General features: G+C 68.8%; 40 protein-coding genes (2 of these 40 cut by a window edge). 21 read left to right on the forward strand and 19 right to left on the reverse strand.

Annotation, left to right across the window (positions count from 1 at the left end):
- Positions 1–173, forward strand: partial view of a CBS domain-containing protein gene (locus tag GWK25_RS31985; RefSeq protein WP_215455027.1) — the end only. Its footprint begins 880 nt before the window's first position; the window shows 173 of its 1,053 coding nt (coding positions 881–1,053); the start codon falls outside the window, past its left edge; its stop codon occupies positions 171–173.
- A gap of 81 nt (positions 174–254) precedes the next feature.
- Here GWK25_RS31985 and pglZ read toward each other — a convergent pair whose 3' ends face one another.
- Together pglZ and GWK25_RS31995 are read right to left on the reverse strand one after the other, a co-directional pair.
- A complete protein-coding gene (pglZ, locus tag GWK25_RS31990) occupies positions 255–3,200 on the reverse strand; it encodes a BREX-2 system phosphatase PglZ (RefSeq protein ID WP_215455029.1) in 2,946 nt (981 codons plus the stop codon).
- Positions 3,197–7,084: a phage resistance protein gene (locus GWK25_RS31995; protein ID WP_215455030.1), complete on the reverse strand. Its 3,888-nt coding sequence runs from the start codon at positions 7,082–7,084 to the stop codon at positions 3,197–3,199. The genes pglZ and GWK25_RS31995 overlap by 4 nt, the downstream gene beginning before the upstream one ends.
- Positions 7,085–7,193: 109 nt before the next feature.
- On the opposite strand from GWK25_RS31995, the gene GWK25_RS32000 reads away from it, so the two are divergent.
- The 8 genes from GWK25_RS32000 (at position 7,194) to GWK25_RS32035 (ending at position 16,231) form a co-directional block, all read left to right on the forward strand.
- Positions 7,194–7,490, forward strand: coding sequence for a hypothetical protein (locus tag GWK25_RS32000; protein ID WP_215455032.1), 297 nt, complete (start codon positions 7,194–7,196; stop codon positions 7,488–7,490).
- A gap of 65 nt (positions 7,491–7,555) precedes the next feature.
- Positions 7,556–7,885 (forward strand): hypothetical protein, encoded by a 330-nt coding sequence (locus GWK25_RS32005; protein ID WP_251829121.1) that lies wholly within the window; start codon positions 7,556–7,558, stop codon positions 7,883–7,885.
- Between the two features lie 236 nt (positions 7,886–8,121).
- Positions 8,122–8,979, forward strand: a complete 858-nt coding sequence (locus GWK25_RS32010) for a hypothetical protein (protein ID WP_374200652.1) — start codon at positions 8,122–8,124, stop codon at positions 8,977–8,979.
- Between the two features lie 50 nt (positions 8,980–9,029).
- On the forward strand, positions 9,030–9,674 hold the full coding sequence (locus GWK25_RS32015; protein ID WP_308404362.1) for a hypothetical protein: 645 nt from the start codon (positions 9,030–9,032) through the stop codon (positions 9,672–9,674).
- Positions 9,674–14,398 carry a putative T7SS-secreted protein gene (locus GWK25_RS32020; RefSeq protein WP_215455039.1) on the forward strand — a complete coding sequence of 1,575 codons (4,725 nt, stop codon included), beginning with the start codon at positions 9,674–9,676 and terminating at the stop codon, positions 14,396–14,398. The genes GWK25_RS32015 and GWK25_RS32020 overlap by 1 nt, the downstream gene beginning before the upstream one ends.
- Before the next feature lie 336 nt (positions 14,399–14,734).
- Positions 14,735–15,172, forward strand: coding sequence for a hypothetical protein (locus tag GWK25_RS32025; RefSeq protein WP_215455040.1), 438 nt, complete (start codon positions 14,735–14,737; stop codon positions 15,170–15,172).
- Positions 15,173–15,237: 65 nt separating this feature from the next.
- Positions 15,238–15,759: a hypothetical protein gene (locus GWK25_RS32030; protein WP_215455043.1), complete on the forward strand. Its 522-nt coding sequence runs from the start codon at positions 15,238–15,240 to the stop codon at positions 15,757–15,759.
- Positions 15,752–16,231, forward strand: a complete 480-nt coding sequence (locus tag GWK25_RS32035) for a hypothetical protein (RefSeq protein WP_215455045.1) — start codon at positions 15,752–15,754, stop codon at positions 16,229–16,231. Before GWK25_RS32030 ends, GWK25_RS32035 begins: the two co-directional genes overlap by 8 nt.
- Positions 16,232–16,316: 85 nt before the next feature.
- On the opposite strand, the gene GWK25_RS32040 is transcribed toward GWK25_RS32035, so the two are convergent.
- The gene (locus tag GWK25_RS32040) at positions 16,317–16,700 is read right to left on the reverse strand and encodes a hypothetical protein (protein WP_060884483.1); all 384 of its coding nucleotides are present in this window, start codon (positions 16,698–16,700) and stop codon (positions 16,317–16,319) included.
- Positions 16,701–16,772: 72 nt separating this feature from the next.
- On the opposite strand from GWK25_RS32040, the gene GWK25_RS32045 reads away from it, so the two are divergent.
- Complete coding sequence (locus GWK25_RS32045) at positions 16,773–17,543, forward strand: transposase (protein ID WP_215455047.1); 771 nt, start codon at positions 16,773–16,775, stop codon at positions 17,541–17,543.
- 65 nt (positions 17,544–17,608) lie between these two features.
- Here the strand turns inward: GWK25_RS32045 and GWK25_RS32050 are convergent, their stop codons facing one another.
- Positions 17,609–17,887 carry a tetratricopeptide repeat protein gene (locus GWK25_RS32050; RefSeq protein WP_251829123.1) on the reverse strand — a complete coding sequence of 93 codons (279 nt, stop codon included), beginning with the start codon at positions 17,885–17,887 and terminating at the stop codon, positions 17,609–17,611.
- A 222-nt stretch (positions 17,888–18,109) separates the two neighbouring features.
- Here GWK25_RS32050 and GWK25_RS32055 point away from each other — a divergent pair, with 222 nt between their 5' ends.
- On the forward strand, positions 18,110–19,009 hold the full coding sequence (locus tag GWK25_RS32055) for a hypothetical protein (RefSeq protein ID WP_215455050.1): 900 nt from the start codon (positions 18,110–18,112) through the stop codon (positions 19,007–19,009).
- A 43-nt stretch (positions 19,010–19,052) separates the two neighbouring features.
- Here GWK25_RS32055 and GWK25_RS32060 read toward each other — a convergent pair whose 3' ends face one another.
- The 3 genes from GWK25_RS32060 to GWK25_RS32070 form a co-directional block, all read right to left on the reverse strand.
- Complete coding sequence (locus tag GWK25_RS32060) at positions 19,053–19,772, reverse strand: hypothetical protein (RefSeq protein ID WP_215455052.1); 720 nt, start codon at positions 19,770–19,772, stop codon at positions 19,053–19,055.
- The gene (locus tag GWK25_RS32065) at positions 19,759–20,187 is read right to left on the reverse strand and encodes a hypothetical protein (RefSeq protein WP_215455054.1); all 429 of its coding nucleotides are present in this window, start codon (positions 20,185–20,187) and stop codon (positions 19,759–19,761) included. Before GWK25_RS32065 ends, GWK25_RS32060 begins: the two co-directional genes overlap by 14 nt.
- A gap of 335 nt (positions 20,188–20,522) precedes the next feature.
- The gene (locus GWK25_RS32070; RefSeq protein ID WP_215455056.1) at positions 20,523–21,239 is read right to left on the reverse strand and encodes a hypothetical protein; all 717 of its coding nucleotides are present in this window, start codon (positions 21,237–21,239) and stop codon (positions 20,523–20,525) included.
- Between the two features lie 161 nt (positions 21,240–21,400).
- Between GWK25_RS32070 and GWK25_RS32075 the strand changes: the two genes are divergently transcribed.
- Positions 21,401–21,763: a hypothetical protein gene (locus GWK25_RS32075; protein ID WP_215455057.1), complete on the forward strand. Its 363-nt coding sequence runs from the start codon at positions 21,401–21,403 to the stop codon at positions 21,761–21,763.
- Positions 21,764–21,775: 12 nt separating this feature from the next.
- Here GWK25_RS32075 and GWK25_RS32080 read toward each other — a convergent pair whose 3' ends face one another.
- From GWK25_RS32080 to GWK25_RS32095, 4 genes are all read right to left on the reverse strand, one after another.
- Positions 21,776–23,995, reverse strand: coding sequence for an NACHT domain-containing protein (locus tag GWK25_RS32080; RefSeq protein ID WP_308404363.1), 2,220 nt, complete (start codon positions 23,993–23,995; stop codon positions 21,776–21,778).
- 282 nt (positions 23,996–24,277) lie between these two features.
- Positions 24,278–24,934, reverse strand: coding sequence for a class I SAM-dependent methyltransferase (locus tag GWK25_RS32085; protein WP_215455058.1), 657 nt, complete (start codon positions 24,932–24,934; stop codon positions 24,278–24,280).
- Between the two features lie 72 nt (positions 24,935–25,006).
- Positions 25,007–25,507, reverse strand: coding sequence for a hypothetical protein (locus GWK25_RS32090; protein ID WP_215455059.1), 501 nt, complete (start codon positions 25,505–25,507; stop codon positions 25,007–25,009).
- 191 nt (positions 25,508–25,698) lie between these two features.
- Entirely contained in the window at positions 25,699–25,905 is a 207-nt protein-coding gene (locus GWK25_RS32095; RefSeq protein WP_215455060.1) for a hypothetical protein, read from the reverse strand.
- Between the two features lie 171 nt (positions 25,906–26,076).
- On the opposite strand from GWK25_RS32095, the gene GWK25_RS32100 reads away from it, so the two are divergent.
- Together GWK25_RS32100 and GWK25_RS32105 are read left to right on the forward strand one after the other, a co-directional pair.
- Complete coding sequence (locus GWK25_RS32100) at positions 26,077–26,832, forward strand: DUF6879 family protein (protein WP_215455062.1); 756 nt, start codon at positions 26,077–26,079, stop codon at positions 26,830–26,832.
- A gap of 19 nt (positions 26,833–26,851) precedes the next feature.
- On the forward strand, positions 26,852–27,697 hold the full coding sequence (locus GWK25_RS32105; RefSeq protein ID WP_215455063.1) for a helix-turn-helix transcriptional regulator: 846 nt from the start codon (positions 26,852–26,854) through the stop codon (positions 27,695–27,697).
- A gap of 200 nt (positions 27,698–27,897) precedes the next feature.
- On the opposite strand, the gene GWK25_RS32110 is transcribed toward GWK25_RS32105, so the two are convergent.
- Entirely contained in the window at positions 27,898–28,101 is a 204-nt protein-coding gene (locus tag GWK25_RS32110) for a DUF397 domain-containing protein (protein WP_215455064.1), read from the reverse strand.
- Positions 28,098–28,928, reverse strand: a complete 831-nt coding sequence (locus GWK25_RS32115; RefSeq protein ID WP_215455065.1) for a helix-turn-helix transcriptional regulator — start codon at positions 28,926–28,928, stop codon at positions 28,098–28,100. The genes GWK25_RS32110 and GWK25_RS32115 overlap by 4 nt, the downstream gene beginning before the upstream one ends.
- A 205-nt stretch (positions 28,929–29,133) precedes the next feature.
- On the opposite strand from GWK25_RS32115, the gene GWK25_RS32120 reads away from it, so the two are divergent.
- A complete protein-coding gene (locus GWK25_RS32120; protein ID WP_215457747.1) occupies positions 29,134–29,694 on the forward strand; it encodes an ATP-binding protein in 561 nt (186 codons plus the stop codon).
- Here GWK25_RS32120 and pglX read toward each other — a convergent pair.
- Positions 29,621–33,217: a BREX-2 system adenine-specific DNA-methyltransferase PglX gene (pglX, locus tag GWK25_RS32125; protein WP_215455066.1), complete on the reverse strand. Its 3,597-nt coding sequence runs from the start codon at positions 33,215–33,217 to the stop codon at positions 29,621–29,623. The two genes, GWK25_RS32120 and pglX, sit on opposite strands and share 74 nt — an antisense overlap.
- Positions 33,214–37,986 carry a BREX system serine/threonine kinase PglW gene (pglW, locus tag GWK25_RS32130; RefSeq protein ID WP_215455068.1) on the reverse strand — a complete coding sequence of 1,591 codons (4,773 nt, stop codon included), beginning with the start codon at positions 37,984–37,986 and terminating at the stop codon, positions 33,214–33,216. Before pglW ends, pglX begins: the two co-directional genes overlap by 4 nt.
- A 516-nt stretch (positions 37,987–38,502) precedes the next feature.
- Here pglW and GWK25_RS43915 point away from each other — a divergent pair.
- On the forward strand, positions 38,503–38,631 hold the full coding sequence (locus tag GWK25_RS43915) for a DUF6408 family protein (RefSeq protein ID WP_251829125.1): 129 nt from the start codon (positions 38,503–38,505) through the stop codon (positions 38,629–38,631).
- 53 nt (positions 38,632–38,684) lie between these two features.
- Here GWK25_RS43915 and GWK25_RS32135 read toward each other — a convergent pair whose 3' ends face one another.
- From GWK25_RS32135 to GWK25_RS32145, 3 genes are all read right to left on the reverse strand, one after another.
- Positions 38,685–40,691 (reverse strand): DUF2075 domain-containing protein, encoded by a 2,007-nt coding sequence (locus GWK25_RS32135; protein ID WP_374200653.1) that lies wholly within the window; start codon positions 40,689–40,691, stop codon positions 38,685–38,687.
- A gap of 288 nt (positions 40,692–40,979) precedes the next feature.
- Positions 40,980–42,890 carry a DUF2075 domain-containing protein gene (locus tag GWK25_RS32140; protein ID WP_215455070.1) on the reverse strand — a complete coding sequence of 637 codons (1,911 nt, stop codon included), beginning with the start codon at positions 42,888–42,890 and terminating at the stop codon, positions 40,980–40,982.
- Positions 42,891–43,113: 223 nt separating this feature from the next.
- On the reverse strand, positions 43,114–49,881 hold the full coding sequence (locus GWK25_RS32145) for a DUF3320 domain-containing protein (protein ID WP_215455072.1): 6,768 nt from the start codon (positions 49,879–49,881) through the stop codon (positions 43,114–43,116).
- 1,063 nt (positions 49,882–50,944) lie between these two features.
- On the opposite strand from GWK25_RS32145, the gene GWK25_RS32150 reads away from it, so the two are divergent.
- The 5 genes from GWK25_RS32150 (at position 50,945) to GWK25_RS32170 (ending at position 55,023) form a co-directional block, all read left to right on the forward strand.
- A complete protein-coding gene (locus GWK25_RS32150) occupies positions 50,945–52,279 on the forward strand; it encodes a helix-turn-helix domain-containing protein (protein WP_215455074.1) in 1,335 nt (444 codons plus the stop codon).
- A complete protein-coding gene (locus GWK25_RS32155) occupies positions 52,276–52,848 on the forward strand; it encodes a helix-turn-helix domain-containing protein (RefSeq protein WP_251829127.1) in 573 nt (190 codons plus the stop codon). Before GWK25_RS32150 ends, GWK25_RS32155 begins: the two co-directional genes overlap by 4 nt.
- A gap of 163 nt (positions 52,849–53,011) precedes the next feature.
- A complete protein-coding gene (locus GWK25_RS32160) occupies positions 53,012–53,725 on the forward strand; it encodes a ParA family protein (RefSeq protein WP_215455077.1) in 714 nt (237 codons plus the stop codon).
- Positions 53,726–54,288: 563 nt separating this feature from the next.
- Positions 54,289–54,585: a hypothetical protein gene (locus tag GWK25_RS32165; protein WP_215455079.1), complete on the forward strand. Its 297-nt coding sequence runs from the start codon at positions 54,289–54,291 to the stop codon at positions 54,583–54,585.
- Between the two features lie 126 nt (positions 54,586–54,711).
- On the forward strand, positions 54,712–55,023 hold the full coding sequence (locus GWK25_RS32170; protein WP_215455080.1) for a hypothetical protein: 312 nt from the start codon (positions 54,712–54,714) through the stop codon (positions 55,021–55,023).
- 63 nt (positions 55,024–55,086) lie between these two features.
- Here GWK25_RS32170 and GWK25_RS32175 read toward each other — a convergent pair whose 3' ends face one another.
- Positions 55,087–57,671, reverse strand: the 3' portion of a protein-coding gene (locus tag GWK25_RS32175; RefSeq protein ID WP_215455082.1) for a hypothetical protein. It continues 1,933 nt past the right edge of the window; the window shows 2,585 of its 4,518 coding nt (coding positions 1,934–4,518); its start codon lies beyond the right edge, outside the window; its stop codon occupies positions 55,087–55,089.

Consider the following 57,671-nt stretch of genomic DNA (forward strand, 5'->3'; position numbering starts at 1 on the left):
ACTGGGAGGCCCTGAAGTGGCCCAACATGCCCCGGGAGCAGTTCATCGGCCTGCTGAAGCGGGTGAAGGACATCCGCAACCGCATCGCCCACTTCGACGAGAAGCCGCTTCCGCCGGAAATGATCGACGAGCTGACGACCTTCGCGAAGGTGCTCCGGGCGTTCGCGTCGTGAGATAGCCGCATTCACCTTCGACGCGGGTGGACCGCTCGGGGTGCCTCAGGGCCGAGGACCGAGGCACCCCGAGACACCTCCTCAGCCCGCTCCGAGAGCGAACTGCTCACGCAGCAGTGCCTCGTGGAGCCGCAGGGTACGGCCGTCCGGCAGGGTCTCCAGAACCTGTACGCCGTCGTAGTTGAGGAGTTGCCGCAGGACGGCGGCGAAACCGTCGCCTCGGGTGACGGGCAGGCCGGCGCGCTGGGCGAGCGCGGTCACGGGCAGGGTGCCGCCCGCGTCGATCAGGGCGGCGAGCGCCTTGTGGACCTGCTCCTGCTGCGGTTTGCGGGCCAGACCGCCGAGCTGGCCCTGGTACGTCTCGGAGTCGAGCAGCGCCGTCACGAGCGCCTCCGTCCGAGAGACGAGAGTCGGGGTGAGAAGGGAGTCGTCTCCCCCGGCGGTCAGCTCCACGTCGAAAAGCGCCTCGTGCGTTCGCGCGAGTTCCGCCTGCTTCTTCTGGGACTTCCCCGTCGGCTTCTTCGGCACAGAGGGAGTCGCGCCGACGAGCAGTTGCGTGGTGGCCTCACTCGGCAGTGATGCCCTCCCCACCTCCTCCGGAGCCCACCAGAGGGGCAGCTGGTCCCCCAACTCGCGCCACCCCTTGGGCGGTTCCGCCCCGAACGGCAGGAAGGCGAGCACCGGGATGGTGAACTCGGCGAGCGAGGCCCCTCCGTGGTAGCCGGCCTTGAGGGCGGTGTAGCGGGAGTCGGCGTCCCACAGCGCCACGATGGACCCGCCTGGCTCCGGCCACACCACTCGCGGTCCGGTAAGGGCGATCTCCCGGTCGGCGAGGGGACCGACGGAGGGCAGGCGGTGTCGGGCGGACGCGGGCTCGACTGCGGCGTCGACCTTCTTTCCGTGCCGGTCGACGACGTGGCCGTGGTCGCTGGTGAGGATGACGGCCATACCCTGGGCCGCCGCCACCCGCAGCAGATCCCGCAGGCCGGGCACGTCGTCGACCCGCCAGGCACCGTCGCCGAGCTTCTGTTCCTTGGCGAGGCGGTCGTCGATGGCGTTGAGGACGACGGCGACATGGGTCCGCCCGTCGGTGAGCGCTTCCGTGAGGGCCGGGCCGAAGGTGTCACCCGCGGTCTCGGTGCGCAGGTCGTCCTTATGGAAGACGGCGGCCGGCGCCCCGCCCCACAGCTTCAGCGCGGGGAAGAGCCTCTTCTCGTCAGCCTGGGTGCCCTTCATCAGCGTGCCCGCGAAGAGTGAGGTGCGGGACACGGCCGTCAGGGTGGGAAGTGCGGCGGCCATCGCCCGACGCCGTGGAGCGCCCTCGGGCAGCGGATCGAACTCCGCCCAGGAGGAACGCAGTTCCTCGCCGAGTTCGTTCGCTATGGCCACGCTCATGCCGTCGAGCACGAGCAGCAGTACCCGCCGTTCCTCCCCGCGCCGGACGACTGGTCCGACCACGCGGTCGAGGAAGGTCTCGACGGTGAGCATGCAGCCGGGATGAGTGCCGGCCTGCGTCCAGGCGGCCAGAGAGCGCGCGAAGAACGCGTCGATCTGCCGCCGCCTGTCCCGGACGCGTGAGCCGAGGGAGTCGTAGGCGGCCTTGAGGACGGAGTCGGGGTCGCCGCCGGCCTCGATGTGCTCCAGAGCCAGGTCGACCCAGCCGGTCTCGGTGACGTGCCGCTGTATGGCGTCGGCCACCGTGGGGCTCTCGGCAGGCGTGTCGGTCAGCAGCCAGCGGGCGAGGCGTTGTCCCATGCGGGCGCGTTCGATGCGGGCGGACTCCTCCGGCTCGGCGGCGAGCCGATGGTCCGCGAGGCGCCGGACGGCCTCCGCCACCATGCCCCTGTCTCCCTCTGCGAACGCCCGTCCGACAGCCGTGAAGCGGGCTTCGAGTCCGCCCCGCAGAACGGGGCTCGCCGCGACGGCCTGCTCCGCACCGAACTGGCGTGCCAGCGCGGCCGCCCGGTCGAGCACGGTGCCGCAGGTCCGGCGTGCCTCGCGGGCCTGGTCCCCGTCACCGCCACCGCCACCGCCACCGCCACCGCCACCGGTACGGTGTCCGGCTGCCAGCAGCGTGGTCAGGTACTCCTCGGCAGCGCGGCCGAAGACGCTCACCAGGGCGTCGAGTTGTTCACCGACCGCCGGGGGCTGGTCACCGAAGTAGCGTTCGCCGCGGCCCCGTGCCTGGTACGTCTCGGGGGCGGGCTCGGCGTGTTGCCACAGTGCCGCGCAGACGAGTCCGAAGGCGGCGGCGTCCGCGCCCCGCTCGGCGTCGACGAGGGCGAGCAGGGCGCGTCCGGCGAGGCCGGCCTGGTCCTCCTCGGCGAGGAAGGCCGTCAGCCCGGCACGTTCCGGGCCACGCAGCCCGAGGAGCCGCTCCGGAGCACCGGGGCGGGTCGACCAGTGCAGCAGGGTCTGGGCGTCGAGCCGGTCGTCACCGGGGCGCCGCGTGCCTCCTTCGGTGTCGTACCGGCCGAGGCGCAGGCGGCGCTGGGTGAGCGCGGTGAGGGCGTACTGACGGGACAGCCAACCGCCGGGCACGGAGGGCCAGCCACCGGGCGGCGTGGCGTCCAGCAGGGCTTCGGCGGCCCAGTTGACGTCCTTGAGGCGCGGGTCGATCTGCCGGGCACCGAACGCCTCCCGTACGACGTCCCAGCTGTCGACGGTGTCGATGCGCAGTTTGTGGACGCGGGCGAGGATGGCCGGGTCGAGTTCGTGCTGCTCGCGGTCGGTGAGGACGACCAGCACGGCGGGGCCGGGCCGGCGGCCCGCCAGGTGGTCGAGGACGAGTTCGTGGACGGCGAGCGGTGAAGGCGCCACCGCGACACCGGCCGTCCGCCCGTCCGCCCATGCGGGTTCCACGGGACCGTCCCACTGGGGGGCGGACCGCAGCAGCACGACCCGGCGCCTGCCTCCGCCGTCTCCGGTCAGCGAGGCGCCGAGAGAGGACTGCGAGGACAGGTACTGGGTGACGGTCGCGGTGTTGAGCCGGACGGCGCCCGGGGCAACGGTGGCGGTGTCCGTCATTCGACGACCTTCCAGGTGATCTCGATCGTCGCGTCGGGGTGGCGCGCGGCCAGGTCGGACAGTTCTGCCTGGAGGTCGGTGACGGCCCGGGCCACGGTGGTACGGCGTCCACCGGACGTCCGCGAGGTGCCGCTGCCCGAGGAGCCGGAAGCAGGTGTCTCCTGCGGGGCGTAGGGAATGCGCGGGTCGCTGGTCGGCGTGTCCAGGGACAGGTCGCCCGCCGTGGGCTGGGTCTGGACGACGGGTGCGGGCGGCTGGGCCGCGGCCTGGGTGCGCTTCACCAGGGCGACGACCTCGCGCTGGGTGCGGGCCAGGGCGTCGCGCAGGTCGGCGGTGCGCTGGTCGTCGCGGGCCACGTTGCGCAGCGAGTCGAGCAGGGCCGCGCCCTCGGGGCCGAGTCCGGCCGCGAGTTCCAGGGTGCTCCAAGGCGCGGAGGCGACGGCCTCCGCGACGCTGCGGGCCTGCTTGACGGAGGTGCCGTACCGGTCGGCGCTGGTCTCGCCCAGGTCGAAGGAGGCGAGGGCCTCCACGGTCTTCTTCGCCCCGGCCGCGCCCTTGCCGGCCTCCGCCGTGAGCGCGTCCAGCAGTTGCAGGCAGCGGCGGGCGAGCGGGAGCCGCCCGGTGTCGGCGGTCTGGTCGAGGCCGAGGAAGGTGCCGTGGGCCTCCAGCTGGTGCACCAGATCGGCCGCGTGGTCCCGGTGGGCGCGGGCGGCCTCGATGATCTGGCGGGCGAACTGGTTGACCATGCGGCCGCGCCGCAGGGCGGGAGCCTTCTGTCCGAAGATCGTCTCGAAGCGCTGCCGTGCCGTGTCCCAGTCCGACTCGGCGGGCAGCGGCTGGCTGCGCAGCGCGTCATGGTCCTTGATCGCGGACAGCTCGGGTGCGGGATCGAGGACGGTGCCGCCGCGCACCCACACCCGGTCGTCCGTCTCGGCGAACGCGGCGACGACGAGCCGGGCGAGGAAGTCGGGCAGGCCGCGTGGATCGGGCTTGTCCGTCCAGTCGGTCAGGGTGATCAGGGACAGGTCCCCGGTGACGCCCTGGGAGCTGGCGAGCTGCCGGAAGTGGTCGGCCCAGTAGCGGGACAGCTCGAAGTACGCCTCCTTCTGCTGTCCGAGACGCAGCGGCCCGGCGATCCGCTGCATGAGCCTGCGGTCGGCGGCGGGCACCTCCACCCGCCCGTCGCGCGCCTCGGCGGCGGCGCGGACGTGGGCGAACACCTTCTTGGTGTCGGCGGGCTTCACGGCGGTGCCGGTGGCGTCGGGATCGAGGTCGGGATGGGCCGGGTACTGGTGGGCGAGCAGCTTGCCCGCGACATGCCGGATGCCGTCGTGCAGGCTCTGCCCGAAGGACAGGGTGAGGCCGTCCACCTCCGGCAGCGGCACGAGGTGGTCGTCGAAGTCGGGCACGACGTCGGCGGCCTGCTTCTGCGCCAGCCCGTACGCCTGCTTGAAGGCCCCCTTGATCTGCTTGAGCAGAGCCTCACGCTGGGTTTCGAGGAGGCCCTTGGCACGGCTGCGGTTGTCGGCGTTGAGGTGGCCGGCGTACTGGGTGTCGAAGCGGTGCTCGTCGGCGAGGGCCTTGTCGATGACGACGAGACGCCGGAAGTCGGCGAAGCGCTGCTGGGACAGGTGGGCGGGCAGCCAGGCGACGACACGGGACCGCTCGCCCTGCTGGCGCTCACGCAGCCGCCGGATGCGGTTGACGTCCTCGACCGGGCCCCACTCGCCTTCGTCGAAGGGGAGGTCTATGGCGATGCGCCAGCGGCCCTCCTCCTGCGGCATCAGGTCGTGGTCGGGCAGTTCGTCCTCGTCGGCGACGTTCCCGAAGACGATCTCGGCGGTGCGAGCTGTGCCGCGCCAGGTGAAGCTGAGCTGGTCGCTCAACTGCCCGTGCTCGACGCCCAGTTCCTCGGACAGCAGGCGGCGGGCGAGGGCGACGCGGTTGCCGGGGTTGTCGTTGACCTGGGCGTTGGCGATGACGGAGTCCACGTCGACACCGGACAGCTCAAGGCGTACGCCGGGGTTGGCGTCGGTGCCGGTCTCCTTGATCTCGGGGAACCGGGCCGCCCACTCGGCCACCTTGTTCTTGATGATGCCGACCTCGGCACCCGGGATGGGTGCGAGGACCGACCCGTGGTTGAGGGCGCCGAGCCGCCGGATGGTCAGCTCCGCCAGGGAGGGCACGCTGGGCGCGAGCGCGGACAGCAGCAGCGTGCACACGAGCCGGTTGTCGCCGACGAACATCCGGCACCCGCCCAGCCGCTTCGGGTCGGTGAGGGATTCGGGCCGGTTGCGGTACTGCTCGACGTCGTCCTCGGTGATGTCGTACGAGCTGAGGAGGTAGGGCCGCAGCTTGGTCTTGTAGAGCTTGTCGGCGGCCTCGAAGACGACCTTCAGGCTGTCGGTGAACGGCTTGTCGCCACCCTCCGCGATCACCGGGTAGAGATCGCCGACGGGGACGAGCTGTCCGAGGCGGAGTTCGTCGCGGTGGTCGGCGAGGAGCTGCCCCATCAGCTTCAGACCGGTACGGGAGCGCTGCAGCGCGGACGAGATGTGGACGAGGGTGTCCATGAACGCCGGCGAGAACGGGTACGTCAGCCGGAACGACTCCGCGTCGGCGCCGGTCGTGCCCTTCTCCGAACCGAGGAGGGTGTCCCAGACCTGGGTGCCGACCCTCTTGGTCTGCTCGAAGGCCGCGTCGACCTGCTGGGCCGCCTCGTCGTTCTTGGGCTTGAGGAGGCGGGCATGGGCGATCTGCGGGAGGTTGCGGTCCTCCAGGGTGATCTTGTCGAACCGCCCGGAGGCCAGGTTCAGGGTGTCCTGGATGGACGACTCGGCCGCGCCGGACACCTCCTCGCCGACCAGCTCGCGCAGGTCGCGCTGGCGGGCGATGAACGACACGACGGGGATGGCGCGGCGGGCGTCGCCGCCCTCCACGAAGTTCGTGATCTTGCTGGCCTCGCGGGCGACGAACCTCTGGTCGTGGATGAGGGTGGCGAGCCAGAGGATCAGCTCGTCCATGAACAGGATGAGCCCGTCGTAGCCGAGCGACTTGGCGTGCTCGGCGATGACGGACAGGCCGGCGTCCAGGGAGATGAAGCCATGCTCGTCCTCGGCGGCGTTCCTGGTGAAGCCTGGGAGGAGCGTGGTGCCGGCGTCGTTGACCAGCTTGGCACGCAGCTCGGCCGGGGTGGAGGGGTTGGTGAGGTTGAGCGCGGTGCCCGCCTCGTGGTTCTCCTCGGCGGCGAGCGCGGTGTCCAGGAGCTGAGGCGTCCAGGCGAAGCCCTCGCCCCACTCGTCCTCGTCATCGTCGTCCACGCCGGTGCCGAGACCCCGGATGACCGCCTCGTCGCCCATGTTGGCGCGCATGGCCCGGATGTCGGCGAAGAGGGAGTCCGTCCGGTACACCTGCGGGGTCGGGGCGTCCGGGTGCAGTTTCTTGACGTGCGTGACGTACCCGCCGAGCACCCGCTGTTCGAGGGCCTTCGCGCCGAGCATGTGGTACGGCACGAGCAGGAACCTCTTGCCGTCCGTGGTCAGCCATTCGTGCTTGGTCAGCACCGGGTCGAACTCGGTGCGGGCACGGGCGGCCGGGTCGCCGCTGAGCAGCGCGTACAGCACGGCCATGAAGTGCGACTTACCGGAACCGAACGAGCCGTGCAGGTAGGCCGCCTTGGAGCGGTGCCCGTCGAGCGAGGACTTGATGAGCGCCAGCGCCTCGTCGAAGTTCTCCAGCAGCCGCTCGGTGACGACGTAGTCCTTGAGCGCGTTCCGGGCACCCTCAGGTGTCGTCGCCTCGGCGAGCGACAGCACGAAGTCGGAGGTGGAGATGTTCTCCTTGATGTCGATGACATCGCGGAGGAGGGGCGGCTGCTGGGCCATTACCGGTCACGCTCTCCATCTGGTGGCCTCCGCCACCGTTTGTACTCGATCGTATGGGATGTCTGTTGTCCGTTGGCCGGCCGATCCGACTCTCGGTATGGTCGACGGTATGGCAACCAAGAAGTACACCGTGACACTCCCGGAGGAGCTCGCCGAGGCCATCCGGTCCGAGGTCGGCCCCGGCGGCTTCAGCCGCTATGTCACGCATGCCATAGAGCGCCAGCGGGAGCGGGAGCGTCTGCACGAGGCGGTGCGGTGGTGGGAGTCCGAGTACGGGGAGATCACCGAGGCGGAACTGGCCGAGGTCGAGGCCGAGCATCGCGACCTGGAGCGGCAGCACGCCGAGCGGACCAGCGCCCGCGAGGCCGGTGAGCAGCCGCACGAGCGGAAGCGAGACGCCGCGTGACCGGAAACCGGGTCTACGTGCTCGACAGCGAAGGGCTTTCGCAGTGGGTGCGCGGGGGGCGTCGCATGGGTGCCTACCTGAGGCACGCCGATGATGCGGGTATCCCGGTCGTCACCACCTCGATGACTCTCATCGAGGCATACGACCCGACGCGCCACCTCCCCAAGTGGCACTGGGCTCTCTCCAAGATCCGCGTCGAGCCGGTGACCGAGGAGATCGCCAAGGAGGCGACCGGCCTGCTCAAGGAGACGGGTCTGCACGGCCACAAGTACGCCATCGACGCGGCCCTCGCCGCCGTCGCCCTCCGGCAGCCCGGCCCGGTCACCGTGTTCACGTCGGACGAGGACGACATACGCCAGCTGTGCGCCGACCGTGTGGTCGTCGTGAAGCTCTGAGCCGGGCACGCTCATCCCCCTTCTCGCCTCGTTCCCCGCCGCCCCGATCCGAGGCCCGCTACTGTCCAGATCGTAGGGGAGGATCCGGAAGCACGGGTGGCCCGTGAGGGGCGTAAACGTACCGATGTCCCTGGTGGCGGCGAGCCGCCGGAGCCGATCTGCCGGCCAGTCCGCCTCAGCGAGGGCCGTACCGAGACGTCCCCGAGGCCGGTCGCCTGGTCACCGTGGCCCCGAACGTGCCGCTCGCCCGCGAACACGCCGTCGCCACCAGCGACGACACAGGCTTCCGCCGCACGGCGTCCGCACCGTCGGCGAGCAGACAGTCGGGCATCCAGAAGCCGCCTTTGATCATGGCCATGGCGTTCGGCGCGCCGGCCGCGCCGGATGCCAGTGACGCGTCTCTGCAGCAAAGGCTTCGGCGTTGCAGCTTGCAGCGCGTCGATGCGATGATCGCGCGCATGTCCGATCACAGGGGAGCCGGTGGAGCGGCGGAGGGGACGCGCCGTTCCAGGATCTACGACTACCTGGAGCCGACCGCCCCGGCGGAGCCGACTGAGGCCACTCCCCCACCCCCTCGTGAACGCACTCCGGACCCCGCTCACGCGCAGCCTGCCACGGACCAGACCGCCCTCGACCGCCGCCGCCGTCGGCGCGAAGCCGCCGCACTGCTCGGTGAGTTCCGGCGTACGGCGGTGCTGGTGCCCCTGTCTGCGGACGGCGCCCCGCTCACCGGGGAGTTCGGCGGTATCCGCTGGATCTACACCTTCTCGGACGAGCCCTCCCTGGCCCGATTCGCCATCGCAAGAGGCGAAGGCGATCGGGAGCGGACGTACGACCGCGTCCTGGGCGCCCGTCTGCTGGACGTGGCGATCCCGGCGATGCCGGTGCCGTACGGAGTGGCACTGGACGTAGGCAGCGAGGGTCAGGGCGCGCTGTTCCCACCGGTCATCGGGATCGTTCCGGACGCGGCGGCACTGGACGTGGACGCTGGCACAGACCCAGATGCAGGCGCAGGCGCAGACGGAGACGCAGACGCAGTCGCAGTCGTGAACCACCGGAACAGGATCACCCCGAACGGGAAGTTGACCCGATGAACGACGGCGGAGGTGGCGGGGGCACCGGAGGTGAGGGCAAAGACCTTCAGGTGGAAGGCCTTGCCCTGATCACCGAGGGCATCAACCTGGCCATGTCGGAGCTGCGCGAACTCGGCATGGTCGGCGAGGCGAGTGTGGGCCGCGGATTCGCCGATCTGGCCCTGTCCGGCCTGGAGTTGGGGCACGGCGGACTGACGGCGGCGCTCGACACCTTCTGCGAGCGGTGGGAGTGGGGAGTCCGTGCGCTGATCCTGGAGGGCAGCAACTTCGCGGACGCCGTGGGCCTGGCGGCGGGGACGTACCACGAGACCGAGCAGTACGTCGACGGCACTTTCAAGATCGCGGCCAACTCCGTCATGGGCAACCCGCACCTCAGCGAGGACCAGGTCACCCAGAGGTCCTGGGGCGAGATCGGCGACAACCACATGTTCGCCACCTCCGACTGGAGCGCGGAATCCTGGGAGCGGGCTCAGGAGAACGTCGATCAGAGCTGGAACGACGCTCAGCGCGACGTGCTGACGTCTCCTGTCCTCCAGAACGGCCCGGTCGACCCGCAGGCGTCGACGGGTATGACCGACCAGCAGTACGAGGCGTGGCTGGACCAGCAGTACGGCCCCTCGCGCGAGGAGCGTGAACAGGCGGCCCAGGCCGGGGCGGACGAGAACCAGCGAGGCGGGGACGGGGACGCGGGCTGATGAGCGGCTGGATCCCGGACGGCGTGGGCGACAAACTCGCGGGCGCCGCCAGCACGGTCGTCGGCAAGGCCGAGGAGATCTACGACGACGGCAAGAAGCTCGTCGGCGAAGGCATCGACAAGGGCACCGACTTCGCCGGCGAACGCTTGGAGGACATCGGCCTCAAGGGCGTCGCGGACAAGGTGGAGGACTGGGGCGACGGCGCCGCGTCCGCCCTGGGCGCCACCCCCGGCGAACAGCAACTCGGCGAGACCGAGCAGGCGAACGAACTGATCCACGGCAACGTCGGCCGTATCCAGGCGAGCGCCAAGCACCTCAAGGACTTCCACGCGGCCTTCGACAAGGTCGGCGACGGTATGCGCAAGCTGGACTCCTCGCACTGGAAGGGCCAGGCCGCCGACACCTTCCGCGAGAAGTTCTCCATGCACCCCAAGAAGTGGATGCGCGCGGCGGACGCCTGCGACAAGGCCGCCAAGGCGCTCGACGCGTACGCGGACACGGTCAAGTGGGCCCAGGGCCAAGCCCAGGACGCCATCGACGCCTACAAGGCGGGCATGAAGGCGTCCAAGGCGGCGGTGGAGGCGTACAACTCCAAGGTCGACACGTACAACGCCAAGGTGAAGGCCGGTGAGGAACCCGGCCCCAAGCCACCGGAGTTCAGCGACCCCGGCAAGGCGGACATCACCCGCGCCCACGAACTCCTCACGGAGGCACGCCGCCAGCGCAACGAGGCCGCCCGCACCGCCACCACCTCGGTCAAGGCCGCTCTGGAGCACGCCCCCGCCGAACTACCACCCGCCCTCAAGCTGGCCGCCAACATCACCGACTACGGGGCAGCGCAGAGCACCGAGCTGCTCCATGTCGCCGGCGGCGTCGTCAAGGGCGGTGCGGGCATCATCACGTTCGGCCGCAGCATGAACGCCCTCGACCCGTACAACATCGCCCACCCCGCCGAGTACTACCAGAACGTCAACATGACGCTCGCGGGACTCACGTCGACGGTGGCCCATCCGGACCGCGCCCTGAAGGACGCCTGGCAGTCCGCCAAGAAGGACCCGTCCGAATTCGGGGGCCGCGTCGTCCTCGACCTGCTCGGCACCAAGGGGGCGGGGGCCGCACGCGGGGCGGCGACAGGCGGAATCAAAGGCACGCTCAGACACACCGCCGAGGACCTGCTCGACTCGGGAAAAAAACCGGACGTGTCGGCGCGAGAGAGAGTCAGCGACGGTCCCGCCCGGGACTCACGTCAGCCCGACGCGGTGGAATCGCGGGGCTCCGACCCGATCGACTTCGCCACCGGCCGGATGTACCTCCCCCAGACGGACGTGACGCTGCCCGGCGCCCTTCCGCTGGTGTTCAGACGCCGCGTCGAGTCGGGCTACCACCTGGGCAGGTGGTTCGGCCCGTCCTGGTCCTCCACCGTGGACCAACGCCTGGAGATCGACTCCGAGGGCGTCGTCTTCGTCACCGAGGACGGCCTGCTCCTCGCCTATCCCCACCCCGCGCCGGGCGCCCCGACCCTCCCGAGCCACGGCCCCCGCTGGCCCCTGGCCCGCGAGGACGGCGGCTACACGGTCACCGACCCCGCTACCCGCCGCACCTGGCACTTCACCGACCGCCGGGGCGATCTCGCCGTCCTCGAACAGATCGACGACCGCAACGGCAACTGGCTCACCTTCGAGTACGACACCGAAGGCACCCCGCTCGGCATCGTCTCCAGCGCCGGGTACGACGTACGGGTCACCACCGAAGCCGGCCGGGTCACGGCCCTCCACCTGGCCGCCACTGGCCAGGAACTGAAGCGCTACGGCTACACGGACGGCAACCTCACCGAAGTCGTCAACTCCTCCGGTCTCCCCCTCCACTTCACCTACGACGAGGCCGGCCGCGTCACGTCCTGGACGGACACCAACGGCTGCGCCTACACGTACGAATACGACGACCAGGACCGCTGTGTCGCCGAGGGCGGCACGGACGGCCACATGACCCTGCGCGTCTCGTACGACGCCACAGACCCCGACACGGGCCTGCGCGTCACGACCACGACGACCGGCGAGGGCCACACCCGCCGCTTCGTCATCAACGAGGCGTGGCAGGTGGTCGCCGACATCGACCCCTTGGGCGCGGTCACCCGCTACGAACGGGACCGCTACAACCGCCTGCTGTCGGTGACAGACCCCCTGGGTCACGCGACCACGTTCCGCTACGACGAGGCAGGCAACCCGACCGTCGTCACCCGCCCGGACGGCCGCGAGGCGAGAGCCGAGTACAACGGCCTCGGCCTGCCGACAATGGTGGTCAACCCGGACGGAACGGTGATCCGCCAGACCTACGACGAGCGCGGCAACCGCACTTCCGTAACCGCTCCCACTGGCCTCACCACCCACTTCACCCACGACGACGCGGGCCGGCTGACCGCCGTCACCGATACCCTCGGCCACACGACCACGATCCGCCGCGACCGCGCCGGCCTCCCGTCGGAGATCACGGACCCCCTCGGCGCGGTCACCCGCTACGCACGTGACCCCTTCGGCAGACCCGTCACCATCACGGACCCGACGGGTGCGGTGACGCGGCTGGAGTGGACCGTCGAGGGCCGCCTCGCCCGCCGCACGGCCGCCGACGGCACGACGGAGTCGTGGACGTACGACGGTGAGGGCAACTGCACCACCCACACCGACCCGATGGGCGGCGTCTCCCGCTTCGAATACACCCACTTCGACCTGCTGACGGCCCGCACGGGACCGGACGGCGTACGCCACGAGTTCGCGTACGACCTGGAGCTGCGGCTGACGAAGGTCACCAACCCTCAAGGCCTGACCTGGAGTTACGAGTACGACCCGGCAGGCTCGCTGATCGCCGAGACGGACTTCGACGACCGCACCCTCACCTACGAACACGACGCGGCGGGCCGCCTGGTCTCCCGCACGAACGCGCTCGGCCAGGTGGTGTCGTTCGAGCGCGACACCCTGGGGCAGGTGCTCCGCAAGGACGCGGCGGGCGACGTCACGACGTACGCGTACGACATGACGGACCAACTCGCCCAGGCCACGGGCCCGGACGGCACGACGCTGACGATCCTGCGCGACCGGTTCGGCCTGGTGCGCTCGGAAACGGTCGACGGCCGCGAACTGACGCACACGTATGACGATCTGGGCCGCCGAACAGGCCGTACGACCCCGACCGGCGTGATGACGAACTGGACGTACGACGCGGCGGGCCGCCGCACGGGGATGACAGCCTCGGGCCACGCCATCGACTTCACCTACGACGAAGCCGGCCGCGAACTGACCCGCCACATCGGCGAGACGGTCACCCTTGCGCACACGTTCGACCCCATGGGCCGCCTGACGACCCAGGACGTCAGGGCAGCGGGCGACCGCTCTGTCCAACACCGCGCGTACACCTACCGCGCCGACGGCAACCTCATCGGCATCGACGATCAACTCTCCGGCACCCGCCGCTTCGACCTCGACGCGGCAGGCCGCGTGACGGCGGTCCACGCGGCCGACTGGACGGAGAGATACGCCTACGACGAGGCGGGAAACCAGACCTCGGCGTCCTGGCCGTCGAACCACCCCGGCCAAGAGGCCACCGGCCCCCGCGCCTACACGGGCACCCGCATCACCCGCGCGGGAGGCGTCCGCTACGAACACGACACACTGGGCCGCATCACCCTCCGCCAGAAGCCCCGCCTGTCCCGCAAACCGGAAACGTGGCGGTACGAGTGGGATGTCGAGGACCGTCTGACGTCGGTGACGACCCCGGACAGCACGCGCTGGCGGTACACGTACGACCCGCTGGGCCGCCGTACGGCGAAACTCCGCCTGGCGGACGACGGCGAAACGGTGGTCGAGCGCGTCGTCTTCACCTGGGACGGCACCACCCTCTGCGAACAGACCACCACATCTGCTGCCCTGCCCAACCCGGTCACTCTCACCTGGGACCACCAGGGCCTGCGCCCCCTCACCCAGACCGAACGAATAACGGCGGCGGACGCCCCCCAGCAGGAGATCGACTCCCGCTTCTTCGCCATCATCACCGACCTGGTCGGCACGCCCACCGAACTCGTCGACGAACAGGGCGAGATCGCCTGGCGGACGCGAAGCACTCTGTGGGGGACGACAGCTTGGGCGGCCGACAGCACTGCCTACACCCCTCTGCGGTTCCCCGGCCAGTACTACGACCCCGAAACGGGCCTGCACTACAACTACTTCCGCCACTACGACCCCGAAACCGCCCGCTACATCACACGTGACCCCCTCGGCCTGACACCCGCACCCAACCCGGCAACCTACGTCAGCAACCCTCACGCGCGAACCGACTACCTCGGCCTCGCGCCGGACTACATCCCGATCTATCGGACCCCCAAGGCTGCGCATGCCCAGTATGAACTCGACAATGGACCGGACCCAGCCAATCATCAGCCCGGTGTCGATATTGGCGGCGGTGTCATATCGGATGGAATCATGTATTTTGGAGAAAGAGCCGTCGCTGCCGAATACGCAGGACCGAATGGATTGAACTTCGCGAAAGGGATGGTCAAGTACGATATGACCCCATCATTCCTTGATGAATTCGGAAGCTATGCAAAAGTTCACGACCACAACGGCCCCGGAGGGGCGCCACGAATAGAGTTCGCGATCCCGATCGACAAGCTTGACAGGTTCAATGAACTGACCCAAGGGCGTAGCTGGGTATCAATCTTTGGAGGCCCTTCATGAAGTTCCGAAACCATCAGGAACTCGACGTTACGGTGACAGCAGTCGCCCCAGTGGGCTCGCAAGTCGACGCGGATGGCGAAGTCGGCTTCATTGACCAGGTGAAACATCCCTCCTGGTGGGATGACGAAGTACCCACGCCGTGCGTGGGCGACCGACTACACGTCGTCGTGTTGGATGCCACTCGAACCCCCCCACGTCTCAGTGCACTTGAGAAGGATATCCAGACTGCTGAAGAGTTGCGTTCCCGCAACTCGTGACACCTCTCCCGGAGACGACCTCCGCTACGCCAACCAGGCACTCGTTGTCCCGCATGTTTCAACGCCGAAAAGAGGGGACTTGACTAGAACGGTCAAGTATCGCCTGCGCAGCCCCATTGGCGGACTGGCTGCCAACCTCACAGCACATGCACGACCTTCCGCCGAATCAGGCCCTCCGGACGTGCAGATCCACGGCAGCGTACGCCTTGCTCTGCCACCCGGCGGACTGCACTGGAAAGATCTCGCATGGCTATCCTTCGGCGTCGCCCTGAACGTACCGGAATTGGCCAAGAGATTCCCTCAGGGAATCACGATCCACGCCACTTCGATCGACGCGCCATTGAGCGACTACCGCTCCGAAGTTGCAGCGCTGGCGATGAACCTGTGGCTGCGCGAAGAATTCAAAATTCCCTTTAATGATGTGGCTGCGGAGTTCAATGCATCGTCCGGAGACTACGAATTCAGATGGATTGACGAGAGAGACCCCTTCTCCGACCCTTTGATTGAGCCGAAATAAACTGGCCAAGGCGGTAGACCGCCCGGGCCCAACGTCGACTTCGGCAGCTTTTGAATGGATCTCCCATGTCGACCCGAAGTGCGCGCGCGATGCAAGTGCTCAGCAGGTTTGGAGAACTTGCCTGGTTCTCCCTTCCTTCGGAGAAACATCCCGTGTACAAATACCCACAAGTACCGTATATGGGGTGGCGCTACACGTCTACCCAAGAAGACACCGCACACCCCATCGAAGAAGCCGTGGGAGCGCTTTCAACAAAAGTTGAATGGACACTCGACAGGACAAGAAAAAATTGGCTCCTGGTTCCGACGCGGATTCTGCAGGAAGCCCATGGGCTCGACAGTCCAGCATTCGCGGACGTTGTCCACTCCGTAAACACTCAGGACCACGAATTTTGCTTCAGGGCGCTATCGGATCTCGACATCATCCTCCAGCGCCTGGAGCAGGTCCCGATCCCGAAAGCGAGAGTCGAATCCGGGGCGATCACCGAGGCTGAACCGACGGAGGTCGAGGCCGAGCATCGCGGCCTGGAGCGGCGGCACGCCGGACGGGAGAGACCATCGAGAGCCCAGGATATGTGGGATGACTGAAGAAATTCCGATCCGTGTCCAGAAAGATGACCAGAAGGAACAATGGAAGATTCTGATCGAAGGGGAAGGCCCATGGACTCTTCGCCTCGAATCAGACAACGGGGTTGAGTCGACGGCGAGCAGCGACAATATCTTTGAAGCCTTGCGATCTATGCGAAGAGAACTCTCATCAAGGAAAATCTTGCTCTGCTGCAACGGAGCACGCGTAAACGTCAGGCCGTCAGGTCTCTCCGCTTCGCACGGCGCCTGGATGGTTTACGTTCTCCACATGTGGCGCCCTGCGACAGTTCGGGATCTGGTTCCGGTCTTCGGTTACGCCCAGCCTCACAAAGTTAGCACCGTGGAGGAGCAGGACGCCTATTGGGAACGCCACCTCAAGAACAGAAAGAACTGGCTCAATTTCATCAACCCGGTGTGGTGGATCTACTTTCTCACAAGTTCCTGGGGAAAGCCCAAATGGAACAATTTCTAACTCTGCCGTCCACGTGAGCGCTACGGCCGCCACCTCCCCGACCGGTAGGGGCTGTCCCGTAAGTGGGTTCCGTGGTCGGTGGGCTTCATAGGAAGACCAGCGGGACGTCCTTCTCGATGCAGAGCCGCAGGACGCCCGCCAGGTGGCGGGCGTCCTCGATGTGTTGCTGGAGGAACTGGTCGCTGCACTCCCGTGCCCACTGGTCGGTGATCGCCTCCAGCCGGATCAGAATCGACGCGCACTCGGCAGGAGAGAGTTCGTCACCGCCGTCATCCGGATGATCGAGGAGGGGTTCCAGAGCGGTGGACACCTCACTCCACGGGCGCTCGCCGCCGAAGCCCCACATCTCGGAGAGGACGAACCCTTCGGCCTCGGCCAGACGCCGCCGGAACGCGGCAAAGCCGCTGTAGGACCAGGAGACATCCGGACTGCTGGTGTCTCCGTCGCCCGGGAAAAGAACCAGCCCCATGTGCCCTCCCTGCTTTCCGAGCACACAGGATCGAGGACATGGGGCAGCGTCGGCAACTTGGATGATCTTGGTGTGGCTGGTGTGCTTACGGCGTCGGAGCCGTCCTGGATAGCCCCGTTCACCGGGCTGAGCCCGCGTGCTTTCGGGAAGCTGGTGACGGTTCTGCGGCGTGAGGGCGCGGACGCGGTCCGCAAGGGCCGACCGTGGAGCCTTCCGCTGGAGGACCGTGCACTGCTGGTCGCGACGTACTGGCGCACCAACCTGACCATGCGCCAGCTCGCCCCGCTGTTCGGGGTGTCCAAGTCATCGGCCGACCGGATCATCGACCATCTCGGGCCGATGCTCGCGCTCCAGCCCCGCAAGCGGTTCGCCAAGGACACCGTGCTCATCGTGGACGGCACCCTGGTCCCCACCCGGGATCACACCATCGCCGAGCGGTCGAAGAACTACCGGTACTCCACCAACCACCAGGTCGTCATCGACGCCGACACTCGCCTGGTCGTCGTGGTCGGCCGGCCGCTGGCCGGGAACCGCAACGACTGCAAGGCGTGGGAGGAATCCGGTGCCAAGGCCGCCGTCGGCAACACCGTCACGATCGCCGACGGCGGATACCCAGGCACCGGACTCGTCATCCCGCACCGCCGGCAGCGCGGCCAGAGCGAACTGCCGGACTGGAAGGAGGAACACAACAAGTCCCACAGGCAGGTCCGGGCCCGGGTCGAGCACGTCTTCGCCCGCATGAAGACCTGGAAGATCCTCCGCGACTGCCGCCTCAAAGGCGAGGGCGTCCACCACGCCATGCTCGGCATCGCCCGGATGCACAACCTCGCCCTCGCCGGATAGGGCGGCGGGCCGTACGGCGGCCCGCCATGCCCGAGACGGCTCGAAGATCAATTACGGGACAACCCTTAGGCGTCCAGCAGTTGTCGGCTCGCGACCGTGAAGGGGTGTTCGGGTCCCAGGCCGCGTTGCCGACGATCGACGACGTCGGTCATCAACGCGATGCCCTCGTCCACGTCTCCGAGTGCGGCTCGGGTCCGGGAGAGCAGTTGCCGGGCGGCGAGCACGGTCGGGTACTCGGGGCCGAAGCTCCGCACATACGTCTCGGCGAACCTGCGGATCTCACGTTCGTCGGGCGGCGCTCGGCGATTGGCCCCAGGAAAGGGCAGCGAGGCAGTCAGCGGCATCTACCACAGTGAACGCCCGTCCTGGAACCCGTTCCGCGCAAGGAGGTAGCCACGAGGCTGCCGGAGCATACTCCTGGTGCACGCCATCTCCTTGTGCACGCATTCCCCGTCCCGGGCGTACGCGACGGCGCGGGGCGGACCGACCGGAGGGGGACGAAATTGAACGGACGGGAACGCGGCAGATCCCGTCGTCCGGGTCAGGGCGACGGTCACGGTGACCGGGTGAGCGACAGCGGGCGCGGCACGGCCGTCGGCAAGAACAACACCATCGTCACCGGGATCCAGAACGTCCACAACGGGCTGGGGTGGCCCGCGGTTGCGGGGCTCATCCTGCTCCTGGCCTGCCTTGCCATGGCGGGGAGTTACTTCCTCCTCCCGGAGGACACCGGGCGGAACAACCAGCCCCAGGATCCCCAGAAAGCCGGGGAGGAGCCTTTCCACGTAGCCGTGCGGCAGGTCTGGGACCTCCCGCAGGACGGCACCTTCTGGGCCTTCCCGGATCGGCTGCCCGCCGGCTCGCTCCATGCCCCCTCGGACCAGGACCAACGAGCGTCCCGGCAGTACGCCTCGCTCGGCGGCATACGCGGCGGCCGGAACTGCGGCGAGGTGTGCACGTCCGTCTCCCGCTATCACGTCACCCTGACCGGGAACCGCCTGCAACCCGTGCACATCGACGCGATCAGGGCCAAGGTGCTGTCCAAGAAGGCGGCGCCGTCCGGGACGTTCGTGTGCGTCCCGCCCCAGGGCGGTGGGCCCGCCGACACGGTCTACATCGACCTCGACTCCCCCCGCAAGGACGGGATGGAGGTCGACAAGCACAACACTCCCACGACGCGGATCTTCGCCGACGGCCAGAACCGTTACGCGGCCCAGGACGAGCCCCTCGACTTCATCGTGATCGGCGGCACCGCCGAGCCGGCGTTGTACACCTGGGAGCTGGAGCTGGAACTCAGCTACGACGGAAAGCAGGAGACCCAGACGATCCGCCTCAAGGACAACAAACCGTTCCAGACCGTGGGGTGGCTCCACGTCCCTGAGTACAAAGCGGTCTACGTGCGGAACCCCACCGGCGAACTGGTCGAATCCGGCGAGAAGCAGCCCAAGTGCACGCAGCCGAGCTGATCGGAGGCCGACCGGTTGCGCCGGCCCGGCGGCTCCCGGCCGGTCAGCGCAACGGGTCCGGTCGCCCGGCGTAGTAGGCCACGGCGACGCTCTCACTCTCCAGAAGCTCACCGATGTCCTCGGACGGTTCGCCCGGGGAGGCCGGTGTCAGTGGATCGAACAGCCGGACCGTCCACAGCGGCGACCGGGTGTCGAGGAGTGGCGTCCCCGGACCTTCGACGACGATCCCCCGCTTGCCGCAGCCGTAGGCGTCACTCAACTGTCCGGGCAGCGTGGGCGCGGCCCCTCCATGCCTGCGCTGGCAGCGCGTGCCGTCGGCCAGTTCGAGCGCCCAGGGTTTGGTCTCCGCCGTGGGCGCGGTCTCCCCGGACCTCTCCGCAGCGCGCACCAGCCCTTCCAGAGTGATGTCCCAGGCGTCGAGCGTCGTGTGGTGGTAGAGCGTCTTGCTCCACGGGCTTCCGCACAGCAGTTCGCGGGGGTGCTCCGGCTTGATCCAGCACATGGCCGCCCCTGCGACGTTGGGCGGGCAGGACACGATGTCGGGGACCAGCGCACCGGGAGGGGTCGTGCACGCGCTGCCGTAGATCTCCGCGGAGCGGTCCATCTCGACGACGGTGTAGTCGGGGCGCGGGTTGCCCCGGGGGGTCACCGGGACCACTGTGACCTTGCGGGTGGCTGCCGCCCCCGCCTCCGGCTCCGGTGCCCCGATGGTCTCGGCACAGCGCTGCCGCGCCGCCTCGTCCTTGGGATCAGAGGTGCTCACACACACCCGTGCGTCGCGTGGGGGACCCGGTGATGGTGCAGGACGCGACGCCGCCCTCTTTGCCGCACCCCCAGTACAGCAACCTGACAGACGGCGGCAGCGGCTTCGCCGTGCCCGCCCGCACCTGGGCCCTGCCTCCTTCACCCGCCGGGACGATCGTCGTACACGTGGTGGCCTTTGCGGTGAAGGTGCAGCCGTCCCGGGGCGCTCCGGGCACGGTCAGCGCGACGACGTCGGAGTAGCCGGATATCCGGAGGGTGACCTCCGTCGGCCCCGAGTCCCACCGGCGAAGCGCTGCTCCGGCGAAGACGGCTCCGGCCAGGAGGGCGAGGACGGCCAGGCCGAGGACCAACCTCGCCAGCGGGCCGCGGGGTGTCCGCCGGACCGACGACCGTACGGGAGGGTTGACCGTCATGTCCCGATCGTAGGGCTTGAGGACCTCCGGACGCCGGGCCTCCGCGCAGCCACCGCTCCCCTACTGGACCTTCGAACTCCGCTGGCACAGGCCGGAGATGCGGCGCTCTGCCGGGTGCGGCCTCTTCAAGTCGCGGAGTCACGGAGCGCCGGCGCGCACGAGGAGCGTCCCGATGTGCCCGGGGTGGGGCGTGTCGAGGACCCGCGCGTCGGCCGTGGCGAACCCTGCCCCGGCCACGAGCCGTGATGCTGTTGGCGTCGGGAACGCGGCAGCCTGGTCCAGGTCGCCGGACCACTGCTCAGTCCGACGAGGAGAGGACACGTCCGTCGACGTGCTCACGCCGTGCCTTCCGCGTTTCCGTCCGCGTTTCCGTCCGCCCCGCGAAGCCGCGCCGCCTCGCGCCTGCACACGTCCTTGACGTCCTCGGGGGAATCGTCGAAATCGCCCCGGGCGATGCTGTCCAGGGTCCGCAGAATTCCGTCATCCGGGTCCGCACACCGGCAGTCGGGCTGGGCGGCGCGTGTCAGGAGCGCGCCCGTGACGCCCGCGACAGCGGCGAAGAGGGCCATCATCGCCGCGTTGGAGAAGAGTTCCCGGGCGCCGGAGGTGTCGGTCGCGGGCCAGGCCCCCACCAGCCAGGCGCCGACGACCACGGCCACGGCGGGGACACGGAGTCGTCCCGCGTAGATCGCGGCGGTGACGGCGACTCCGCACAGCGGAGGGATGACCCAGTTGGTGATCGAGGCCGCCTCGGCAGGCGGATAGGCGCGACCGACCACCACCGCGCAGATCGCGGCCACGGCCACGTCGCCGACCACCCACCGCGGGGTGAGGCGGCGCCGACGGATCGCCACCGTGAAGAGAACGGCCGACCAGATCGCGGCCAGGACATAGGTGATGAAGACCTCTGGCTGATAACGGCCAAGACCATGAGCCGCCGGAACCCAGATCCACAGGGCGAACTGTGCGCCGCGCAGCCAGGCCAGCCCGAGGACGATCATCTGGTCGGTGCGTGCGCGTTCGCTGCCCGGCGGGGCCGAGGACGTAGTCATCGGCTCAAGTTGGCACATCCACAGCCGCGCCGGAAGACTCGACCGCCGTCGCGAAGTGACGCGAACACGGTTCGTGCACAACTGGTGCATTACCAGGGCGCATCTCCACCGCCAGACGCTACCTTGTGACGAAAGCTACCTGTATGTAAGGGGCGTTGAGTATGCCGGCCTGGGTGAAATGGCTTGTCGGGGTGGTGGCGCTCGGGCTGATCGTGGCGACACCGCTGGTGTGGCTCAACGATCCGGGTGCGGGTGAATTCGTCGGTGCCTCACTGCAGGCGGGGACCGGTGTCGCCGCCCTCGCCTGGGCCTTGATCACCGGCCTCGCAGGCGACGGTCCCGGAGCCGAGGTGACCGGATCCGGCACCGCGCGCGCCACCGGCGGCGCCAAGGCTCGGACGGGGATCCGGCTACCGGGACGTGGACGTGTTCGCGGCCCACTGCGGGTGGAGAACAGCGGCGACGCCGTCGCGCACGGCAGCGGCAGTGAGGCCGATACCGGTATCACCGGCAGCAACAGCTGATCGCTGAGCGCGTCAAGACTGTGAGCGGCTGCTCCGGTCTCCGTCCCCGCCGCCCTCCGCGAGCTTGCGTTGCAGCAGATCGTGGCGGAACTGGTAGACGGCCCCGGCCTGGCGCAGCACCCCCCGCTCGTGCGCGTCGGCCAGCAGGACCCACGCCCGCCAGGGCAGTCGGCCGGTCAGTGGGAGCCATAGGCGCCCCAGGACGAGCCACCGGCCCCAGGCGTGCGCGCCGACGCCGAAGGCGAGACCGATGACAGGCCCGAACACGATGCCGCACACCGGCCCGACCAGGGCGGCGAGCACGAGGCCGTACGCGGTCCCGATGGTGATCGACTGGAAGACCGTGTAGGTGCGGTTCGACAGGAGCAGTTCGGTGGGGGTGACGACGGTCTCCTTGCGGGTCGGGGCCAGCAGCGCCGCGCCGAGGGCGAACCCCAGGCCGATGGTGCCCCCGAGTACGAGCCACCCCCCGTAGCCGCCGACGGGCGCGTCCGCCAGGAGACCGATCAGTCCCACGGCGCATCCGCCCGCGAGGCCGCCCGCGAGGCCCAGCAGAGTCTCCAGACGTACGGGTTTGGCCTCGGCCTCAGGGTCGCTGTGCCGGGCCCAGCCCGACAGACCACTTCCCAGGGCGCTGCCGATCCCGCCCGCCAGAGCGAGCGCGGGCCAGCCCCACGCGGTGACGATCGGCCACCCGATGAGACCCACGACGACTCCGCCGGTGAGTCCGGACACGAGCTGCGGCAGTGCATGCCTGGCCCGCCCGGCTATCCGTAGCTCCATGCGTGCCGGGACCGGCCCCCTGCTCCACCCGACGGCCGCGCCGAGTGTGCCGACGGCCAGGGCGCCGACCAGAGCGCCCACGGGGCCGAACACCACGAGGCCGGCGAGAGCCCCCGTCACGGCGGCCAGAACTCCGAACACCGGCATGCGCTGGGACCGGGGTACGCCGTTGCCCATGAGCCACCAGGCCAGATCGGAATCCTGGTCCGGGCGGTGCCGGGCAAGGTGGCCGAGCCAGCGACGCACATCCTCGATCTTCCACTGCGGGGCGGGCCGGACCTCGCCGGGCCGCGGGCGTCCGGCGGGCCGCCGCTCGTAGACAGCCGCAAGAAACTCTTCCAGAAGGTGGGACTTGACGGCCTCGGTCGAAGCGAACCGTTCGGGATCGAGGAGTTCGACCGGGTCGGGCCCGGCGCTGCGGCCGTTGCTGTACACCGCGCGGGCGAGCCCGACCATCAGCGGGACGGCCAGCGCCGAACCCGCCGCCGTACTCGTCAGTTCCACGGGCCCCTCCCGTAACCGCCCGAGGAACGCGTCCCACTTGTCGGCGGCCGAGGACCGCGTGGTCCGGGGCAGGTAGGGCGTCAGGTCGTCCAGGGTCAGGGCGTCGAGGACGATGGCCGCGGCGCGTCGGAGCACGCCCGCCTCCGCGACGGCCGCAGCGTACTGCTCGGGCCTGCTGGTGAGCACGAGCGGCATGTCCGTGGCGTTCAACTCCCTTAGCGCGTCCCGGTAGAGACTCGGGGCCATCTCGTCGAATCCGTCCAGGACGGGCAGTACCCGACCGGCCTCCAGGAGCCCGGCCGCCAGGCTCTGGCCATCCGGGCCGAGGGCGGTGAGACCGTGGTAGTCACGCAGGATCTGACCGGCGAGCCAGTCCACCAGCCGCTCGTCCGCCGGATTCCAGGCCCTCACGCTGAAGAGCACCGGCACCGGCACCGTCGCCGTCGCCGTCGCCGGATTCGCTTCGGTGAGCGGTGTCGCGATCAGATCGAGGACGAGCCGCTGAGCGATGACGCTCTTGCCCGAACCGGCCCCGCCCAGCACGACGAGCCGCTCGGAGGGAACAGCCCGGTACACCGTCGCGATGTCCTCGAACCGGCCGTCCAGGACGAGCGGCGGGGACTCTGCGTCGGGCCGCGTACCGCGAATGTTCGCCATGTGGTCGCTGAGGCCACCCGGTGCGGTGTGCCAGCGCAGCGGCAGGGGGTAAGGGTCACCGATCCCCCTGCGGCGCTCCTGTTCCCTGCCCTGGTTCGAGACCTGCCTCGCGAGAAGCTCCGCGGCTGCCGCCAGTTGTTCGGGCCATGGGGTGGGCGGGGCTGCCATGAAGTACTGGCGGAACTGCCGAACGATGAGAACGCCCGAGTTGGCGATCGAGTTGTCGCCCTCGGCTCGGGCATCCCCGGAGTTCGTCACCTGAGATCTCGCGTTGTCCCGCCAGGCCACGACGCACGCACCTCTGTTTCCGCCAGGACCGTACGGGGCCTGACACGGCAGGATTTTACGCAGCGGGCCCGCGTTCCCGTCCGGTTTCCCACAGGACACAGGGAGACCGCACAGCCCGGATACGCCGGATACGGGGGCCGCGAAGTTCCGTTCCGCTTCCCGGAGACGGCATCGGGCGGCGGGCGCGAACACGTCGCGTCGCGTGAACAAGGCGCCCCGGGGCTGCTGAAGGTGACCAGCCATCGCAGGCCGAAGCACGGAGACGCTGCTGACCGTGTCCCGTCACGGAGCGACCGCGCGGACGAGGAGCGTCCCGATGTGCCCGGGGTGGGGCGCGTCGAGGACCCGCGCTTCTGCCGTGGCGAACCCGGCCCGGGTGAGCAGGCGCTCCCAGACGGCCGGGCGGTAGCTGTAGCGGTAGGTGAACATCGCCTTGCCCGCGAAGCCGCCCTTGTACATGCCCTGCGGCCCGTACGCGCCGGGGATGGCCGGCGGCTGCGAGAACGCGAAGACGCCGCCGGGCCTGAGCCGCCGGCGGACCAGAGGGAAGAGACGGCTCGGGTCGGTGAACCAGGCGGCTCCGAAGATCGAGTAGATCGCGTCGTAGGTGTCCTCGTGATCGCTCAGGTACTCCAGCACCTCGGAGCACACGAACTCCGCGCCGGTGCCTGCCCACTTCGTGGTGGTCTTCTCGACCATGACGGGAGACAGGTCCACGCCGCGAACGGTGATGCCGTGCTCGGCGAGGTGGGCGAGGGCGCGGCCAGTGCCGCAGCCGATCTCCAGCACGGTGCGCGGGTCGCCCAGCAGCTCCGGGCCGGGTCCGTGACCGGCGTACTGGGTCCAGCAGAAACCGGGCTCGGCGTCGTCCTTGAAGGCGGAAGCGGCGTAGGTGTCCCACAGCTCCGTCTCGGCGGCGATGTCGTGGTGTGCGGGCAAGACGATTCCTCTTCGCAAGGGCCGGCCCCTGTCCTGCGGGGGGACCGAGGACAGGGGCCAGGGTAGGGCCGTTCAGTGGCTGTCGGGGACCTTGTTGTCGCATGGAGAGCAGTCCGTGCCGTCGATCGCCCACAGTTCCTCGTCGACGGCGAAGCCGATGGACTTCAGGAAGTCCGCCGTGCGCAGGCACAGGCCGTCGCGACGGCGCTCGATGAACGGGGCGTGGTGCTTGTAACGGCCCTCGTTGTACGCGTCGCAGAGGGCCCACCACACAGGCGTGTCGAGGATGAGCTGGTGGACTCCGATGTCGACGAGCTTGCCGACCCCGAGGTGGACCTCGGGGTGCTCCATGCAGCCGATGGTGTACATGACGGCGTTGCCGAGGATGCGTTCGGCCATGTCACGGACCATGGTGTGGTCGCGCAGCAGCAGGGCCACCTCGCGGTCCCAGAGGGTCATGCCGCCGTCCAGCACGTTGATCGTCAGGTGCTGGATGCGGGGCTGGACGGCGTTGAGGAGTTCCTTGGGATCCCGTGTGCGGGTGCTGGTGGGTCGGTCGAGGGTCGCGGTCATGGACTACTCCTTCGGAGAAAGGTCGTGCCGGACTGATGCGAGCCCGTCCCGTCTGTCGGCCCCTCGTGGGCTGGAAGCGCGGCACGGGCGTCTTGGACATCCCGCTCCGGCGAGGGCCAAGTGGAGAGCTGCCTGCCACGGCATCCGGGTTGGCGGCAGGCCGCCGTCCCCGCCGGGTCTTCCCGGGCTGCTCATTTCTCGTCGCCTTGCCGGAGCGCGTCTGCCAGTCGCATGGCCACGTCGGCGCGTACACGGCCCAGTTCCACGAGCCCGAGAGCGGGCGAGCCGACGTCGACCGCGAGCGAGGGCAGCACGATGCCTGCCTGGGAAAGTGCCGCTTTCAGGGCCTCTGCGGCCGCGAGAGGGTCGGTGTCCTGAGCCTGTGGCGCTGTAGCCATGAGCGAGACGTTAGGGATGGGCGGGGACCGGGGACAGGGAAGTTCCTCGAAGTTGCTTGACTTCGCGGGAGAGTTCCCCGAAGTTCCTCATATGACCCGTCTGAACAGCGCGCATGAGGCGACGCCCGTGGGGAGGCTTGACGCATCGGTCCCCTGCGAAAGGAACTGCTCATGGTGCGACGGCTGCGCTTCAACGGGACGGGCAGCGGCGTCAATGGGTGCCCGTCTGTCCATGAGGACCTCGACACGGGCGAGGTCATCGTGCACGGCCCGCCGCTCACCGACCCCGAGGACATCGCCCGGCTCCGACACCTGGGCGAGGGCGAGGTGCCGGTCGTGGTGCCACGCGAACTCCTCGTGGACTGGGGGCCCAAGGACATGACCCGCAAAGCGAAGGTCATCGACCTGGACGAGTTCGACCGGCTCTTCACCCGGTTCGAGCACACGGCCTGGCGGCTGGAAACCCGGCGTCGCTACGCGTCGGACCAGGTCACCGAGACCTACGCCCAGTTCACCCGAGGTGAGCCGGTGGACTGGGGCGACCAGGACTCGGAATGGTGTGCCAACCGGCGCGCACAAGCCGCGCTCGGCAAGCGGGTGGAACGGGTGCGTGTCGTCGACGACCCGCCCACGACCGGTCAGCTGTACTTGCTCGACAACGCACGTCGCAACAGCGCTGTCGGCGAGCGGATCATGAATCTCCGGCGCGTCGACGCCGACCGGCTGAACCTCCCCTCCGAAGACTTCTGGATCTTCGACTCACGGATGGTCGCGTTGCTCACGTTCGACGATGCCGACAACCTGGTAGGCGTCGAACTGATCACGGAGCCCGCCGAGGTGGTGCGGTACTGCATGGCGCGCGACGCGGCCATGCACCACGCCGTCCCGTACGAGGAGTTCGCGGCCGGCCTGGCCGTGAAGGAGTAACAGGAGCAGGTGTGTACCGGTGAGCACGGACTACCAGAAGGCGCGCGAAGCCCTCGGGATACGCCTCCGGGAGCTTCGGCTGTCAGCCCTCGGCGGCCGTCTCACCGGTACCGAGCTGGCCGACAGGTGCGGATGGCACAAGTCGAAGGTCAGCAAGCTGGAGAACGGCCGGACGACACCAACGCCCGACTGCCTACGCAGGTGGGCCGAGGCAACCGGCCGACCGGAGGCGTACGACGAACTGCTCGGACGGCTGCGGGGCTTCGAGTCGCACATCCGGTCATGGCGGCGACAGCTGGCCTCTGGGCACACGGCGGTCCAGGACACCCACCTGAGCGCCCATGCCGACGCCTCCGTATTCCGTGGCTGGGAGTCGTCCATGATCTTCGGGATTCTCCAGACGCCGGACTACGCGCAGTCGATCTTCACGAGATACGCGGAGCTACAGAGATCGCCGCGCGACACCGAGCAGGCAGTGCGCTCCCGGATGAAACGGCAAGAAGCGCTCTACGACTCGTCGAAGTGTTTCCACCTCATCCTGTGGGAAGCCGCCCTGCACGCCCGGATCTGCCCTCCTTCGGTGCTCGCCGCCCAACTCGACCGCCTCATGGGAGTCATCGGCCTCACCACGGTCGAACTGGGGATCATCCCGCTCTCCGCCGCCCTCAAGATCCCCCCGGCCACGGCCTTCTGGATCTATGACGATCGCCAGGTGATCGTAGAGAACTGGCACGCGGAGTTGTGGATCGACGACGAGACCAGTGTGGACACCTATCTGCGCACCTGGACGACGCTCCGGGAGTCCGCGGTGTACGGCGTTGACGCGCACCGTCTCATCAGTGCGGCGCGGCGGGCGTTGCCCTGACCGATCGGGACGGCGGGCCATGCGTCAGAGAAGCGACTCTCATCAGCTCGCGCACCAGCGCCTCCCCGGCGGGCAGTCGCTCATCCCCAGAGCGGACAAGGACCCCGTAGCCCTGATGCCGAACGCGGGAGGGTCTGAGCCCCGTTGAGAGACGCGCTGGGCCCTCGACACGTGCACACCCGCCGAGGCCCCAGCCCTTGTCAAAGTGCCGCGAACTCGACGAACGCGGTCCACGCCGTGGGGTCAACGGCCAGTGCGGCACGGGTGGTGTCCTTCGAGTCGCGGACGTGGACCCTGGCGGGGCGGACGGCGACCTCTACGCACTGGCCGCCATCACCCGCGCTGTAGCTGCTCTTGAACCATGCCAGGGCGTCGGTGTCCGGCCCCGCCTTTTCCCCGCTCATCTCTCTCCCAACAACTTCTCGATCAATGCCAGCGATTCTGTCGGAGTGTGGGCCTGCGCGCGAAGGATCCCGTACGTGCGTTCAAGCTCCCGCACCTTGTGACGCTCTGTGTGCACACGGCTGTCGCCTTGTACTTCCGTGTACGCGATCCTGCGCCCATCCTTGGCCTCCATCAAGGTGAACGGTCCAGCGAGTCCGGCATGTTCCTGGCGGGACAACGGCATCACCTGGATCACCACGTTGCGCTTCTCCGCGATCAGCATCAGGTGCTCCAACTGCCCTCGCCAGACCGCCTCTCCGCCGAGGGGCCGGAGCAGGACAGCCTCCTCGATCACGAAGCTCAGATGCGGCGCCGGGCGTCGAGCGAAGATCTCCTGCCTCGCGAGCCTTGCGGCGGCTCGCTGCTCCATGAGCGCTTCGTCCAACAGCGGCTGCCACATGGCGAACACCGCTCGTGCGTACTCCTCCGCCTGCAACAGGCCGTTGACCAACTGAGTGTCATACACATGCAGCTCGACCGCCTCGGCCTCCAACTTGGCCGCATCCCGGAAAAACGCCGGATACTGAGCCCGAGCCACCTCCTGCTTGCTCGCACTCAACACCCCACCCGCACCGAGGACTTCATCCGCCTGGTCGATGAACTTCGGCGGCGGGATACGCCTCGCCTGCTCGAACGACGCGATCGTCGAGGCCGAGTACCCGGTCAGCGAACCGAGCGTCGCGCGATCCATGCCCGCCCGCTCCCGGAACAGCTTCAACTGGCGCCCGAACACGGAGAGCGTGCCCGTCCCGACCTCGTACTCCGGCTGCTGAACCTCGTCGTCCACGCCGCGACTCCTCCCGTACGACCACCTCAGCCACCGGACTCCGCCCGCCCAACGCACGGCCCGGGACCCGGTCACGCCACCACCACGTACAAGCGCGCCGCCCGCGTGTACAGCCCGCACCCGTCAGCACGTCACTCCTGGTCAACGCTACGCAGAGTCCGCGACCGTTGACCCCATGAAGTCAGCAACTCCCCCGAACGGGCATATGCCACAGCGCCCCGCACCCGAACGCGAGTTCACCATGCGCTTCACCTCCACGCCGCGCGGGGCCCGCCTCGCCCGCCGGCTCGTCTCGCACCGTCTGCACGACTGGGGCCACCCGTACACGACCCCGGTCAACGAGATGCTCACCCTCATCACGGCCGAACTCAGCGCCAACGCCGTACGCCACGGCCACGTCCCCGGCCGGGACTTCCACCTCCAACTCACCCTGGCCGAGGGCACGTTCCGCGTCGAGGTGACCGACACCCGGGCCGAGAAACGGCCTCCCGCCAGTCCCCCGGCGACCGACTCGCTGTCCGAATCCGGCCGGGGGCTGCTGCTCGTCGCCGCCCTCGCGGACGACTGGGGCGTCAGCCCTCGCCTGGCCGCTCCGGGCAAGACCGTGTGGGCGAAGCTGCACGTGCGGGCCCAAGGCCACCCGCTCACACACCGGGTGGCCCCTGGGCCGACGGACCTCGATCTGCTCCTGACTACTGCTTCGCTGCTGCGCGACGACCTCGGGTCGCGGCCGGAGGACGCCAGCCACGGAGGTCGTCGTCCGTGAGGCCGTGCTCGCCCTGCTTCTGCTGGCGGTACCCGGCGAAGAAGTCCGCCGGGGAACCGCTGTAGTTCATGTCGAACTCGTTGTGCCACTGGGACAGCCACGGCTGGAGTTCCAGCAGGCCGGCGAGGAACGGGGTGATCTCCTCGGTGGACAGCGCGGTGTTGGTGAAGTACGTGGCGAGGGCCTGCGCCTGCTCCCGGTGGTCCCAGCCGGCCCAGCCGTACAGCTCAGGGGTGGCGGCGTTGGTCTGCCCGTACGAGATGAACCGCTCCTTGGGCACGTCGAGCTTGCCGCGCGCCCTCCAGTAGGAGGGGCGGAGGAAGTCGGCCGAGGTGTACTTCGGCGGCACGGGGATGGAGTCCCGGATCTTCCGCTTGGCGGGCTCGTCAGGCGCAGCGTCCTCCTTGCGCTGAAGGTCCCACACCTCTTCCCAGTCGGCGCGCTTCTTGATGCCGGAGGGTTTGTAACGCAGGGCGGAGAGGAACGGCACGTGCTCGTCGGTGATCAGCTCGGCGACGACCTTCGCAAGTTCCTTGCGGGGCGCGTAGAGCTTGGCGACGGAGACGAAGTCCTCGTCGCGGGAGAGCGCGTCGGTGAGACGGGCCAGGGTGAGGATGGCGGGCTGGCCGTTCTCATCGAACCAGTGGTCGCGGTTCTCCATCCGGTCGAGCAGCCAGGAGCGCAGAGCCTTGTCCTGGAGGGCGTCCCAACCCTCGGTGGCCCAACGACGCTTGTACTCGGGGCGCTCGACCATGCCGATGGCGCGGTTCGACTCGATGGCGTCGATGCGCTTCTGCACGACCTCACGGTAGAGGGCGGGCCAGTGAGCGGGGATCTCCGTGATGGGCGTGGAGCCGTGCCGCTTGAACCACTCTCCGCTGGCCTCGCCTGCGGCTACACGGCGTGCGAGGACGATCTCGAAGGCGCGCTCGCCGAGGGCGAGTTCGGGGATGTTGGGGTCGCCTGGGTTATCGGAAACGCGGAGGTCTTCGGCGTGAAGGCTGTAGAGGGAGTAGACCTGCCAGTCCAGCTCTTCTTGGAGGGCGATGATCCTGCCTCGGGTGGACTCCCAGCGAGCTTTGAGTTCGCGGAGAACGCTAGCAACGGGGGTGCTAGCGGCAGCAACTGTTACGGGGTTCGTTGCCATTAGCTGCTGGGCGAGAGAATCGAGGGTGGCGGCAAGAGCGACAGGACCCGAAGAAGGAATAGGGAATTCCTCCAACTTAGTACCCGTGAATTCGTAACTCCAGGACCAAGGCTGGTCGGACTGCCCGCCTCCAGACTCAGGACTACCACCCTTCTTGTGGCTCACTTGCTTAAGCCAGAACCCAGCAGTGGAGCTATTGAGCAGTCCTAGCAGCCGAATATGATCCTCCTCGTTTGCCCCCTCCCGCAGCTTAATGACCGGTGCAGACCTGTTAAAGACCCTGCCACCCCGATCCAAAACAAAATTGTTGTGCGTGGCAACGAAGGCAAACGCGATGGACAGTTCTGTCCTGTAGGCAGAGGACGTGAACTGCATATAATCCCACCATTGGAGACCCGCAGCGGCCATATCCCCTTGGAAGGTACGCCGCACTTCCAGCATGCGTCGCAGCGGCCACAGATCGACCGTCAAGTCACCAGGCTGAAGCTCTTTCGCATAAGGGAACCAAATAGCCTCCTCAGGAGTCGCGGTCCAGTCCCGTACAATTTCACCAATCATAAGAGGTTTAAGCCCCTCGCGGTCGGCCACGGTTCGGTAGGTTTCACGGAGCGGGCGAATGTACGCCTCATCGGATCCCGCACGAATGGCGCGCCCAATTGGCGGGTCAATCGCTGCCTTCATAAACCGCTGGCTAGAAGACCGAAGCTGCTCGACCATTTCAAGCCCGCCGTCTGCAAGGATCCACGGCTGCTTGCCGAAGTACCGCCCCCGCTCCAGATCATCTACGGATACCCATTGGCTCACTGAGCCAGGTTTGTCAATCTGGTCCACGATGGCACTCCATACCAAACCATCCTGGCCATTCTCTGGAGCAGCGGGTTCCCCCTCGACACTTCGAACCGTTCGAATTACCGGAGAACGCTTACTTCCCTCACGCCTCTTGCCTACCAAAATGACCGTCGGCGTCCCATGCCCGGGAATGTAGGCACCTGAAGTATCGATGACTTCCGTCAGCTCAACTCGATCACGGAAGTAGCTCTCGATGAGTTTCGTACCAAACTCTCGCTTCATAAAAGAGTTCGCCGTGATCTGCCCGACAATTCCGTACCCGCGCCCCTCGGCATCGCCACGTTTGGAGAGTTCGAAGAATCGCTGAGCAAATGGCACTGAAAGTGCATACGTTCCACCGCAAGCGTCGTACAACTCTCGGTACAGCTCGTTCAGCTTCTTGTCTTTAACGGTAATGTAGGGCGGGTTTCCCACTACCACGTGATAGCGCCCCTGCTGCAATATATCCGGGTGGTCGTGCACATCCTCCGTCGTGTACGCGAACTCCGCCAACTCATCCCCGCCGTCAACACCATCGAACAGACCAAGCTGGCGCATCTTAATCAGCGAGTCGCCCACTGCAAGGTGAATAGGCCAGTCATATTTCGCAGCCTCCGTCACCGTTTCGACACCACTCGCAGCCATCGCCGCAGTCAAGAGCCGGAATCTCGCAATAGCCACCGCGAACGGGTTAATGTCCACCCCGTGCACCGAGTCCAGCGCAGCCCTCACCCGCTCATGCACATCCCGCCCCGGCTGCCCCTCCCCCCACAACCGCACCAACCGCCGAAACGCCCCCAGCACGAAGTGCCCCGACCCGCACGTAGGGTCGATCATCTTCAGTTCCTCGTACCCGAACTCCCGTACCGCAGGATTCATCGTCCGGTCGAGGATGAACTCCTCCACGAACTCCGGTGTCTGGAGCAGCGCATACGTCTTCCGGGCGGCCTCGCTCAGGTCCTGGTACAGGTCCCCCAGGAACCGCGTGTCCCACCCCTCCGTGCCGTCCTCGTTCAGCGGGTCGGTGAAGTCGTGGACGAGGACGCCCGCCTCATCCCTCCCCCGCCAGAACTCGACCAGGTCCCGCGCACCGTCATGCGACAGCGGAACCTGGTACAGCGGGTTGTGCCGCTTGTCGAAGAGGAGCCGTCCCGCCTGCCCCTGCCCCAGTTCCTCGAATGCCTTTTCCAGCCAGCCCCGGTACGTCGGGTCCTCGTCCGACTCCACGTACGCGTCGTACCGCGACTCCGCCAGCTCGCGCCGGTCACCGTCCGGCCCCGTCAGGTACGGCTCCGGGATCAGCCGGTTGTCCTCGCAGAACCGTACGAACACGGTCCCCAGCACCCACGCCACCGCGACCTGCGTGACCCGCTCGTCCAGCCACGAGGTCCACGTCGCCGCCGTACGGCCCAGCTTGCGCGCCTGGTCGTACTCGGCCCTCAGCCGCGCACCGACGTCCCCCAGCGCCTTCACCTGTCGCCCGAGGTCGGTCTCGACCGCCTTGACCTGCTGCTTCAGGTCGTTCAACAGAGCCTTGCGGTCGATCACTTGACGTCTCCCTCGACACCACTGGCACTCGCACCGGCGCTAGCACTTGCCGCGCCCTCACCGGACCCCCGATGGGCGTTGCCCACCCACGTGTCCGGAAGCTGAATCCACTCCCCCAGGCCCGCCTGGTACGGCACGGCCACCTGCCCCAGCCGGGGCTCCCGCGACGGGTCGGGCTGCGGGACCAGGAGCCACAGCCCCCGCCCGCCCCTCCGGGCCGCCGACGCCAGCCGGTCCAGGACGCCCATCGCGTCGTACCGCGCGAACACCCCGGCCTCCGTCAGCAGCACAGGACCGACCGAGCCGACAGCACCGGCCCCGCCGCCCCCACCCCCACCACTGTCACCCAGCAACTCCGAGATCCGGGGCTCCACCGCCCCCCACGCCGTCCGCACGTACTCCGCGAACCGCACCGCCCCCTTCGAACCCGGCTCGGCCGCGTCCGCCTTGAGCAGGGTCTCCCAGGTGGGCTTGGTGCCCGGCGTGACCTGCGCGTGCAGGGCCTCCAGGAACAGCTCGGTCACCGACACCGCCTCCGTGCCCAACCGCCCGGCGCCCAGTTCCCGCACCGCGTCCCGCACCAGCTGCTGCCGTACGGTCAGCACCCGGTACCCGTCCCGGCGGGCCGACGCGAGGAGCCGTTCCTCCGCTCGCACCGCACCCGCGAGCTGCGGGTCGTCCGCGTACCGCGTCACCGCCCCCGTACGCGTCGACTGACGCCACGCCCCTGTCGTCAGATAGCTCGACGCGTCATCCACCCGCGTCGGCAAGTAGCGCAGCACGCCCTCGCGTTCGTGCATGTTGAGCGACAGGTCGAAGCCGGCGTCGCGCAACGCCTTGGTGAGCGGGCCGCCCGTCGGCAGTTCGTGGGTCGTGCCGCCGCGCCCGTCGGGAACGACCATCTCCGGGAAGCGGGCACGGACCCGCTCGTGCACGGCCTCACCCGTCAGGCCCGGCTGCTGCCCCTCCGGCATGCCAGGGATCCAGCGAACGAGCCCGGCTTGCGTGAGCCGCAGCGCCCGCACCAGCGACAGGTCACGCGGATAGATCTCCAGGCGCGGAGTGGCGGCGGCGTTCACGGACGCCGCAGCCGCCAGCTCCACCATGCGCCGCTCGTCCCAGTCCACCGCACCCGGCGGTACCGTCAGCGCGCCCAGCTCGGCCAGGACGGTCGCCGCCGTCGGCAGAGTGTCGAGCCGAGCGAGCCGGTCAGCGGTCTTGCCTAGCCGCGTCGCGTACTCCAGCAAGCCCGGCGCCGTCGGGGTGTCCGGGCCGTCGTCCTCCCGCACGTCGAGCGCGAGCAGGCCGGCGCCCAGGGACTCGTCCGTCGCCTTGCGGTTCGGCTGGTGCTGGAACTCGGCCTCCTGCGGGGCCAGTTGCTCCACCTCGACCACGGCCCGTACGGCGGCAAGCGCCATCGCGCGCCGCTGCTCGCGCCCGGCGAGATGCGTGCCGCGCCGGACCGCGAGGGCGTCCGCGATCTCCACCGCCGAGGCGACGCGCCCCATGCCCACCAGCAGGTCGATGATCTCCTCGCGCAGCGCCTGGACGGCGGGCTCCGCCTTCCAGCGCTTGCGCTCGTCCTTCAGCATCTGCGGGATACGTCCGTGGCTCAGCCCAAGGCCGTCCGCGACGTCCTTCTGCTTCGGCCAGACACCGATGTCGGGCAGCACGCCGTGCTCGTCGGGCAGGCGCAGCAACAGCCGTACCATCTCGGCCTTGTTGCGGTTGGAGCCGTTGTTGTTGACGGCGGGCACGAAGACGGTGGCGAGGGTGTCGAGGCTGACCGAGCGCAGCGTGCGCGGGGACAGGGCGCCGGCCGACGCGCCCGTCGCGAGCTGGCCCGCGACGGCCGACTCGGCGGCCGTGAGCTGCTCCAGCTCCTCCTTGGCCTCCGCGCGGCCCTTCGCCGTCAGCGGCGAGACGGGGATCTCGCGCAGCCGCTCGCCCCACTCGCGCTGCCGCTGCTGGACCTCGTTGCGGGTCTTGGCGCCCAGGCCGGGGGCGTTGACGAGCTTGCGGCGGCTGTAGTCGAGCAGTTCGCCGACCGTCGTGATGCCCAGGCCGTAGAGGAACGACTGGGCGGCGGGCGTGAGGCCGGAGACGGTCAGCGGGGTGTCCCGCGTGACCTCGGCGGCGAGGCGGTCGCGCTGCTGCTCGGCGGTCTCCGGCTCGGCGTCCGCGATCGCCACGGCGGCGGCGCCCTCGGCGGGCACCCCCTCCCCCGTGGCCGTGGCCGCCGGGGCCGGGTGGCGGGAGCGGTGGCTGGACGGGACGGTCTGCGAGGCGTCGAGGAAGACCTTGCGCCAGGCGTCCCGCATCGGTTTCAGCTCGGGGTACCGCTTGCCTGCGTCGCGGTGCAGGGCCTTCTGGAAGAAGGCGACGAGACCGTCCCGTACGGCCGGGTCGAACGCCTCGGCCGCGATGGTCGGGTACGGCCACTCCTTCGCGTCGGTCATGCGGGGCGGGAGACTGCCGTCGCCCCACTTGGGCAGTTCGCCGGAGGCCATCTGGTGCAGGGTGACGGCGACGGCGTACCTCTCGGCGTGCGAGTCGTACGAGCCGCGGGTGATGACGTCGACGAAGGGGTCGAGGTAGCCGTCGGTGCCCGCGTTGGTGCTCTTCGCCGGGTAGCCGGCGAGGGAGAAGTCGATGAGGACGAGTTCGCGGGTGCGGTTGGGGCGGATGCGGACGGCGATGTTGTCGGGCTTGATGTCGCGGTGCCAGACGCCCTCGCCCTCCAGGAAGTCCACGGCGCCGAAGAGGTAGTCGCCGTACGCCTCCAACTGGTCGACCGGGAGGCGGCCGTGCTCGCGGAGCTGGCGGGCGACGGTCTCCTCGCGGCGGCGCGGGCGTGCGCCGCCCTCGGTGCCCTGGCCGGGCTGCCCGTGCGGGCCGGTGTCGTCGCGCTCGTCGCCGACGTACTCCAGGGCCAGGACCGTACGGCCGCCGATGTGCAGCGGCTCGGGTTCGACGAGGCGGATGATGCCGGAGTGAGGGCGCAGACGGCCCATGGCCTCGGCCTCGCGGGCGAGGATCTCGCTGCGGCTGTCGGAGAGGGCGACCTTCAGCACGGCGAGCGGGCGGGTCCTGCGGGCCTCGGCCTGGAGGTCGCGGACGAGGAAGGCGCGGCTGGTGGAGCCGGTGCCGAGGCGGCGGCGGATCTCCCACCGACCGGCGAACACGTCACCGGCGACGGCCTCCAACGGATCCTTGTCGGCGGCTGCGGTGTCGTCGTCCTCGTCGGCCGACCCCTCCGCGGCGGTGGCCGCCTGGGCCGGGGCGGTGAGGGAGTCCTCGACGATCTCCAGCAGTTCCAGGAACTCGTCCACGCTGGACAGGCGCTGGCCGGGGCGGTAGGCGGTGGCGGCCTGCACCAGATCGTCCACGTCCTCCGAGAGGCCGTCCACCAGGGAGCTGGGGCGCAGGCCCTCCCCCGCCTCCAGGCGGGCCAGCAGCTCGGCCTGGCTGGCGGCCGGGGCCTTGCCGGTGACCAGGAGGTAGGTGAGGACGCCGAGGCCGTACACGTCGAGGTGGACGGGGTCAGGGTTGAGGGCGGTGAGTTCGGGGGCGAGGTAGGCGTCGGCGTCGTCGGCCACGTGCTGGGCGGACAGCGCGGTCGGCGCGAAGCGGGTCATGCCCTGGCCCTGGGAGGAGTCGCCGCTGCGCTGGGTGGCGATCTGCCAGTCGGAGATCTGGAGCTGCGGGGTGAGCCAGGCGGCCTCCTCCCCCACGGCCCGGCCCTTCCGGCCGCGCGGGCGGGGGACGACGAGCACGGAGCGGGCGGCGAGCGCCCGGTGGTGGATGCGGCTGGAGTGCGCGGAGCGCATGGTCTCGGCGAGCTGGCGGACCAGCGCCATCCGGCCGAGGATGTCCAGCTTGTCGCCGTACTGGACCAGGTACTCGTCCAGTTTCAGGGTGTCCGGGTGGTAGTCGAAGATCAGCGCGGGGCCGGCGGCGTGACCGGAGGGGAAGTACTGCTTGAGCTGGACCACGCCCGGGTGCTTGAAGCGGCCCAGCACCGCGGCCTCGCGGCGGGCTGCGTTCTCCACGGACTGGCGCAGGGAGGCGTCCGAGCCGCGCTCGCTGAGGTAGATGCGGACGCGGGCGGCCTCGGGGAGGTCGCTGTGGCGGGCGAGGTAGTCCGCCCAGGTGGGACCGGAGTCGAAGGACTTCCGCTCCAGCTCGTACGGACCGACCTTGTACTGCGCGTCGCTCTTGCGGATGCCGATGTGCTTGAGGGCCGCCTCGATCTCGCGCGAGCCGATCGCGGTGACGCGGCGCCGCTCGTCGCGCGGGGGTGCCTTGAGCATCTCGACCAGCTCGTCGACGGTGTACACACCGTTCTGGTCATGGGCGGGCAGGCGTACGCGGAGGCTGTTGTCGGTGAAGCAGACGGCCTCGGCGACCCAGACGCGCTTGTTGCCGGGCAGGGCGAGCAAGCCGGCCAGTTCCTTGGCCTTGCGGTTGACCAGGTGCAGCGGGTTGCCGTGCGTACGGCGGCGGCCACCGGGTGTGGTCTGCACCCAGGTGCCGTTCTCGGAGGCGACCGAGCCGTGCCAGTCCTTCAGCTCGATCATGCAGGCGCCGCCGGGGGCGACGACCAGCAGGTCCACCTCGCGGACGTGGCCGGTGTTCGCGGTGAAGGTGAAGTTCGACCAGGCACGCCAGGGGTCGGAGTCCGGCAGCTTCTCCCGGATCGCCTCCAGGCCGCGGCGTTCATGATCGAACTCGGACTCGGTGACCGTGACCCACCGGCCTTCCCGCATGCCGTTCCCCGCTCGTCGTGTCCTTCGAGGGCCCGCCGTTCCCCATGGTCAGACCCAGGGTCCAGATCCTAGTGGCTGGCCGTGCCCTGAAAAGAGACGGTGAAGGACGGGAGTACGGGACCTCGCACCCTTATCGTCCGGATTCGGCGACTTGGGCGTGCGGGCCACCCATATTCTGGAGCCTCGCCCATCCCGTCACGTGAAATTGCGCGAACTCCACACAGCCGAGGCCGTCGCGGTCGAAGCACTCCTCCCGTCTCGCGCCATCGCGTCCGGCGCCCGGAGCGGGACGCAGGACGCAGAGGCGTCCGAAATCGATCTGCCTCAACTGGCCCATGCACTAACGTGGTTACCCGCTGCGCACCTTCCCGGAAGGGTACGCCGGCGGTGTTCCAGGTGCCGGTCCTCGGCGCTGAGCGACGAGTGGTCTCCATCGCGTGTCTCACGCGGTGTGACTGCGGATGCCCGGTAGGGCGATCCCTGCCATTCCCAGCTCACGCTCAGGAGTGGAAACCGATGAACCCCGTTGAGTACAACCTTGCACGTCGTGACCGGATTCGTCAGATTCTGGTCGACGTCACGGTGGGAGTCATCACCAATCTGCTGGTGACGACCCTTGTCGTGGTAGCACGCCTGGTCTTCTGACCGGCAGGTGGCGGGCCCCGGGAGCCCGCCACTCCTCGTACCGGTCCGCCGTTTCAGAAAAGACGCAGCTCTCCGGGCGGAGTGTTCTTCTTCCGACGCTGCCTGCGGCGGCGGCTTCCCCGGGCGGGACGGGGCAGATGCGGCACTCGCGCCTGCTCCGGCAGGTTCTCCCAGGTGGGGCGCAGACCGTGGATCTGGACGTCGCCGACGAGCTTCTTCAGGTAGTGCCGGGTCTCCTCGTCCGTGGAGTAGAGCACCGTCGCTCGGCTCGCCCGGGTCATCAGCACGTGGTACGCGTGCCGGACGAGGCGGGCGAACTCGTCATCGTCCACGCTCTTCGGCTTCACCTTGGGATCGAACGACCCGGGAACGGCCACCCGCTTGACGCCCGCCTCCTTGTCCGCCGTCTCCTTGCCCCGGCGGAACACCCAGCGGTCGCCCCGGCGCACCATGTCCTCGCCCATGATCACACCGCACCAGTCCCACTCCAGGCCCTGCGCGGTGTACACACAGCCGATCTGGCCGAGGCCGTTCTCGTGCACGGACCAGATCTTGGACGGTGGGACGGTCTTGTTCTCGCAGAAGGATTCGCTGTCCGCGTTCCATGGCCGGTGCCATTCGCCGATCCGGACGTCGGCTTCGAGCCGCTTCTCCTTGCCCAGGGGTTTCGTCCAGGGCCAGCAGTATCCGGCGACCATGCGCGCGGACGCTCCCGCCGCGGCCTCGGAACGAATGATCCGCTCCAGTTCCTCCGGGCTGTCCACGACCTCGACGTGCATCAGTCCGTCCGGGGTCCACACCTCCGGCTCCGCGTCGGACACTCCCAGCGCGCCGCGCACCCAGCGGATGTAGCCGTCACTGCCGCCACACCGGAACTGTTCCCACAGGCTGCTACGGACCAGCTCGGCGCCGTAGCGCCGTGCCGCGTCCTCCACGAGGTCGACGGTGCCGACCTCCTGCGGACGCACGGACTGGCCTTCGTCGAGGAAGAAGATCGTCAGCCGGGAGGCGTCGAGCAGTTCGTCCACCTGAGGCTTGGTGCCCCAGTCCTCGGGTTTCCAGAAGCGGTTGGTGGAGCGGTCGCGCAGACGGTGTGCCTCGTCGCAGATCAGCACGTCCAGCGGCGGGTCGGGCGGGGTGACGAAGTTGCTGAAGTAGGTGAAGGTCTCCTTGAACTCCCGGTCGCCGAAGCCGACATGCTCCTGCAGGGCTCCGTTGAAGGCCCGGCTGCCGCTCGCGTACTTGACCGTGCGGCCGTCCGCCTCCAGTTCGGCCTTGAGCTGGAGGCCGATGGCACTCTTGCCCGTACCGGCACCGCCCGTGACGAGGAAGACCACCCGTCGCTCGTCGGGCAGGAGCGCGGGCCGCCGGGGATCGGGAAGCACCTTGGCGGCCGTCTCGAGGATGTCGTCCGCGACCTTCTTCTGACGGCCACGCAGGGTGAAGACCGTGTCCTCCCCGCTGGAGCGGATCATGGCGTCGAGCAGCGGGGTGTTGCGCAGGCCCATGCTCCGTAACAGGATCTCGGCCGCCGAGTCGGCACCGTCGGCGGCGAAGCTGCTGCGCAGGTCCGACAGCAGTCGGGCGCGGCGGTCGCGGGTGTAAACACGGGCATAGGCACCGGTCGGCGCGTCCACGCCGACCAGCGGGAGCACCGCGGCGTCCGTGGCGTTGTGCAGATAGGCGAAGCCGCCGCACTCGTAGTCCAGCCCGTGCAGCGGTCCTCTGGCACTCGTGAACGCCTCGTAGTACTCGCGCAGTTGTAGTGCCGGGTGCTTCTTCTCTCCCATACCGGGGACATGCACCAGCTCCGCGGTGGCTCGCTCCACCCGGGTCACCGTCGACCAGCGCTTCAGCTCGACGAGCTGGACGGACAGCCCCTTCTCCTCGGGATGATGGCCCACGAGGACGACGTCGATGAGGCGCGGGTCCCCGGTGCGGTCGGTCTCGTCGAGCGTGGCCGCGCACTCGACGACCATCTCCACGTTCCCACGGTCGGCGGCGACCAGATCCTCGGCGAGACGCACCAGGCTCTCCGCCCAGGCGGAACGTTCAGTCAACGAGGCGTCGGTGCTGAGGAAGTGCTTCCACCTCGCGGCGAGGTGAGGCACCATACGGCGTCTCGAGTTCAGGTTCAGCAGATCCCGCGCTGCCAGTTTCAGCAGGAGCATGGACACGAGGTGGATCCCCCAGGGCACGAGTGACTCGTGCGGGTGGGGGCATGTCCACGTGGGAAGCCCGTCGGGCCGCAATAACGCCTGGGATCTTAAGGACGTGATCGCCTTCTCCGACGCATAGGACACGTCGGTCGGCCGGAAGCACAGGCATCATGGCCGGATACCACGCGCTCACCGCCGCAGGACGGGCTCCTCGGCCTCGGCAGACCGTGGCTCCGGGCGGCCGGAGACCAGCTCCCGAAGCTTCTCCCGGGTCTCCTGATCGGTCGAGTACACGATCGTGCCGACCATGCCCCGCGTCAGCAGCACCTTGTACGTGTTGCGGATGAGACGGTCCACGTCGGTGTCCGGCGTGGACCTCTTGAACACCGGGTCCTTTGACGCGGTGCGGTCGGTGACCCAGCGGTCGCCACGCCAGACCAGGTCCGGGCCGATGATGACGCCGGACCAGTCGTACTCGAACCCCTGGGCGGTGTAGACGCAGCCGATCTGCCCGAAGCCCGCCGGGTCGGTGGCCCACAGCGCGGACGGGGGCGCACCGGAGACCGACCGGTCTCCGCGCAGGTTCCAGGGCCGGGCCCAGCTCCCGATGACGACGTCGGCAGGCAGGGGATCGCCGGGCTTGGGCTCGGGGGACCACCGCCAGCAGTAGCCCGCGGACATCCGGGCGCCGTACTTCTCGGCGCGGCGGGCGTCCAGGAACGCCTCCAGCTCCTCCGGGCTGTCCGCGACCAGCAACTGCATGCGGTCGTCGGGCTCCCACACGACCGGCCCGCCGGGTTCGAGGCCGAGGAGCCGGACCACCCAGCGCACATAGGCGTCGCTGCCCCCGCAGCGGAACTGGCTGTCCAAGGGGACGACATGGCAGGCGATGTCCCGTCTGGCCGCGGCCTCACGGATCTCCGCGACGGTGCCCATCTCACCGGGGCGCACCACCTGGTGCTCGTCGAGGAAGAAGACCGGCACATGGGCGACGTCGATGAGCTCGTCGATCTGTGCCCTGCCGGTCCGCAATGCCGCGCGGGTGTAGCGGTTCGCGGAGGTCTCCCGGATACGGTGCGCCTCGTCGCAGATCAGCGCATCCAGGCTGTTCTTCTCCGTGGTCATGAAGCTGTTGAAGTACTTGAAGAGGTCCTGGACCTCCCGTTTGCGGGAACCGGCCACCTTGCGCATCGTCTTGGTGAACGACTGCGACCCGGTCGCGTGGACCGCGGCCACACCTCTCCGGTACAGCTCGCCGAGGAGTTGGAGCGCGATCACGCTCTTCCCGGTACCGGGGCCGCCGGTGACGATAACGACCTCCTTGTGGTCGGCGCGCTTCGACCTCTCCACCGCGTTGAGCACCATGCGGTAGGCGACCTGCTGCTCGTCGAGGAGAACGAACTGCTGCCGCTCCCGCACTTCCTGGGCTGCCACGGACATCAACTGCTTCGACGGCACGGTGGCGCCGGAGAGCAGTTCGTCGGCCGCTTGGGCACCGGGGTGCCTGTCGCTCAGCTTCGACCGGAGGTGGTCCAGGAACGCACCGCGGCGCTGCCCCGTGAAGAGCAGTCCCTGCCCGTCGCGCTCGATCTCCCTCAGGCCGGCCACATCGAGCTCCGTGGCGTTGTGCAGAAACGCCACGCCGTTGACCCGATGGCCGTGCTCTGCCACCGCACCGTTGAAGTTGACCAGATAGTCGCAGTAGCGGCGTACCTGCTCGACGGGGTTGAGGACGGGGTGGGTGTAGGGGTCGACGTGACAGAGTGTGGGGTCGTCGTCGTGGGGCAGTACCTGGCTCCACTGCTTGAGCTCCACGACGACATAGGACGGTTCCCCGGTGCCCGGGTGCACACCAGCGAGGACGACATCGGCCCGCTTGCTGTTCAGCGGCAGCGCGTACTCCAGCAAGACCTCGACGTCGCCCAGGCCGGCGTCGTTGAGCGCGGCGGCCAGGACGGGGATGCTGCGCTCCCAGGAGCGCACCTCCGAGTCGCCGGGTCGATAGCCGTGCATATGGACGAACTGATCGGTGAGGTGCAGGAACAGCGAACCGTCGAGTGCCATGACGGCGACCGTCTTCGCGGACGCGCGGAACAGCAAGGACTTCCCCCAGGCAGCACGAAGAGACTCGTGCGGGTGGGGGCATGTCCTTCGAGACTCCACCGAGGTGGAGCGGAAGCCCGTCGGGCCGCGTTGACGATGTGTACGAGGGTACCTGGCGGTACACAGTCGTACCGGTGATCACCGGCAGCGGCAGCGGACGCCCTGGCGGTCTCCTCTACCACCTTCCGGAGACGCGATGACGAGAGCCCACCGCAACGGATCAGGAACCCTCCGCGGGCATCAGGCCGCCCTCCGAGTCGACCAGATCCCCGGCGGCAATCAACGCGTCTATGTCGCCTGTCAGCGCGTCGCGGATGTCGGCGCCGAGCCGAGCCCACCCGAAGAAGCGTGCGGCCTCCCGCAGCAGGTCTTCGCGATGCACGCCCGGGCCCTCTTCGACAACGTTCCGGAGCACGAGTTGCCGCTCCACCGCAGGAACCTCAGCCACGCGTCGAGCGCACCGCTCTGTCGGTGTGCGGGCGAACTCTGTCTCGTGGCCGGGCCTGTCATAGGCCGTACCGACATGCACGATCTTGCCCTGCTTGAGCAGACGGCGAAGAGCTCGGTCGATGCGGTCGCGGACCACCTGGCCGGCTCGTCCGAGACCCCACGCGAGACGGACCCGCGTGTAGATCACTTCCTTCTCGACGGGTCCTTCCACCTCGACCACGCACAGCGCCACGTCCGCCACCACGTCGAGTGCCCCAGGGTCCTGCAACTCCACGCCCCACATGCCTCGTCGGCTGCTCGACCGGTCGCGTACCTCCGCCAACAGGCGGGGGTCGACCTCCTGGTAGGGACGGCTCCAGGGTGCGGGGCCGTCATCGACGGTCACGAACTCCACTCGCGGGACTGCCGGACCACCGGCCACGTCTCCCGCTTCGCCGCCCACCACGCCCAGGGGGCCGTCCACGGCCTCCGCCGTACTGTCACCGTCGCCGAGGCCGCCGCCGCTGCCGGCCGCCCCCACGGGTGGCGCCACCCGCACCGCATGCGGATCCTCCGCACACGCCGCCTCCACGGCCGCCCGAAGCCGCGCCATCGCGTCCCGACGGTTCCGGTACCAGTCCGTGCCCCAGATCCGGTGCAGTTTCCAACCCAGGTCACGCAGAACCGCTTCCCTGAGGCGGTCACGGTCCCGAGCCGCCCGCGAGGAGTGGTACATGGCGCCGTCGCACTCGATGCCCAGCGCGTACGTGCCGGGCGCTCCCGGGTGCCTTACGGCCATGTCGATGCGGAATCCGGCGACTCCCACCTGCGGCTGGACCTCGTAGCCCCAGCCGCGGAGGACGTCGATGACCTCCTCCTCGAAGGGACTCTCCGGAGCCGCGTCCGGATCGGCGGCCTTGGTCTGGAGGATCGCGGGGCCGTGCTGGGCGTACTGCAGGTACCGCTTGAGATGCTGCACGCTCTTGTTGGCGCTGTCCGGCAGATCGCCCCCGTAGAAGGAGGCGACGACTTCCATGCGGCGCCGGGCGCGGGTCACGGCCACGTTGAGACGTCGCCAGCCACCCTCCCTGTTGATGGGGCCGAACGTCGACAGCAGCTTGCCACGGTGGTCGGGACCGTAGCCGATGGAGAGGATGATGACGTCGCGTTCGTCGCCCTGGACGGTTTCGAGGTTCTTGATGAAGAAGCCGTCGAGTCGCCCCTCCGTGAAGTGGTGGTCGAGGTCCGGGCGGGCCGCCCTCGCCTTCTGCACCGCCTCCTCGATCGCCTCCGCCTGCGCCTTGGACAGGGCGACCACGCCGAGGGTGTGTTCGGGGCGGGTGTCGAAGTGGTGGATGACGCGCTGGGCCACCTTGGCGGCCTCAAGCGGGTTATCGCTGTTCCCGCCGCGGTCGTAGACGCCGTCCGCCTTGATGAACTCCACTCCGATGTCCGGCCCCTGCTCCAGCGCCCCGGGGAACGTGACCATGGAGTTGTCGTAGAAGTCGTGGTTGCTGAAGGCGATCAGGTTCTCGTGACGGCTGCGGTAGTGCCAACGCAGGGGAAGCCCGCGCAGAACTCCACTTGCCTTGCACATGTCGAGGATGGACTCGAAGCCGTCGGTGGCGTCCTCGTCCCACTCGTCGCCGTCGTCGCTGTCGCCTGCCGCGGCGAAGAACGAAGTCGGCGGCAACTGCTTCTGGTCACCCGCCACGACGAGGGCCTTACCCCGGTAGACGGAGTTCACCGCGTCCTGGGGCAACACCTGGGACGCCTCGTCGAAGACGACGACATCGAACTCGAAGTCCGGGGGCAGAAACTGGCTGACCGTCAGCGGACTCATCATGAAGCAGGGCTTGACCAGCCGAACGACGTCGCGGGTCTGCTGCAACAAGTGCCGTACGGGCATGTGCCGACGCTGTTTCTCGGCCTCGCGACGGATCGTGGCGGCCTGGCCCACCGATGTCCGGCGAGGCCTACGGGTGTTGCACGCGGCGATGACCTCGGCGTGGGCCGCTGCCACCAGATCCTTGTCCGCGCTCTGGAAGCGCTCCACCAATTGGTCGCGTTCCACCGCGCGCATAGGCTTCAGTCTCGAGTCGTGGGTCAGTTGGTGCTCGACCCACGCGGTGAGCACCGCACGTTCCATGGCGGCGGGGAAGTCCTCCGCGGAGACGTCGCGGCGTGCGAGTTGGTCGGGCAGCCCGTCGAGGTGGTAGCCCTTCAGCAGGGTCAGTGCGTCGGCGCAACTGGTCCACGCTTCCGGGCCGAAGGGGTCGCGGTCAAGGCGCGACACGATGGCCTGGGCGGCGGTGAGGGACTCGCCGAGTTCGCGTCGCAGCTCCTCAGCCCGCCCGGCCTCGAAGTGACCGGCGAGCGCCTCGCGCTGATCGCGCCAGTCGGCGGCGCGGTCCGCGACGGACGCGTCGGCTGATGCGGTCAGCATCAGCCGGGCCGCCATCTGCGGCAGCGGCAAGGAGTGGCCGCCGTGTGCGGCACGACGGACCTTCTGTGCCCAGTCCAGGGCGTCCAGGATCGCATCGCGGTCTGTCTCGGTGCCCCGGTAGAGGGAGCCGAGAAGAGTTCGGTACGTGGCCTCGTTCTCCGCGAACGAGGCCTCGGCGGCGCGAGCCGCGACGACGGCGCCCACCGCTTCTCTGGCCCGCGACAGGGTGAGGCCCGCTGCGTCGTCCACGACCCGGGTGGTTGAGCGGATGAGGTCGGCCGCGTCCTCGAAGGGCTCCACATGCGCGCGGAGCCAGCTCGCCGCTCGTTCGAGGGGACGGACGGCCAGGGCCGTGCCGACCGTCGCGATGTGGGGCTGCCCTGTGTACTCCTGCCAGAGGTCAAGGTCACTACGGATCTGGTCGGTCTCCGTGAGGAGGTCGTGCGGTTGGGGCCGGCCATCGGCCAGTACCTCGACGAGGCTCAGCCGGCGCGCTGGCTCCGTGAGCGTGTCGGATGCGAGGCGGGCGATCAGCGTGGCGGAGTCCAGAGCAGCCTGCAGAGCTTCGGTGTGCGGGCTCCCTTCGGAGACGTACCGGCCCAGGAACTCGCGCTGCGGCTCCGTGGCGTAGGGGCCCGGTCGCTGTCGGGTCAGGTCCAGGCCACGGAGCAGAAGCTGCCCCATGGGCTCGTAGCCCGTCACACCATTCGGCGCGGCGTCGTGCAGGTCATCCGTCTGGGTGTCGAGGCCCCGGTACCAGGGGCCGAGAAGACCGCGGTCGGCCACGGCCCGAGCAGAGAAGGCGGCGGTCTCCTGCTGTGCCACGTGCGCGGCTGCGACCGCCGTACGCGCGGAGGCAAGCGTGTGCTCGGAACCGGGACCATGATCCCGGCGGCCGACAGCCGCCACGGTGTCCAACAGCGCGGCAGCCTGTTGCATGGGGACCAGGTGGGCGCGCAGCCAGCGAGCGTTGTCGTCGAGCGGCTTCTTGGTGAGGTCTGCCGCATGCGGTGCCAGCGACGGACTGCTCAAGTCCCGTCGCCACGCGCCGAGATGGCGGCGCAACGTCATCCCCTGCTCGACCAGTGCGGGTTGCGGCTCCCGGCCGTCGGCCAGGTGAATGGCGAGCAGACTCCGGCGGTAGGGGTCGGCGACCGTTTCCGGCGCGAGCGCGTGAACCGCTTCGCCGTGCGCAAGGGCCTTGCGCAATGCCGGCACGTCGGGCAACGCCGTGCCCCTGTAGCGGCCGATCAGTTCGGCGTGGGTCATGGCCAGCGACCGCAGCTTCCGATGCGCGGCGCACCACGCATCGGCGAGTGGCAACTTGTCGTAGAGCTCGCCTCGCCACGAGCCGCCGTGCGTCAGCCGGGCCACGAGTTTCCGGTCGGCCCGGATGCCGCTGGACAGCATCCCGGCGAGTCCCTGGCGGCCCTCCAGGAGGCGGTGGACCGCATCTGGCAGTTCGGGCGTGGAGACGACGTCGGGCAGGAAGGTGTCGCGCGCCGCCTCCTCGGCGGCAGCCAGGTCATCGGCGGCCGAGGAGATCTCCGCGACGGCTGCCCGGACACCGGGAAGTGCCCGGGGATCGAGCCATGCTTCGAGCGCGCGGTCGGAGGCTGTGGCCAACTCCGTGAGCGTGGCCAGGTCCTCCGCCTCCGACGTCGCCTTCGGCCGGCCGCACCCGAGGTGCTCGGCCACCGAGTCGGCGTGCTCGGCGGCCTTCTCAAGGGTGCCGGCGAGTGTGCCGAACCGCCCGGCGAGTTCCGCGGCCTCGCGGCCGGTCATCGACGCGATGTCGGCTCCCGGTGGGTCCAGTGCGGCGAGCGCCTGCTCATTGGCCGGTCGTTCCGCGCTCAGTTCCGGGCGTAGTTCAGCCCACCCCGGGCCCGCGTGGTCCGTCGCGAGGGCGTGGGCGGAGAGCAACTGGAGCCGTCGTGCGAAGAAGTCGCTCAGCGCGTCGGCAACGCTCCGGACAGCCGCTTCCTCTGCCCGTGCTGGGCCCTCAGGGACCAACCACTCCTCAAGAGGACGATGTTCGGTGCCGGCAACGGCGATCACGTCACACAGATGACGGGCTTCGTCGGGGGTGCTGGGGTTCGTGAGCCCGGCGACCTGGCTGACTCGGGCGAGGCTCTGCAGGGTCCGCTCCAGCACACCAGCGGTCGCATCGAACTCCCGGCCGAACTGTCGTGCTCGCTCCTCCGTGAGTCCGGCAAGGTCGAGGCCGCGGGGCGCCATCGCGGAGAGTTTCCTCTCGGCCTCCCCCTGCTCAGCCGTCAACCTGGTGGACAGTTCCTGCCAGCGCTCGCCCACCACGGCTCGGACCGCAGCGCTCGTGCGCTGCGCCTTGCGCAGTTCCGCGAGGAAAGCGTCGACCCGGTCATCCACCTCATCGGCGAAGGCATCCGTGGTCAGCCAGGCTTCCGGCACGGGACTCCGCACGTCGAGCAGCCGCAGAAGCAGTATCAGACGGTCGATTCCGCTCTGATCTGTGAGGGGTACTCCGTCGGGGGCGAGGTCCCGGTACCGTTCGGCCGCCGTCGTGAGCGCGGCCAACGCGGCCTGGGCCTGGTCCAGGACGGGGCGGGGATGGGGTAGGCCGGCCCGCAGGTCTCGCCAGGGGAACGACGGATCCGCGACCGCGTCCCAGGCGTCGGAGATGGCTTTCGTCGCATCGACGATCAGGCGCAGATCCTCACCGCTGAGCGTCTCGGCGCGAAACGACGCCTGCGCTCCTGTACGGGTGTCGTCACGATGGCTCAGATAGGCCACCGGCGCCTCGGACAGTCTGCCGACCCGGCCGAGCACGTCGTGCAAGGTCCACCCCAGCGGGTCGCGGACCTCGTTCATCGCTTCGGCATAGGCGCTGAGCGCGAGACGCAGTTCCCTGGCCCGGGCCAGAGTCTGCTGCGACAGCTGTGGTGCGCGCGGTTCCTCCGCGAGCACCCGTCCCAGCTCTTGGGCCACTGCTTTGCGGCTGGTGTTGTGGCTGTGGAGGGCAAGCGCGTACGAGTCGAGTCCGACCGACTTCAGCCGATCGAGAACGACATCGAGGGCCGCCGCCTTCTCGCTGACGAACAGCACACTGCGGCCCGCGTGCATCAGGCCGGCGATCATGTTCGTGATCGTCTGGCTCTTGCCCGTGCCGGGCGGGCCGTCCAGGACGAACGACCGTCCTGCCACGGCCGCGGCGACGGCCTGCCGCTGCGAGGCGTCGGCGTCGAGCACCAGCGGACTGTCCTCGGGCGGACTCAGCTCGTCGATCCGGTCGAGTTCGATCTCGTCGAAGTCGAAACGGTCGGTGGCGAGCCCGGAGTTCGGACCGAGAGCCATCGCACGTACGAGGTCGCTGCCCAGGACGCGGCCCTCGTTGTCCAGCAGGTCCTGATACATCGACTCCTTGTGGGAAGCGAAGAGCGCGAGCACCACACGGTCGGAGATCTGCCATCCGGCTTTGCCCGCCACCGCACGACCTGCGGCGGACAGCACCGCCTGTAGGTCTGAGGGGTCCTGTTCACCGACCGGAGCCCAATCGATACGGAACTGCTCCAGCTTCACTTTCAGGGCCGGGTTGAGGCGCGGCTCCTCGTCGTCGCTCGCCCTGAGGCGGATCCTGCCGTTGCGCGCACGCTCGATGACCACCGGCATCAGGACCAGAGGGGCGTCGCTGCCCGTCTCAGCCCCGTCCTCACGCCAGCGGAGCATGCCGACGCCGAGGTTGAGGGTCCACAGACCGTAGTCGTTGAAGACCTGCGTCGCTTTGGCGCGAAGGCTGTTCAACGCGCGCAGGAGGGAAGGGCCGGTGGTCTTCTGGGTGAAGATGCCGTCGGTGCGGTCGCCCTTCTTCGCGAGGACAACCTCGCCGGGTCGCGAGCCCTCATCGTCCTCCGGCTCCTCGTCCGGGAGCGGCGCGAAGTCCCAGCCGCGCGCCAGGCCCTTGATCAACTCCTGCGCAGAGGGAGTCGAGATCTCCAGAGTCGCCGACTTGGTGTGGCGGAAATTGAGCAGCCGGTTGCGGCCGCTCAGATCCACCAGCGAGGTGCGCCAGCTCTCAAGCATCACCTTGAGCCGGTCGAGGTCCTGGCTGCCCCCGAAGTCACCCGAGTTCGTCACGCTGGTCCCTGATGTCGTCGCTTCTGGGCCGACGGAGCCGTGGCGTCGACGACAGTCCCCTCCACCGCCAACGCAAAGCGCGGCCACAGACGTCCTCAGTTGTCCTGGTGGCCGCACAAGTCCCGCTGATCCCCCTGGATGCGGAATTCTACGGTCAGCTCACCAATGCGTGAAGTGTTAACTACAGAACGGTTTCCTCGGCGGTCACAAAGGCTCCTACGGCCCGTCGACGGCCCCATCAGGAAAAGCGAATGAACCACACCCTGGTTGCCGCCGGGTCCCCCAACTCGCCGGTCCGCCCGCCCCAGCGCAGGCGTCCCTTCGGGTACTAGCACGGCGTGTCCACCAGCCATCGGGTGTATCGCCAGGCCGGATGCAGCAAGCACGTCATGCCCGGAAAACACCTCCGCCCCCAGATCAGAGGCCCATTCCCAGGCAAAACCGCAGGTAGCGGCAGACGAGTCGGGCTGTACGCCGGGTATTCCTGGAGCACCTTTCTGACCTGCGGCTTTACGGGATCGGACTGGCTGTGACCTGCTAGGTCGGGTTGCAGAGGCGATCGGAGGCAGTCAGAGGAAACCGCTCTGATTCGACCCGGGTTCGACCCGAGCTGCTCGGAGCCAGTCAGAGGCAATCGCCCCTGTTTGGCTCCGAGTCGGCCGAGGTCGGGGCGGTGTCGAATCGGTCGGGACTCCTCTGGCGGCGCTCCGAGTCGATCTCGGTCGAGCCGCGATGGGGACGCCTGCCTCCGGTGCGGAGCCAGGCATACGAAGGCCTCCAGGACGGCCATCCTGGAGGCTTCGCCTGGCACCGATTGGAGGTCGGTTCCGGACACCACCCGTGGTTTTAGCGGGCCTGGGTGGTGTCCACGTCCTTGCGAGACGACCCCACAGTGCCACACCACACCCACCAGGCAGACTCACCCCGACGACCAATTCACCCGAGCGAGCGACTGGGCCTTCACAGGCTGCCCCGAGCCGCGGCTGACCTTGTCCTGCTCGGAGACCTCACCGGCCGCTACGCGGCGGGAAGCTACAGCAGGCTCGGCTCCGACGGCCGGAGCGTGGTCCTCCGTACGGACCGTCAGGGCGCGGCCGAGCACGGGCACCGGATCACCGCGGCCATCGCCTGCTACGTCGCCCGCGCCGGCGGAACCGTCGATGAGCTGACCCGGCTGCTGCTCCACCCCGACCACGAGGGCGGCCGGCACGCCCGGCACATCGCGCTGCGCTCGGGGCAGGGACGTGCCCTGGACTACATCCGCCGGGTGTGGGCCAGCGCCTCGGCCGCAGTCGCCAGCACGCGGGTCGTGGAGTCGCGTCAGCAGGCGCACGAGGTTCTCGCCGCGCTGCGGGACCGGATCGAGACGACGCCCTGGCGCGGGGAGCGGGGGCGAACCGCGCTGCGGGTGCTGCGGGCGCATCTGAACTTCGCCGAGATCGCGGGCGGGCCCCTGCACCACGCCAGTGAGCGGCAGACCGCCGAGGAGGCCGGGGTCTCCCGGACGACGCTGCGGGTGGTCTACGAGACCGTTCTCAAGCCGCGCGGCTGGCTGCGCCGCCTGCGGGTCGGCCACGGCCGGGAGGGTTCCACCTGGTACCTCGGCGACGGTAGCGCCCACCGCCATGGCGTCCCTGTTCCGTTGTCTCGTTTCCGGACCACTCAGTACCCCCCCGACCCGGCACTTGAGGAGTGGCCCACCCCTGAGACAGGGACGACGGCCGACATCGACTCAACCGTCATCGGCCGCCTGATGGGCCACGACGCCTTCGCCCACCACGGCCTCGGCAGCTCTGCCCTCATGATCATTGGCGCACTGCACGCCCGGCAGTCCCAGACCATCAGCGAGCTCGTCGGCTCAGCATCGGTGTCCCGGGCCACCGCCTACCGGACCTTGCGACGACTGGCCGACCACGGCCTCGTGCACCACAGCGGAGAGACCTGGAGCCTCGCGCCTCGCGCGCTGGAGGGCTTCGGTAACGGCCTTCCAGATGCTGTGACCGACGAGGTCGCAGAACCGGCTCAGGGCTGGGACTCGGTCGCGAAGCGGCATGGAACCACGGGCATCGCGGCCCGGCGCAAGGCGCTGCACGCGGCCGAGCGCGCTGCGTACCGGGAGCGACTGGAGCGGCTGTCGGAGCACCGCAGCAAGGCCGTGGTGATCGTCCGCGACGGCCACCAGGTCCTCGTGCCGACGCCCCGCCCCGATGAGATCCCGCCGACGTGGCACTCCCCGGATGGGCGTGTCCTCGACCCGGTCACAGGGCGTCCGGCCGCCGACTGGCGGGTCGCCACCGACGGCCGCCTGATCCTCATCACCCCTGCCGACCAGCGCAGTTACGACGAGCTGGCCGCCGCCCATGCCGAAGCCCTCAGCGAATGGGAGTCCGCAGCATGAACCCAGAGCCTCCGGTCACCTCCGATGGCAGCAAGGTGGTGACGCCCGAGTCCCTGCGCAAGCAGTACGAGTCCGGTGCAACGGTCGACGAACTCGTGGCCGCCAGTGGGCTGTGGTACGGCACGGTTCTCAACCGGCTGCACGAGGCCGGGACCGAGATGCGCACGTCGTGGCAGACCCGCCGGATGCGCCAGGATCCACAGGCGCGCCGGCGGCTCGCGGCCCACCTGCGCGCCCTCTACGAGCGGCACGGCACGACGCTCACCGAGCTCGCCGCGGCGGGGGCTGGGACGAGGCGTTCTGCCCGGCGCCTGCTGATCGAGGCCGGCGGCACCGTGCGCACCCCGCAGCAGACGCTGCGGATGCGCGCCGCAGCGCGGGCAGCCGAGCGGCAGAAGCTCGCGCTGTCCTTGCGGGCACGGTACGAGGCTGGCGCCTCCGTGCCGGAGCTTGCTGAGGACTGCAACTACTCCGTGGCCACGGTCTACCGGCTTCTGCACCAAGCGGGCACCCGCATGCGTCCCCAGCACCACCACGGTCTGGTCCGCGACACGAGGCAGCGGCCATGAGCCCCCTCACCCTCGCGAGCGTCCCCCGCCAGGCCTGGCAGATCAAGAAGCCGGCCGTGCGCCATCCCGGACGCAGCCCCGTAGCACGGGCGCCCCCGGGCAGCGGCCCCTCACTGACGCGCATAAGGCAACGCACCTTCCCCTTTCAGGAGATCAAGCACACGTGAACGAGAACACCCGTATCAAGACCCTGGCGGCGGCCACAGCCCACGCCTGGGACGCCTTCGTGATCGTTGTCGGCATGCTCAAGGGCGGCACCGGCAAGACCACCTCCGCCTGGTTCATCGCCCTCTACTACGCGGTCGTCCTGGGACTGCCGACGCTGCTCCTGGACGCCGACGCGACCAGCCAGTCCGCCTGGGACTGGTTCAAGGTCGCCCAGGCCGAGGGCTTCGAGATCCCGGAGAACCTGGTGGTCGAGCGGTACCCGTTCGACGACATCGCCGAGTACATCCGCGCCAAGCGCACCGAGTTCGGCGCGATCGTGGTCGACGCCGGGGGCGGCAGCGCCCGCATCTTCCACGAGGCTGTTACCGAGGCGAACCGGCTCATCGTGCCGGTCGCCCCCACCAAGATCGAGCGCCGCAAGCTCGTGGCCACCTTCGACGAGGCCGAGCGCGCCGCCGCCCGCAACGAGCGCGACGTCACCGCCCACGTGGTGCTGGTGAAGGCCGACGACCGCACCAGCCTGCCCCGCAACGCGAAGGACAAGCTGCTGGAGCCCGCCAAGGGCGAGGGCATCGGCCCGGACCGCGACGAGCCGTTCCCGCTCGCCGAGACGACCATCCACTCCTGGGTGCACTACATGGAGGCCTTCGGCGAGATCCCGACCGAGCTGAGCGAGTACGCCGAGCTGATGAAGGAGCTCACGGCATGAGCGAGCGCATGAAGCCCCCCACCCGACGCACCGGTCGCACCCTCGGCGGTGGAGCCAAGAAGGCCACCCCTCCTCCCCCTCCCCCGGCCGCCGAGCTCACCCCCGAGCAGTACGCCGCCGAACAGGCCGCCGCCCAGGGCGAAGACCGTCCCGCTGCGGGCGAGGCGCAGGTTCAGCCCGCTCCTTCCGCCGTTCCCGCCGAGGCATCGGCGCACGGCCGGACCGAGGCGGTGCCCGAAGTGGCGCAGACCTCCGCCCAGCCGACTGCCGAAGCGCCGAGCGGCCCAGTGCCGGAGCCGGCTGCCAGTCAGCCGGTTCGCCCGGCCGCCGTCGCCCCACAGGCGGGGACAGAGTCCGCTGGGGAGCCGGTGGAACGGCAGGTGCCGCCTGTGGTCCCGGCTCCCGAGCCCGGGGCACCTGCGGCCCAGGCCACGGCGCCAGCCGAACCTGTTGCGCAACATGGTCCGTCTCCTGTCACGTCCGCGGCTACTGGTGCGGCTCCGGCCGCCGAGGTGGCCATTCGCCCCTCAGCCCCTCCGGTCGCAGGCGGTACCGCGTTCCCGGTGAGGACCGAGGGCCCGGGGGCTCACCAGGAACAGCACACTCGATCGCAGGAGACTCCCAACGAGGGGACGCCATACGCGCACGGTCCCGGCCGTCCCAAGGACATTCCCGAGGCCGCCGTCGTTCTCAACCAGCGCATCATCGCCCGCGAGAGTCTCGACTCGTCGGTCCCCGCTGCCCTGAAGCTGAAGAAGCGGATCAAGCGCTTCGCGCTGGACAACGAACTCGATCACCTGCCCATCGGCGACATCGTCTCGGTCGCGCTGGACGAGTGGCTCACCGCTCGCGGGTTCTGAGCCCGACTGCAGTGCACGCAGGGCGGCCGCCCCGCGCCGGGGTGCGGCCGCCCCGCGTGCCGACTATTCCAATAGCCCAGTAGGCGGATAGCTATCCGCCTAGCCGGACCGACCGGAGCAGCTCTCGTGCCTGATCACTCCCCCTACGCCCGCCGACTGCGTGTAATCGCCGACGCGCTCGACGCCGAGTTCCAGCCAACCGACGACGCTCTTAGGCCGCACCCCGACACCTTGAACGTCATCAAAGACCGGCACACCAAACGAGGGCAGCTCAACCACGCCGTCCCTGAAGTTCTTCAGTTCCAGCGCCGGATCCGCCGGTGCAACGCCGACACCGACATCCCTCACGGTGACATCGTCGCTCTCGCCCTTGACGCCTGGCTCCGTGCAAAGGGCTACCCACCGGACCTCAAACCGCCGGGGACGGAAGCCCTTTAACCAGCCGTCTCACAGCGGAAGCCACTGGGGCACCGTACGTCACGGTGAGGGAGGATCTGCCAATCACTCCAGGTCCCGTTCTGTCCGCTGCGGGGTGCCCTGGCCAATCTTCATGTCCGCCCCCAGCCGGGCGATGACGCTCGATTCGACATAGGGGTGTTGGCCTTGGTGATAGTCGTCTCGTAGCTGCATTCGTTCGTACCAGTGCCACACAACCAGCTCAAGACTGTGCTCCACGAGGAAGTTCTGCAGGAAGGTCTTCCTCACCAGAAGCGCCCGGCTTTCATCCCCGGGTTCCTCGTAGTGGGTGAACACGGGTGCGCCCGCAGTATCGAGCCAGCCCGGACCTCGCATATCGAAGGTCAATCCCGCGGCCTGTTGGATGAAGGTCGCAGGCAGGAGAACACTGGCGGTGTCGCCAATGGAGCAGTCGAGAATGCTGCCTTCCCAGGTGTACTCCTCGATGGTGGGTACGACCTCGATCTCTTTGCCGCCGATCGATACCCGGCGAAGGGTGTCGTGCCGGTGCGGGCAGTTCGGTCCGATACGGCCCACTTCGCCGACATAGCAGCAGTCTGTGTGGCCGTGTGAGTCGAGGAGATCACGGGTGTCGTGGCGTGATTCGTCTCGCACAGCCTTCAGGAGGGCTTCGGCATCATCCGCCTTGACGAGCAGTGTGTGGATGGTGCTCTTCTCCTGCAGGCCGCGCCATCCCTTATCGGCCATCGGATCGACCTTGTGCACGAAGCTCTTGAGTGCCACCCAGTCGTGGCCTTCTCGGTCACGAAGGAACAGGGAGTCGGCGACGGTCGGCTCGGAGGCGGTATCGGCCAGGAACCGTCTGATGTCTCCGCGGTATCGGCTGAAGTCGAGGGGGGCTGGTGGCCACTCTTCGAGGCTGATCAGCGGCGGGCTCCACGCCGTTACGCCGTTGCCGCCTCCTTCGTTGAAGGCGTGGTAGTCGATCGGGGGCAGGCTGGGGTCGATCTCGCGGTCGCCGATGATCTGGTGCAAGCCCTCATAGGGCTCGGTATCTCCGAAGTGCCGCGATGCCTGGTAGTTGTCCGCAACCCGGGCCAGCAGCTCGTGGTAGGCCATCCACTGGTACTTCTTGCCCCAGCGTTCGGCCTTGTGTCCTTCTCTTCCACCGCGCCCACGGCCGATGCGTCGGTCTTCGTCTCCGAAGAGCTTGGGTGTCCAGCCGAGACTGAGTGTGCGGCGGAAGATCCAGCGGCACGCAATGTCTGCCGGGTAGTCGTGGTCCACCGGCTGGGGATACACAAACGAGGCGTCCCAGAGCTTTCGCTGCTCTTCGCTCAGCGGATCCTCTGCACGGCTCAGAAGGGACTTGAGTCGGCTCAGTGCTTGCTCTTCAGGGTTACGCAACTGGTCGGCCAGTGTCACCTTCTGTTCTTCACTGAGCGACGCGACGAACTTCTCCCAGCGACTCTTGATGAACCGCGGCTCCCGGGGCTTCCGTTCGGGATACGTCCGCCCGAGGCGGTAGCGCGAGAAGTGATGAATGCCAGGCTGGACGACGTAGCGGGCGAAATCACCCAAGCCCATCAGCGAGAGATAGATCGACATATAGCTCTCGTCAGCCGACTGCCCTTCGCGCCCGCCGTACTTGGCCTTGAGCGTCGCTTCCGTCGGTGGCGGACCAGGCACTGCCAGCCCGTATGGGCGCCGGGACGTATCAAGCGCCGATGCAGGCAGCAGCTGCTGCGCTACGGCCCATCGGACGACGCCGCGGGCAGCGTCGAGAAGCAGCTCGTCCGGTCGGACGGGTGGGGTGAAGACCAGGTTGTGAACCAGCTCCGCGAGAGATTTTGCCTGATCAGCTTGTTGAGGAGAGCTGCGTAGGAGTGCACCGTAGGCGATCGCGACTACACGTTGGACCACGTAAGGATCGTCGACCGCCCAAAAGCGCTCGACGAGTGCGCGCATGACGTCGAGATGCCCACGTAGCAGGTGCACCAGGGCTTTGGTGGTCCAGTCCCGCATGAATCGGTTCGGCGAAGAAAGGAGCCAGCACAGGGGGATGCAGGCAAGCTCGACTACCTTGGGGTCGTAGGCGGGATAGGGTCCCGCTGCCGCCCAGCGGGCAAGTCGGGCCGCCGTTCCCGAGGCGTCGGACAGCGCGTGATACATCGCGATACCGAAGTCGCTGTCGCGCTTGGGCATCTTCCGCTGCAGGAGATACCGGTGCAGTCCCTCGCCGTTGAGTCGGTTGTCGGGCTGCGGGGCGAGGGCGAAGAGCACCTCGTAGAGTTCCGAACGGCGCAGATAGCGCTGGGCCTCGTTCAGCAGGTCGATCGTCCGCTGAGTGATTGCTTCCGAGGCACGGTACGGCAGGGTCTCCACAAGTACCTCATAGAGCCGGCGGGCGCGCCGGTGCCGGTTCCAGGCGTCCCTGTCTTCGTGTCCGTCGGGCGCCTCAGCCATCCTGATACTCAGGAAGTCCAGCAGCTCCACACCGTAGACCTCGGGGAACAGGATGGTCGCTGCCTCGTGGATCCCCCAACTGCTCTCCTCCGTCAGCCACTGTCTGACCGCTTCGTCGTTCAGCGGGTCGTCGGACAGCGCAAGGCGGCGTCTCAGGAGCAGGAAGTCAGCGAAGGCCTGGAAGACGATGCGAACGCCTTCCC

Source organism: Streptomyces sp. ATCC 21386 (genome assembly GCF_018728545.1).
Lineage (GTDB): Bacteria > Actinomycetota > Actinomycetes > Streptomycetales > Streptomycetaceae > Streptomyces.

Bases quoted from the DNA above. Each gene is read 5' to 3' on its own strand.
- pglZ (WP_215455029.1), bottom strand. From the start codon at position 3,200: ATGACGGACACCGCCACCGTTGCCCCGGGCGCCGTCCGGCTCAACACC.
- GWK25_RS31995 (WP_215455030.1), bottom strand. From the start codon at position 7,084: ATGGCCCAGCAGCCGCCCCTCCTCCGCGATGTCATCGACATCAAGGAG.
- GWK25_RS32000 (WP_215455032.1), top strand. From the start codon at position 7,194: ATGGCAACCAAGAAGTACACCGTGACACTCCCGGAGGAGCTCGCCGAG.
- GWK25_RS32005 (WP_251829121.1), top strand. From the start codon at position 7,556: ATGGGTGCCTACCTGAGGCACGCCGATGATGCGGGTATCCCGGTCGTC.
- GWK25_RS32020 (WP_215455039.1), top strand. From the start codon at position 9,674: ATGAGCGGCTGGATCCCGGACGGCGTGGGCGACAAACTCGCGGGCGCC.
- GWK25_RS32030 (WP_215455043.1), top strand. From the start codon at position 15,238: ATGTCGACCCGAAGTGCGCGCGCGATGCAAGTGCTCAGCAGGTTTGGA.
- GWK25_RS32035 (WP_215455045.1), top strand. From the start codon at position 15,752: ATGACTGAAGAAATTCCGATCCGTGTCCAGAAAGATGACCAGAAGGAA.
- GWK25_RS32040 (WP_060884483.1), bottom strand. From the start codon at position 16,700: ATGGGGCTGGTTCTTTTCCCGGGCGACGGAGACACCAGCAGTCCGGAT.
- GWK25_RS32050 (WP_251829123.1), bottom strand. From the start codon at position 17,887: ATGCCGCTGACTGCCTCGCTGCCCTTTCCTGGGGCCAATCGCCGAGCG.
- GWK25_RS32065 (WP_215455054.1), bottom strand. From the start codon at position 20,187: ATGACGGTCAACCCTCCCGTACGGTCGTCGGTCCGGCGGACACCCCGC.
- GWK25_RS32070 (WP_215455056.1), bottom strand. From the start codon at position 21,239: ATGACTACGTCCTCGGCCCCGCCGGGCAGCGAACGCGCACGCACCGAC.
- GWK25_RS32075 (WP_215455057.1), top strand. From the start codon at position 21,401: ATGCCGGCCTGGGTGAAATGGCTTGTCGGGGTGGTGGCGCTCGGGCTG.
- GWK25_RS32090 (WP_215455059.1), bottom strand. From the start codon at position 25,507: ATGACCGCGACCCTCGACCGACCCACCAGCACCCGCACACGGGATCCC.
- GWK25_RS32095 (WP_215455060.1), bottom strand. From the start codon at position 25,905: ATGGCTACAGCGCCACAGGCTCAGGACACCGACCCTCTCGCGGCCGCA.
- GWK25_RS32100 (WP_215455062.1), top strand. From the start codon at position 26,077: ATGGTGCGACGGCTGCGCTTCAACGGGACGGGCAGCGGCGTCAATGGG.
- GWK25_RS32110 (WP_215455064.1), bottom strand. From the start codon at position 28,101: ATGAGCGGGGAAAAGGCGGGGCCGGACACCGACGCCCTGGCATGGTTC.
- GWK25_RS32120 (WP_215457747.1), top strand. From the start codon at position 29,134: ATGCCACAGCGCCCCGCACCCGAACGCGAGTTCACCATGCGCTTCACC.
- pglW (WP_215455068.1), bottom strand. From the start codon at position 37,986: ATGCGGGAAGGCCGGTGGGTCACGGTCACCGAGTCCGAGTTCGATCAT.
- GWK25_RS43915 (WP_251829125.1), top strand. From the start codon at position 38,503: ATGAACCCCGTTGAGTACAACCTTGCACGTCGTGACCGGATTCGTCAG.
- GWK25_RS32155 (WP_251829127.1), top strand. From the start codon at position 52,276: ATGAACCCAGAGCCTCCGGTCACCTCCGATGGCAGCAAGGTGGTGACG.